Source organism: Providencia alcalifaciens, from assembly GCF_915403165.1.
Classification (GTDB): Bacteria; Pseudomonadota; Gammaproteobacteria; order Enterobacterales; family Enterobacteriaceae; genus Providencia; species Providencia alcalifaciens_C.
Window position 1 is genome coordinate 3,860,355 of record NZ_OU659204.1, and the last position, 57,671, is coordinate 3,918,025.

The 57,671-nt window shown below is 41.9% G+C and carries 55 protein-coding genes (2 of these 55 cut by a window edge); 26 read left to right on the plus strand and 29 right to left on the minus strand.

Features of this window, described 5'->3' with window-relative positions; all coding sequences use genetic code 11:
- The 13 genes from LDO73_RS17650 to trmL all read left to right on the plus strand — a co-directional run.
- On the plus strand, nucleotides 1–492 hold the final stretch of the coding sequence (locus LDO73_RS17650; protein WP_224059593.1) for a glycosyltransferase. It extends 552 nt beyond the left edge of the window; 492 of the gene's 1,044 nt are visible here — the last part of the coding sequence; its start codon lies beyond the left edge, outside the window; the stop codon is at nucleotides 490–492.
- 60 nt (nucleotides 493–552) lie between these two features.
- Nucleotides 553–1,659: a GDP-mannose 4,6-dehydratase gene (gene gmd, locus LDO73_RS17655; protein ID WP_224059594.1), complete on the plus strand. Its 1,107-nt coding sequence runs from the start codon at nucleotides 553–555 to the stop codon at nucleotides 1,657–1,659.
- 10 nt (nucleotides 1,660–1,669) lie between these two features.
- On the plus strand, nucleotides 1,670–2,632 hold the full coding sequence (fcl, locus tag LDO73_RS17660; protein ID WP_224059595.1) for a GDP-L-fucose synthase: 963 nt from the start codon (nucleotides 1,670–1,672) through the stop codon (nucleotides 2,630–2,632).
- Nucleotides 2,633–2,644: 12 nt separating this feature from the next.
- Nucleotides 2,645–3,121 carry a GDP-mannose mannosyl hydrolase gene (locus LDO73_RS17665; protein WP_224059596.1) on the plus strand — a complete coding sequence of 159 codons (477 nt, stop codon included), beginning with the start codon at nucleotides 2,645–2,647 and terminating at the stop codon, nucleotides 3,119–3,121.
- Nucleotides 3,122–3,127: 6 nt separating this feature from the next.
- A complete protein-coding gene (locus LDO73_RS17670) occupies nucleotides 3,128–4,534 on the plus strand; it encodes a mannose-1-phosphate guanylyltransferase/mannose-6-phosphate isomerase (RefSeq protein ID WP_224059597.1) in 1,407 nt (468 codons plus the stop codon).
- Nucleotides 4,535–4,559: 25 nt separating this feature from the next.
- Entirely contained in the window at nucleotides 4,560–5,993 is a 1,434-nt protein-coding gene (locus LDO73_RS17675) for a phosphomannomutase (RefSeq protein WP_224061220.1), read from the plus strand.
- A gap of 14 nt (nucleotides 5,994–6,007) precedes the next feature.
- The gene (locus LDO73_RS17680) at nucleotides 6,008–7,174 is read left to right on the plus strand and encodes a nucleotide sugar dehydrogenase (RefSeq protein WP_224059598.1); all 1,167 of its coding nucleotides are present in this window, start codon (nucleotides 6,008–6,010) and stop codon (nucleotides 7,172–7,174) included.
- A 1-nt stretch (nucleotide 7,175) separates the two neighbouring features.
- Nucleotides 7,176–7,922 carry a glycosyltransferase family 2 protein gene (locus tag LDO73_RS17685; RefSeq protein ID WP_224059599.1) on the plus strand — a complete coding sequence of 249 codons (747 nt, stop codon included), beginning with the start codon at nucleotides 7,176–7,178 and terminating at the stop codon, nucleotides 7,920–7,922.
- A gap of 25 nt (nucleotides 7,923–7,947) precedes the next feature.
- Nucleotides 7,948–8,973 carry a UDP-glucose 4-epimerase GalE gene (gene galE, locus LDO73_RS17690; RefSeq protein WP_224059600.1) on the plus strand — a complete coding sequence of 342 codons (1,026 nt, stop codon included), beginning with the start codon at nucleotides 7,948–7,950 and terminating at the stop codon, nucleotides 8,971–8,973.
- 322 nt (nucleotides 8,974–9,295) lie between these two features.
- Nucleotides 9,296–10,444 carry a polysaccharide export protein gene (locus LDO73_RS17695; protein WP_282560705.1) on the plus strand — a complete coding sequence of 383 codons (1,149 nt, stop codon included), beginning with the start codon at nucleotides 9,296–9,298 and terminating at the stop codon, nucleotides 10,442–10,444.
- Nucleotides 10,445–10,466: 22 nt separating this feature from the next.
- On the plus strand, nucleotides 10,467–10,895 hold the full coding sequence (locus tag LDO73_RS17700) for a protein tyrosine phosphatase (protein WP_224059601.1): 429 nt from the start codon (nucleotides 10,467–10,469) through the stop codon (nucleotides 10,893–10,895).
- Nucleotides 10,896–10,926: 31 nt separating this feature from the next.
- Nucleotides 10,927–13,008 carry a polysaccharide biosynthesis tyrosine autokinase gene (locus LDO73_RS17705; RefSeq protein ID WP_224059602.1) on the plus strand — a complete coding sequence of 694 codons (2,082 nt, stop codon included), beginning with the start codon at nucleotides 10,927–10,929 and terminating at the stop codon, nucleotides 13,006–13,008.
- A gap of 159 nt (nucleotides 13,009–13,167) precedes the next feature.
- Nucleotides 13,168–13,671 carry a tRNA (uridine(34)/cytosine(34)/5-carboxymethylaminomethyluridine(34)-2'-O)-methyltransferase TrmL gene (trmL, locus tag LDO73_RS17710; RefSeq protein WP_006660558.1) on the plus strand — a complete coding sequence of 168 codons (504 nt, stop codon included), beginning with the start codon at nucleotides 13,168–13,170 and terminating at the stop codon, nucleotides 13,669–13,671.
- A gap of 238 nt (nucleotides 13,672–13,909) precedes the next feature.
- On the opposite strand, the gene cysE is transcribed toward trmL, so the two are convergent.
- The 4 genes from cysE to LDO73_RS17730 all read right to left on the minus strand — a co-directional run bounded on the left by cysE (nucleotide 13,910) and on the right by LDO73_RS17730 (nucleotide 16,766).
- Nucleotides 13,910–14,731: a serine O-acetyltransferase gene (gene cysE / locus LDO73_RS17715; protein ID WP_036950776.1), complete on the minus strand. Its 822-nt coding sequence runs from the start codon at nucleotides 14,729–14,731 to the stop codon at nucleotides 13,910–13,912.
- A 17-nt stretch (nucleotides 14,732–14,748) separates the two neighbouring features.
- A complete protein-coding gene (gpsA, locus tag LDO73_RS17720; protein ID WP_224059603.1) occupies nucleotides 14,749–15,780 on the minus strand; it encodes an NAD(P)H-dependent glycerol-3-phosphate dehydrogenase in 1,032 nt (343 codons plus the stop codon).
- 9 nt (nucleotides 15,781–15,789) lie between these two features.
- Nucleotides 15,790–16,257, minus strand: a complete 468-nt coding sequence (gene secB / locus LDO73_RS17725; protein WP_154599576.1) for a protein-export chaperone SecB — start codon at nucleotides 16,255–16,257, stop codon at nucleotides 15,790–15,792.
- Between the two features lie 74 nt (nucleotides 16,258–16,331).
- Nucleotides 16,332–16,766, minus strand: a complete 435-nt coding sequence (locus LDO73_RS17730; protein ID WP_224061222.1) for a rhodanese-like domain-containing protein — start codon at nucleotides 16,764–16,766, stop codon at nucleotides 16,332–16,334.
- A gap of 418 nt (nucleotides 16,767–17,184) precedes the next feature.
- Between LDO73_RS17730 and envC the strand changes: the two genes are divergently transcribed.
- Together envC and LDO73_RS17740 are read left to right on the plus strand one after the other, a co-directional pair.
- Nucleotides 17,185–18,477, plus strand: a complete 1,293-nt coding sequence (gene envC / locus LDO73_RS17735) for a murein hydrolase activator EnvC (RefSeq protein ID WP_224059604.1) — start codon at nucleotides 17,185–17,187, stop codon at nucleotides 18,475–18,477.
- A 60-nt stretch (nucleotides 18,478–18,537) separates the two neighbouring features.
- Complete coding sequence (locus LDO73_RS17740) at nucleotides 18,538–19,620, plus strand: divergent polysaccharide deacetylase family protein (protein ID WP_224059605.1); 1,083 nt, start codon at nucleotides 18,538–18,540, stop codon at nucleotides 19,618–19,620.
- 77 nt (nucleotides 19,621–19,697) lie between these two features.
- On the opposite strand, the gene tdh is transcribed toward LDO73_RS17740, so the two are convergent.
- Entirely contained in the window at nucleotides 19,698–20,723 is a 1,026-nt protein-coding gene (gene tdh / locus LDO73_RS17745) for an L-threonine 3-dehydrogenase (protein WP_154638294.1), read from the minus strand.
- A 55-nt stretch (nucleotides 20,724–20,778) separates the two neighbouring features.
- A complete protein-coding gene (locus LDO73_RS17750) occupies nucleotides 20,779–21,972 on the minus strand; it encodes a glycine C-acetyltransferase (RefSeq protein WP_224059606.1) in 1,194 nt (397 codons plus the stop codon).
- A gap of 232 nt (nucleotides 21,973–22,204) precedes the next feature.
- Here LDO73_RS17750 and rfaD point away from each other — a divergent pair, with 232 nt between their 5' ends.
- From rfaD to yibB, 4 genes are read left to right on the plus strand one after another with little or no spacing between them, the layout of a single operon-like run.
- On the plus strand, nucleotides 22,205–23,143 hold the full coding sequence (gene rfaD, locus LDO73_RS17755; protein WP_036950761.1) for an ADP-glyceromanno-heptose 6-epimerase: 939 nt from the start codon (nucleotides 22,205–22,207) through the stop codon (nucleotides 23,141–23,143).
- A gap of 39 nt (nucleotides 23,144–23,182) precedes the next feature.
- Nucleotides 23,183–24,229, plus strand: a complete 1,047-nt coding sequence (rfaF, locus tag LDO73_RS17760; RefSeq protein ID WP_224061223.1) for an ADP-heptose--LPS heptosyltransferase RfaF — start codon at nucleotides 23,183–23,185, stop codon at nucleotides 24,227–24,229.
- Nucleotides 24,229–25,218: a lipopolysaccharide heptosyltransferase RfaC gene (gene rfaC / locus LDO73_RS17765; RefSeq protein ID WP_224059607.1), complete on the plus strand. Its 990-nt coding sequence runs from the start codon at nucleotides 24,229–24,231 to the stop codon at nucleotides 25,216–25,218. Before rfaF ends, rfaC begins: the two co-directional genes overlap by 1 nt.
- The gene (yibB, locus tag LDO73_RS17770; protein WP_224059608.1) at nucleotides 25,215–26,075 is read left to right on the plus strand and encodes a protein YibB; all 861 of its coding nucleotides are present in this window, start codon (nucleotides 25,215–25,217) and stop codon (nucleotides 26,073–26,075) included. Before rfaC ends, yibB begins: the two co-directional genes overlap by 4 nt.
- A gap of 50 nt (nucleotides 26,076–26,125) precedes the next feature.
- Here yibB and LDO73_RS17775 read toward each other — a convergent pair whose 3' ends face one another.
- Nucleotides 26,126–27,589, minus strand: coding sequence for an ArnT family glycosyltransferase (locus LDO73_RS17775; RefSeq protein WP_224059609.1), 1,464 nt, complete (start codon nucleotides 27,587–27,589; stop codon nucleotides 26,126–26,128).
- A gap of 207 nt (nucleotides 27,590–27,796) precedes the next feature.
- Complete coding sequence (gene waaA, locus LDO73_RS17780; RefSeq protein WP_224059610.1) at nucleotides 27,797–29,074, minus strand: lipid IV(A) 3-deoxy-D-manno-octulosonic acid transferase; 1,278 nt, start codon at nucleotides 29,072–29,074, stop codon at nucleotides 27,797–27,799.
- A gap of 214 nt (nucleotides 29,075–29,288) precedes the next feature.
- Between waaA and coaD the strand changes: the two genes are divergently transcribed.
- The gene (coaD, locus tag LDO73_RS17785) at nucleotides 29,289–29,774 is read left to right on the plus strand and encodes a pantetheine-phosphate adenylyltransferase (RefSeq protein WP_224059611.1); all 486 of its coding nucleotides are present in this window, start codon (nucleotides 29,289–29,291) and stop codon (nucleotides 29,772–29,774) included.
- 3 nt (nucleotides 29,775–29,777) lie between these two features.
- Here the strand turns inward: coaD and mutM are convergent, their stop codons facing one another.
- From mutM to radC, 11 genes are all read right to left on the minus strand, one after another.
- Complete coding sequence (gene mutM, locus LDO73_RS17790; protein WP_224059612.1) at nucleotides 29,778–30,587, minus strand: bifunctional DNA-formamidopyrimidine glycosylase/DNA-(apurinic or apyrimidinic site) lyase; 810 nt, start codon at nucleotides 30,585–30,587, stop codon at nucleotides 29,778–29,780.
- A gap of 18 nt (nucleotides 30,588–30,605) precedes the next feature.
- A complete protein-coding gene (locus tag LDO73_RS17795) occupies nucleotides 30,606–31,748 on the minus strand; it encodes a glycosyltransferase (RefSeq protein ID WP_224059613.1) in 1,143 nt (380 codons plus the stop codon).
- A gap of 3 nt (nucleotides 31,749–31,751) precedes the next feature.
- A complete protein-coding gene (locus tag LDO73_RS17800) occupies nucleotides 31,752–32,762 on the minus strand; it encodes a glycosyltransferase family 8 protein (RefSeq protein ID WP_224059614.1) in 1,011 nt (336 codons plus the stop codon).
- A complete protein-coding gene (rfaL, locus tag LDO73_RS17805) occupies nucleotides 32,755–33,993 on the minus strand; it encodes an O-antigen ligase RfaL (protein WP_224059615.1) in 1,239 nt (412 codons plus the stop codon). Before rfaL ends, LDO73_RS17800 begins: the two co-directional genes overlap by 8 nt.
- A gap of 19 nt (nucleotides 33,994–34,012) precedes the next feature.
- A complete protein-coding gene (waaO, locus tag LDO73_RS17810) occupies nucleotides 34,013–35,026 on the minus strand; it encodes a lipopolysaccharide 3-alpha-galactosyltransferase (RefSeq protein ID WP_423810896.1) in 1,014 nt (337 codons plus the stop codon).
- 19 nt (nucleotides 35,027–35,045) lie between these two features.
- Complete coding sequence (gene rfaP, locus LDO73_RS17815) at nucleotides 35,046–35,843, minus strand: lipopolysaccharide core heptose(I) kinase RfaP (RefSeq protein ID WP_224059617.1); 798 nt, start codon at nucleotides 35,841–35,843, stop codon at nucleotides 35,046–35,048.
- Nucleotides 35,836–36,960, minus strand: coding sequence for a glycosyltransferase family 4 protein (locus tag LDO73_RS17820; RefSeq protein WP_224059618.1), 1,125 nt, complete (start codon nucleotides 36,958–36,960; stop codon nucleotides 35,836–35,838). The genes rfaP and LDO73_RS17820 overlap by 8 nt, the downstream gene beginning before the upstream one ends.
- A 1-nt stretch (nucleotide 36,961) precedes the next feature.
- A complete protein-coding gene (gene rfaQ / locus LDO73_RS17825; protein WP_224059619.1) occupies nucleotides 36,962–38,026 on the minus strand; it encodes a lipopolysaccharide core heptosyltransferase RfaQ in 1,065 nt (354 codons plus the stop codon).
- A 211-nt stretch (nucleotides 38,027–38,237) separates the two neighbouring features.
- A complete protein-coding gene (gene rpmG / locus LDO73_RS17830; protein WP_004265124.1) occupies nucleotides 38,238–38,405 on the minus strand; it encodes a 50S ribosomal protein L33 in 168 nt (55 codons plus the stop codon).
- Between the two features lie 11 nt (nucleotides 38,406–38,416).
- The gene (gene rpmB, locus LDO73_RS17835) at nucleotides 38,417–38,653 is read right to left on the minus strand and encodes a 50S ribosomal protein L28 (protein ID WP_004265123.1); all 237 of its coding nucleotides are present in this window, start codon (nucleotides 38,651–38,653) and stop codon (nucleotides 38,417–38,419) included.
- Nucleotides 38,654–38,906: 253 nt separating this feature from the next.
- Nucleotides 38,907–39,572 (minus strand): RadC family protein, encoded by a 666-nt coding sequence (gene radC / locus LDO73_RS17840; RefSeq protein WP_224061224.1) that lies wholly within the window; start codon nucleotides 39,570–39,572, stop codon nucleotides 38,907–38,909.
- A gap of 182 nt (nucleotides 39,573–39,754) precedes the next feature.
- Here radC and coaBC point away from each other — a divergent pair, with 182 nt between their 5' ends.
- The 3 genes from coaBC (at nucleotide 39,755) to slmA (ending at nucleotide 42,254) form a co-directional block, all read left to right on the plus strand.
- Nucleotides 39,755–41,011: a bifunctional phosphopantothenoylcysteine decarboxylase/phosphopantothenate--cysteine ligase CoaBC gene (coaBC, locus tag LDO73_RS17845; RefSeq protein WP_224059620.1), complete on the plus strand. Its 1,257-nt coding sequence runs from the start codon at nucleotides 39,755–39,757 to the stop codon at nucleotides 41,009–41,011.
- Entirely contained in the window at nucleotides 40,983–41,438 is a 456-nt protein-coding gene (gene dut / locus LDO73_RS17850) for a dUTP diphosphatase (RefSeq protein ID WP_224059621.1), read from the plus strand. Before coaBC ends, dut begins: the two co-directional genes overlap by 29 nt.
- 219 nt (nucleotides 41,439–41,657) lie before the next feature.
- Entirely contained in the window at nucleotides 41,658–42,254 is a 597-nt protein-coding gene (gene slmA, locus LDO73_RS17855; protein ID WP_224059622.1) for a nucleoid occlusion factor SlmA, read from the plus strand.
- A 55-nt stretch (nucleotides 42,255–42,309) separates the two neighbouring features.
- Here slmA and pyrE read toward each other — a convergent pair whose 3' ends face one another.
- Entirely contained in the window at nucleotides 42,310–42,951 is a 642-nt protein-coding gene (pyrE, locus tag LDO73_RS17860; protein ID WP_224059623.1) for an orotate phosphoribosyltransferase, read from the minus strand.
- 137 nt (nucleotides 42,952–43,088) lie between these two features.
- Nucleotides 43,089–43,802, minus strand: a complete 714-nt coding sequence (gene rph, locus LDO73_RS17865) for a ribonuclease PH (protein ID WP_224059624.1) — start codon at nucleotides 43,800–43,802, stop codon at nucleotides 43,089–43,091.
- Nucleotides 43,803–43,925: 123 nt separating this feature from the next.
- Here rph and LDO73_RS17870 point away from each other — a divergent pair, with 123 nt between their 5' ends.
- On the plus strand, nucleotides 43,926–44,789 hold the full coding sequence (locus LDO73_RS17870) for a YicC/YloC family endoribonuclease (RefSeq protein WP_224059625.1): 864 nt from the start codon (nucleotides 43,926–43,928) through the stop codon (nucleotides 44,787–44,789).
- A gap of 556 nt (nucleotides 44,790–45,345) precedes the next feature.
- On the opposite strand, the gene LDO73_RS17875 is transcribed toward LDO73_RS17870, so the two are convergent.
- Nucleotides 45,346–46,602, minus strand: coding sequence for a nucleoside permease (locus tag LDO73_RS17875; protein WP_132497005.1), 1,257 nt, complete (start codon nucleotides 46,600–46,602; stop codon nucleotides 45,346–45,348).
- 123 nt (nucleotides 46,603–46,725) lie between these two features.
- Nucleotides 46,726–47,544, minus strand: coding sequence for a purine-nucleoside phosphorylase (locus LDO73_RS17880; RefSeq protein ID WP_036950708.1), 819 nt, complete (start codon nucleotides 47,542–47,544; stop codon nucleotides 46,726–46,728).
- A gap of 203 nt (nucleotides 47,545–47,747) precedes the next feature.
- Here LDO73_RS17880 and LDO73_RS17885 point away from each other — a divergent pair, with 203 nt between their 5' ends.
- Nucleotides 47,748–48,950, plus strand: a complete 1,203-nt coding sequence (locus tag LDO73_RS17885) for an ROK family protein (protein ID WP_224059626.1) — start codon at nucleotides 47,748–47,750, stop codon at nucleotides 48,948–48,950.
- A 90-nt stretch (nucleotides 48,951–49,040) separates the two neighbouring features.
- Here the strand turns inward: LDO73_RS17885 and LDO73_RS17890 are convergent, their stop codons facing one another.
- From LDO73_RS17890 to fdhE, 6 genes are all read right to left on the minus strand, one after another.
- Entirely contained in the window at nucleotides 49,041–50,207 is a 1,167-nt protein-coding gene (locus tag LDO73_RS17890; RefSeq protein WP_224059627.1) for a nucleotide sugar dehydrogenase, read from the minus strand.
- A gap of 76 nt (nucleotides 50,208–50,283) precedes the next feature.
- On the minus strand, nucleotides 50,284–51,285 hold the full coding sequence (locus LDO73_RS17895; protein ID WP_224059628.1) for an NAD-dependent epimerase: 1,002 nt from the start codon (nucleotides 51,283–51,285) through the stop codon (nucleotides 50,284–50,286).
- Between the two features lie 65 nt (nucleotides 51,286–51,350).
- Entirely contained in the window at nucleotides 51,351–53,009 is a 1,659-nt protein-coding gene (locus LDO73_RS17900; protein ID WP_224059629.1) for an LTA synthase family protein, read from the minus strand.
- 75 nt (nucleotides 53,010–53,084) lie between these two features.
- Nucleotides 53,085–54,953 carry a selenocysteine-specific translation elongation factor gene (selB, locus tag LDO73_RS17905; protein WP_224059630.1) on the minus strand — a complete coding sequence of 623 codons (1,869 nt, stop codon included), beginning with the start codon at nucleotides 54,951–54,953 and terminating at the stop codon, nucleotides 53,085–53,087.
- Nucleotides 54,950–56,341: an L-seryl-tRNA(Sec) selenium transferase gene (gene selA, locus LDO73_RS17910; protein WP_224059631.1), complete on the minus strand. Its 1,392-nt coding sequence runs from the start codon at nucleotides 56,339–56,341 to the stop codon at nucleotides 54,950–54,952. The genes selB and selA overlap by 4 nt, the downstream gene beginning before the upstream one ends.
- 36 nt (nucleotides 56,342–56,377) lie before the next feature.
- Nucleotides 56,378–57,313 (minus strand): formate dehydrogenase accessory protein FdhE, encoded by a 936-nt coding sequence (gene fdhE / locus LDO73_RS17915; RefSeq protein ID WP_154628043.1) that lies wholly within the window; start codon nucleotides 57,311–57,313, stop codon nucleotides 56,378–56,380.
- A gap of 316 nt (nucleotides 57,314–57,629) precedes the next feature.
- Between fdhE and LDO73_RS17920 the strand changes: the two genes are divergently transcribed.
- On the plus strand, nucleotides 57,630–57,671 hold the beginning of the coding sequence (locus LDO73_RS17920) for a YoaK family protein (protein WP_224059632.1). It continues 612 nt past the right edge of the window; the window shows 42 of its 654 coding nt (coding positions 1–42); its start codon is at nucleotides 57,630–57,632; its stop codon lies off the right edge, out of view.

The following is a 57,671-nucleotide window of genomic DNA, read 5'->3' on the forward strand; positions in this document are numbered from 1 at the left end:
AGTTTACTTGTATTTGGAGCAATTAGAGCAGATAAAGGCCTATATGAATTTATTGAGTCAATACAAAAAGCTAACTTAGATGAATCTATAGAGATTATCTTCGCAGGTAAGGTAATGGACAATAGATTTGACTCTTACATTCCCCCTAAGAATGTTAAAATAATTAATAAATTTTTGACTGAGCCTGAGTTACATAACCTAGTTCAAAACTGCCACTTTTTTCTTGTTCCATATGCGAAAAATTATACTGGTGGGGCTGGCCCGGCAAAAGATGCAACATCTTATGGGAAACCCATCATAACAAGTAACTTGGCAATTTTTAATGAGTTCTCAAAAAATAGTTTTGTTTACACGATAAATGATGCTAATGACTTAAATAATATAATGAATAACATTACAGATGCTGAATATGATGCATCCTGTGTTGCATCCTTAGAATATTCAAAGCTTAATAACTGGTCAACATTCAGGGATAAGTATATTTCCCTATAATTCACATAATACTTTACAAGTACAGTAGCCCCATCCATATAAACGATTTTGGTATAACATATGAAAAAAGCATTAATTACTGGTATTACTGGTCAAGATGGTTCTTATTTAGCTGAATTTCTTCTAGAGAAAGGCTATCAAGTTCATGGACTTATCCGTAGAACTTCCCTATTTAATACTGAACGTATTGACTCTGTTGTTAATAATAGCGACAGCATTAAATTGCACTATGGTGATTTGACTGACACTTCAAACTTAATTCGCCTAGTCAAAGAAATTGAACCAGATGAAATTTATAACCTAGGCGCTATGTCTCATGTTGCAGTCTCTTTCGAATCCCCTGAATATACGGCGGATGTAGATGCAATTGGCACATTACGTTTACTTGAAGCTATTCGTATAAATGGGTTAGAGAAAAAAACTCGTTTTTATCAGGCTTCAACTTCTGAGCTGTACGGTGAAGTGCAAGAAATTCCACAGCGTGAAACGACACCATTCCATCCTCGCTCCCCTTACGCCGTAGCAAAGATGTACGCTTACTGGATCACAGTGAACTACCGTGAGTCATATGGCATGTATGCATGTAATGGCACACTCTTTAACCATGAGTCACCACGCCGAGGTGAAACCTTTGTAACACGCAAAATTACCCGTACTATCGCGAATATTTCTCAAGGGTTAGAGTCATGCTTATATCTAGGTAATATGGATGCACTCCGTGATTGGGGTCATGCAAAAGATTACGTTCGTATGCAGTGGATGATGTTACAGCAAGAACAAGCAGATGATTTTGTTATCGCGACGGGTAAACAAATTTCTGTACGTGAATTTGTGAGAATGTCAGCAAAAGAAGCGGGTATTGAACTTTCATTCACAGGCGAAGGTATTAATGAAATAGCTACTGTGACTAATGTTGATAAGTCAATAGCTCCACATGTTAATGTCGGCGATATCATTGTTCGTGTTAGCCCCAAATTCTTTAGACCTGCCGAAGTTGAAACATTATTAGGCGATCCATCAAAAGCGAAAGAAAAACTGGGATGGGTACCAGAGATCACCGTTGAAGAAATGTGTGCTGAAATGGTTGCTTCAGATATACAGAAAGCAAAACAACATGCCTTATTGAAGGCAAATGGTTTTGATGTCTCTATTTCTTTAGAAAACTAAGGATTATTACGTGAAAAAAAGAGTTTTTGTTGCTGGTCATAATGGTATGGTTGGCTCAGCAATAGCTAGGCAGCTTGCTAATCGTAATGATATTGAATTAATTACTAAATCACGTAATGAATTAGATCTGACGAATCAAGCTGATGTTGATAATTTTTTTGCTCACAATAAAATTGATGAAGTTTATTTAGCTGCTGCAAAAGTAGGCGGTATCCACGCTAATAATACTTATCCCGCAGATTTTATTTATCAAAATCTCATTATGGAATGTAATATTATAAATGCTGCCCATAAAAATAATGTTCAACATCTATTATTTTTAGGTTCTTCATGTATTTATCCTAAGCTTGCATCTCAACCAATGTCAGAAAATGCTCTTCTAACTGGCATTTTAGAAGCGACTAACGAGCCTTATGCTATTGCAAAAATTGCCGGTATAAAACTATGTGAATCCTATAATCGCCAATACGGTCGTGATTATCGCAGTGTTATGCCAACAAATTTATACGGTGAAAATGATAATTTTCATCCAGAGAACTCTCACGTTATTCCAGCATTAATGCGTCGTTTCCACGAAGCAAAGCTCAATAATGATGAGCAAGTCATTGTTTGGGGGACTGGTACCCCAATGCGTGAATTCCTTCACGTTGATGATATGGCCGCAGCATCTGTCTATGTCATGGAGCTTGATAACAAGACTTATCAAGACAATACCCAGCCAATGCTTTCTCATATCAACGTAGGTACAGGCGTCGACTGTACTATTCGTGAAATGGCAGAAACTATGGCAAAAGTTGTTGGTTTTGCCGGAAAAGTAGTCTTTGATAGCAGCAAACCGGATGGAACTCCACGTAAACTCATGGATGTTTCACGCTTGAAGGATCTAGGCTGGAGCTACTCTATTGAGTTAGAAGATGGTCTTGATAAAACTTACCAATGGTTTTTGCAAAATCAAAATAACTTCCGTAAATAATAGGTTGTTAATATGACGCAACGATTAGAATTAAATACGTTTAAAACGGTCGTTGCATCTACGCCCCTCGTTTCCATTGACTTGATTGTTTGCAATTCAAACAACCAAGCATTACTAGGATTACGTAATAACCGCCCGGCTCAAGGTTATTGGTTTGTTCCTGGAGGACGTATTTGCAAAGATGAAACGTTTGATGATGCATTCTGTCGCCTGACGCATGCAGAACTTGGTTTTTCTTACGATATAAACGAATCTATCTTTATTGGGCATTATCAGCATTTATATGCTGATAATTTTTCTGAAGACAATTTTTCAACTCACTATGTCGTACTGGGTTATTTAATTAAACAAGATATTGACCTCAATACATTACCACTAGAACAACATAATAATTATAAGTGGTGGGATATCAATGAGCTGCTTGCTTCAAGTGAAGTTCATGATAATACAAAGGCTTACTTTCTTAGTCATCACTTCAATTCACGGTAAATTATAATGTTATTGCCTGTTATTATGGCCGGAGGCTCTGGTAGTCGTTTATGGCCTCTTTCTCGTAGCTTATATCCAAAACAATTTATTAGCCTCACGAGCAAAAAAACGATGCTACAAGAGACTATTGCTCGCCTAAAAAATATAGAGCATCAGCCTCCATTACTTATTTGTAATGAAGAGCACCGGTTTATTGTTGCAGAACAACTGAGACAAGAGAATTTTAAACACAGTGGTATTATTTTAGAGCCCGTTGGACGTAACACAGGGCCAGCGATTGCATTAGCGGCAATTAAATCCATGCAAAATGGTGATGATCCTCTACTGCTTGTTTTAGCCGCAGATCATGTTATTCAAGACCATGCATCCTTCACAAAGAGCATTGAAAAGGCAATCACCTCCGCAGAACAAGGCGCTTTAATTACCTTTGGAATTGTTCCGACTGCTCCAGAAACAGGTTATGGCTATATTAAAAAAGGTAATTTAGTCAATGAATCCGCTTTCCAAGTTGAACGTTTCGTTGAAAAGCCTGATTTAAATACTGCTGAACAATATATTGCTAGCAATGAGTATCTTTGGAATAGCGGAATGTTTTTATTTAAAGCATCTTGCTATGTTAACGAGTTAAAGAAACACGCCCCTGAAATTCTATCCAGCTGTGAACTAGCCCTTAAAAATTCGCTTAGTGATTTAGACTTTACACGTATCAATGCCGAAATTTTTGAAGCCTGTCCAGAAGACTCCATTGACTATGCCGTTATGGAAAAAGCAGACAATGTCTTAGTTGTTCCAATGGATGCAGGATGGAGTGATGTTGGTTCATTCAGTTCACTTTGGGAAGTCTCTCCTAAAGATCAGCAGTCTAACGTGATCATTGGTGACGTTCTTACAGAAAATACTAGAAATAGTTATGTTTATTCGCAAAGTAAACTCGTCTCTACTGTTGGTGTTGATAACTTGGTTATTATTGAAACTAAAGATGCGGTTCTTGTTGCGAACAAAGATAATGTCCAAGATGTCAAAAGTATCGTTAATCAACTGAAACAAGCAGGCCGTAGTGAATGTGAGCAACACCGTGAAGCATATCGCCCATGGGGAACTCATGACGAAATTGCACAGGGGGAACGCTTTCACGTTAAACATTTGAAAGTCAAACCCGGTGAAAAAACCGCACTACAAATGCATTATCACCGAGCTGAGCACTGGGTAGTTGTACAAGGCACAGCTAAGGTTACTAACGGTGATAAAAGCTATATTTTAAGTGAGAACGAATCAACCTATATCCCTATAGGTTCACCTCATCGAATAGAAAATCCTGGAAAAATTGACCTTCATTTAATTGAAGTTCGTTCTGGAAATTATCTCGAAGAAGATGACATTGTTCGCATTAAAGAATATGGGTTAGATGACTAACCACCTAGACATTCTTAACGATGATATGATTATGAATAGTTATGATGTAATAAAAAAATCAGGTATTCAGTTTGGTACCAGTGGTGCCCGTGGTTTAGTGACTCAGTTTACTCATGAAGCCTGTGCAGCTTTCACCCACGCATTCCTAGCAAGCATCAAAAGTAAATTTAATTTTCGTCAAGTCGCTATCGCGATAGATAACCGCCCGAGTAGTGAATTTATTGCAGCAGCTTGTATTGACGCTATCCAGAAACACGGCTTTGAGCCGCTTTTCTATGGCGTTATCCCTACCCCAGCCCTTGCTTATACTGCGATGCAAAGTAATATTCCTTGCATTATGGTAACGGGTAGCCACATTCCTTTTGATAGAAACGGTTTAAAGTTTTATCGACCTGATGGTGAAATAACAAAGGCTGATGAACTTGAAATTCTGAACAGTAATGTAGAATTTGAACTCTCTCCTATCTTAGCTCCGTTATTACCCGTAAACACTCTCGCAACAGAGCAATACATTCAACGATATTGCTCTATCTTTGATGAAAAACTATTAACAGGAAAACGTATTGGTATTTATGAGCACTCAAGTGCTGGTCGAGATATTTATCCGGTTCTATTTAAGAAGCTAGGCGCCGAAGTTATTTCTTTGGAAAGAAGTGACATATTTGTTCCGATTGATACTGAAGCTGTTTCTGAAGAAGACAAAATCAGAGCACAGAACTGGTCTAAATTACACGGCTTTGATGCAATATTCTCAACGGATGGAGATGGTGACCGACCTCTAGTGGCTGATGAAAATGGTGTATGGCTACGAGGTGATATACTAGGTTTACTATGTTCATTAGAAATGGGTATTGAAGCACTAGCGATTCCGGTAAGTTGCAATACAATTATCTCAAAAGCAGAGCAGTTTAAATGTGTAAAGCAAACAAAAATTGGCTCACCTTATGTCATTGAAGAATTTACTAATTTAGCTCAAGACCATTCCAAAATCGCAGGCTTTGAAGCCAATGGTGGCTTCCTGCTTGGGTCAGACGTCCTAGTTAATAATAAACCACTCGCAGCACTACCAACCCGCGATGCTGTCTTACCATTCCTAATGTTATTATCAGCAGCAAAGAAAGTAGGTATCGCCTCTTTGGTTAATTTATTACCACAGCGCATCACTTTTAGTGACCGTATACAAAACTTTGCAACAGAAAAAAGCAAAAGCATCATTGAAAAAGCCACAAGTAATCCTGATAAATTATTGAACGATTTAGGCTTTAGCGATGCACGTATACTAGAAATCAACACTATTGATGGCTTAAGGATGACATTATCCAACGGTAATATTATCCATCTAAGACCTTCAGGTAATGCACCAGAATTAAGATGCTATGCTGAAGCAAATAGCGCTGAAATAGCGCAATCTACCGTCATTCAAGCATTACGCCAAATTCAAACATTTTCTGACTTCTAAAAATTGGTTACCACATGAAAATAGCAATCGCAGGTACCGGCTACGTCGGTCTGTCTAACGCCATGTTACTGTCCCAAAACCACGAAGTGGTGGCGGTCGATATCATTCCTGAAAAAGTGGCGATGCTTAACAATAAGCAATCTCCGATTATCGATACTGAAATCGAACAGTTTCTAACGGAAAAACAACTCAATTTCCGTGCAACAGAAGATAAAGTCGAAGCCTATACTGGCGCACAATACGTGATTGTGGCGACCCCGACAGACTACGACCCAAAAACTAACTACTTCAACACCAATTCTGTGGAATCCGTCATTCATGATGTGAACAAACTGAACCCGGAAGCGACCATTATCGTTAAATCCACTATTCCTGTGGGCTTTACGGAGCGTCTGCGTGAAGAGTTTGGTTACACCAACGTGATTTTCTCCCCAGAATTCTTACGTGAAGGTCGCGCGCTGTGGGATAACCTGTATCCGTCCCGTATCGTGGTGGGTGAGCGCTCTGAACGCGCACAAATTTTCGCTGACTTGCTGTTAGAAGGCGCGATTAAGAAAGATGTGCCAGTGCTGTTCACTGACGGCACTGAAGCCGAAGCGGTTAAACTGTTCGCCAACACCTTCTTAGCGATGCGTGTGGCGTACTTCAACGAATTAGACACTTATGCAGAAAGCCGTGGCTTGAATGCGCGTCAAATCATTGAAGGCGTCTCTTTAGACCCGCGTATCGGCAGCCACTACAATAACCCATCATTCGGTTATGGCGGCTATTGCTTACCTAAAGATACCAAGCAGTTACTGGCGAACTACGACGATGTGCCAAATAACTTGATTAACGCGATTGTCGAATCTAACCGTACTCGTAAAGACTTTATCTCGGATGCGATTATCGCTAAAGCGCCACGTAAAGTCGGTGTATATCGCTTAGTGATGAAAGCAGGCTCCGATAACTTCCGTGCCTCTGCGGTGCAGGGTGTGATGAAGCGTATCAAAGCGAAAGGGATTGAAGTGGTAGTTTACGAGCCAGTACTGAAAGAAGATGAATTCTTCCGCTCGAAAGTTATCCGTGATTTAGAAACGTTCAAAGCAGAAAGCGACATTATTCTGGCAAACCGTATGGTACCTGAACTGGATGATGTGGCGGATAAAGTCTCTACCCGTGACCTGTTTGGTAATGATTGATATGGTAACTACAGAAAATAACAAATTGGTATCTATTATAATGCCATGTTATAACTCTGAGAGATTCATCGTTGAGTCGATTAATTCTGTATTAGATCAAAGTTATAAATTTTTTGAACTAATTATTGTAAATGATGCATCAACTGATAATTCTGTAAGTTTAATTTCTTCTTATAAAGACTCACGGATAGTATTAATAAATTTAGAAAAAAATGAAGGTGTCTCCTCAGCAAGAAATAAAGGTTTATCTATTGCAAAAGGTGATTACATTGCTTTTATTGATAGCGATGATATATGGATATCAAATAAACTAGAAAAGCAAATTGAATTATTAAATAAAGACTGGGATGTAATATGTTCAAATTATTCTACATTTAATTTAAATGGATTAGTTAACACTCGATATGCCCCAGAAATAATAACATATAAAGATATGCTGCGGTCTTGTTTTATTGGTAACTTAACTGGAATATATCATGCAAAAAAAATAGGGAAATTTTACCAAAAAAATGTAGGGTCAGAAGATTATTTAATGTGGTTATCTGTACTAAAAAAAGCCGAAAAAGCATACTGTATACAAGAACCTTTAGCTAAATATCGCATTCACGAAACATCCTTGTCTAGTAATAAGGTAAAATCAATTAATTGGCAATGGAATATATACAGAAAAGAGCTCAAGCTAAACTTTATACAAAGTTTCTATTATCTTTGTTGTTATATTTTTCACGCATTAAAAAAAAGAATTTAATATTAAGAAAAAATAAGGTGAAATAATGAACAACCCTAGCATTTTAGTCACCGGCGGTCTTGGCTATATCGGTAGCCATACCTGCGTGCAAATGATCCAACAAGGTATTCAACCGATTATTTTAGATAATCTTCATAATGCCAACCTTGAAGTGCTTAATCGCATTGAAACCATCACGGGAACTAAACCGACATTTTATCAAGGTGATGTTCGTGATAAAGCCATTTTGGACACCATTTTTGCTCAGCACTCAATTAGCTCAGTGATCCACTTTGCGGGTTTAAAAGCTGTAGGTGAATCTGTTGAAAAACCAATTGAATACTATGATGTTAACGTTAATGGCACCTTAGTTTTAGTACAAAGCATGCGTCAGGCGGGTGTTAAAAGCTTAATCTTTAGCTCCTCTGCGACTGTGTATGGTGAGCCTGAACATACCCCGTTAACTGAAGAATCCTCTGTCGGAAATACTAATAGCCCATATGGCACGAGCAAATATATGGTTGAGCGTATTTTAACTGACCTCAGTTTCTCAGATAACGAATGGTCCATTTCCTTACTGCGCTATTTCAACCCAGTTGGTGCACATAATTCCGGCTTGATGGGTGAAGACCCTAATGGGATCCCAAATAACCTGACCCCGTTTATTGCACAAGTGGCAGTTGGTCGTCGTAAAGAACTTGCTGTATTTGGCGGGGATTATGCCACCAAAGACGGCACTGGCGTCCGCGATTATATCCATGTGATGGATTTAGCTGATGGGCATATTGCTGCATTAAATCACATGAACAAAGACTCAGGGCTTTACATCTATAATCTGGGTACAGGTACAGGAACTAGCGTACTGGAAGTGATTGCTGCTTTTGAAAAAGCTGTCGGTAAACCAATCCCTTATAAAATTGCCGAACGTCGTGCAGGAGATATTGCTGAATATTGGTCAACACCAGCAAAAGCAGAACGCGAACTTGGCTGGAAGGCTAAATATACTATTCAGGATATGGCTAATGATGTATGGCGCTGGCAATCTATGAACCCTAACGGTTATCAAAGCTAAATCATTCTTGATATAGCATCAATTAGGCGAGCCTCTAGCTCGCCTTTTTATTTTTTATTTCCTCAAATTCTATTCTCACCACACTATTAACCCACTCACTCCCTAGTTCGCTTCCGGTTATCCCCCAATCCTCCCTTATTCACAAAACATTCCCCCCATCAATATCATTTTTTATTTTATTATATTTTTATATAACATCGATTTTTGGATGAATTGTTTGGTTTTTTATTTAAAACTGAATTATTATCCCGCGTGAAGTTTATATTGCGTAACTTCGATTGCTAAAAATTACCATTATCCATCCTGATTTAGGGCGATTATCATGTTCAGTAAATTTTTCATAACTATCACAATGAGCCTCCTAATTTCTGGATGTCATCTCGCCCCGGGAACCTATATTTCCACATCAGGAAAGAGAGTTATTGATACTGGTGAGCAAGATATTAGCCAGCTTGTAGATATTTACCCTATCTCTCCTAAGTTGCTAGGCGAAATGCAAGTTGCCCCGGTGATTGCCAAATCTAATCCGCAACTTGAAGAGCAGCTAGCCAGTTATGACTATCGTGTTGGCGTGGGTGATGTGCTGGCAATCACCGTATGGAATCACCCTGAACTCACTATCCCTGCGGGCTCCTATCGCAGCGCTGCAGATTCAGGAAACTGGGTTCACGCAGATGGCACCATTTATTATCCCTATATTGGAAAAGTCCCCGTTCTCGGTAAAACAATCAGTGAAATCAGGAGATTAGTCAGTACCCGACTGGCCGCCTACCTTGAAGCACCACAAATCGATGTTAGCATTGCTGCCTTTCGCTCACAAAAAATCTATGTGTCTGGCGAAATTGCCAAACCGGGTTCCTTGCCCATCACCAATGTCCCTCTCACTATTTTGGAAGCCTTTAATACCGCAGGCGGGTTAACCCAAAAGGCGGACTGGGATAATGTGATCCTCACCCGCGGAGGGAAAGAGATAAAAATCTCGCTGCAATCGTTAATCCAATACGGCGATTTAACCCAAAACTACTTAATGCTATCCGGCGATGTTCTCTATGTTCCCCGTAATGATGCGCAAAAGGTCTTTGTGATGGGAGAAGTGGGGAAACCGTCAACATTGACTATCGACCGTGCAGGAATGAGCATCACTGAAGCGCTAAGTAAAGCCAATGGACTCAGCCAAACTACCGCAAGTGCGACAGGGATTTTTGTCATTCGGTCAACGCATAAATCCGCACCAACAGCGGGTTCTGAAGACGAGCAATCCCTTCCCAAGATGGCAACTATTTATCAGCTTGACCTCTCCGATGCGACGTCACTCGTAATGGGAACGGAATTTAAATTACGACCTTATGACCTTGTTTATGTGACAGCAGCGCCTATTGTTCGGTGGAACCGTTTAATCACCCAATTACTGCCAACCATCGCCTCATACAATCAGCTTGCCGAAGGGACTAAGCGTATTTATGCATGGTAATTTTATTTTTAATCAAATACTTATGTTCAATAATATTCTTATCGTGTGCATGGGGAACCTCTGCCGGTCACCCACCGCAGAGCGTTTAATGCAGGGGCTTTTCCCCCAAAAAAGGATCCACTCTGCAGGCCTGATTGCACTGGAAAATCAACCTGTTGATGCTCAAGCTCGCCATATAGCAAAAAGCCATCGCCTCTCTTTAGAGGAAAACCGTTCTCGTCGTTTGACAGAGCATTTATGTCAGATGGCAGATTTGATCCTCGTGATGGAAAACTGCCATACCCAAAAACTTTATCGGCAGTTTCCGCAAACCCGAGGCAAAGTCATGCTATTTGGTGAATGGTTGAATAAAACCGAAATCCCTGACCCTTATAAACATAGCGAGGAAATGTTTGAGCATGTTTATCAGCTTATGGAAAAAGCGGCCGAGTCATGGCAAGGAAAGATTTAGCCTCTATTAAACTTATTTAAAAACTAACCCTATGAACAAGACAGAAAAAAAACATTCGCCGAACGCCGATGAAATCGACTTACTCGCTATATTAAAAACACTGAAATCGAACACGCTAACGATAGCGGCGTTTACTATTGTCGCCATTTTAAGTGCCGGAGTGTATTGCTGGTTCGCTTCTCCTATTTACCAAGCGAATGCTACATTGCAGTACGATAAGGTAAACCAAGCATCACTATTAGAAAAAATGAATGATGGAATGCTTTTTGGCGGCAATAACGGGCAAATCGATTCAGAAATTGAAGTGATTAAATCCAGAATGGTGTTAGGCAAAACCGTGTCAGATTTGAATTTAGATATTCAAATTTTGCCTTCAAAGATATTCTCCAGATTTCTAAGTAATGCGCCCGTTGTTCATATTACAGAGTACCACTTACCCCCTGATTTAATCGGCCAATCCGCCACCTTAACCTTTTTAGATGGTCGCCAATATACGTTGGCTCTTGCCGACCAAATTTATCATGGGCAAATTGGCACCACGTTAAAGCAAGGGGAAATTCACTTATTGATTGATTCATATATCGCTCAAGGAGGGGAAAAAATTACCTTAATAAAGAATGATCGTTATTCTGCTATCGAGAATTTGCGGCACCGTCTCAGTATGAATGAAGCCAGTAAAGGCTCTGGCATCATTAACCTAACAATTAAAGGAACAAATCAACGAGACAATATCGAGATTTTGGATAATGTCATTCAGAATTATATTAACCAGAATAGAGAACATAGAAAACGAGCTACAAACAACACGTTGATTTTTTTAGATAACTACATACCAAAAGTAAAAAATAAGCTCGACCATTATGAAAATCAGTTAAATACGTTTCGTAAACAAAATGAGTCTATTGACCTAACGTTAGAGGCTAAATCCGCGCTTGAGAGTGCATTGCATGTAGAAGAAAAACTAAATGAGCTTACTTTTAAAGAAGTGGAGCTTCAACAACGATATACCCGTAGCCACCCGGCTTATCAATCCTTACTCGATAAACGCCAAAAGTTGCTACTCGAGAAAGAAAAATCCAGCAAAAACATTCAACAACTGCCAAACACTCAGCAGCAAATTATTCGTTTAACTCGCGATGTTGAATCCGAGCAAGCTATTTATAATCAGTTGGTGGCCAAGCAGCGCGAACTCAGCGTATTAAATTCAGGGATCACTGCCGATGTGCGAATTATTGACTCTGCGGAATCTTACCCCGTGGCCATCGCTCCCAAGAAAAGCTTAATCATGGCGCTAGCCTCCTTATTGGGTCTCGTGATGGGCAGCGCCTTTGTGATCGGAAAAGAGCTTCTCAATAATAAAATTAAGAACACGGAAGATCTCGAAGCGCTAGGCCTCCGTGTTTATGCCACCATTCCATTCTCGTTGGATGAAAAAAAATCACGGTATCGCGAGAGCAAAAAGCCCCTCGCGATTGAAAATCCAGCGGATATGGCAATAGAATCCATTCGTTCATTAAGAACAAGTGTCTATTTCTCCGTTATGAATCAAGACAATAATATTGTGATGGTGACAAGCTCATCACCAAATGTAGGAAAAAGTTTTATTACTGCGAATATGGCTATCGCCCTCGCCAACGCGGGTAAAAAAATTCTGCTTATCGATACTGATTTACGCAAAGGGCATATCCATAAAACATTTGGGTTAGAAAATAAATCTGGGCTTTCAGAATTCTTATCTCAACACAGGGAAAACCCGGTATCAATACACCAACAAGTTATTGAGAATTTAGACATTATTAGCCGAGGGAAAAGCACTACCCACTCTTCAGAACTGCTTATGAGCGAGCAATTTAAGCATTTATTAGACTCTGTTAAACATCAATATGACATGGTCCTGCTTGATACTGCGCCCATTTTTGCGATTACCGATCCGGCTATCATCGGGAAATATGCCGGTACATCACTTTTAGTTGCCTATTATGGCGTGAATACCGTTAAAGAAATTGAGCGCGCACTTAAGCATTTCAAACAAAATAATATTGAAATTACTGGCTCCATTCTTAATGGCATTGATGAAAAGTCTGACGACTATAGCTATGTTTATCAGTACTAATTATCTCTATCAGTACTAGCTATGTCTGCCAATACTCATAAAATGGCGAGCCACCCGCTCGCCTTTCACTCCCATTTCTACACAACTAATGCATCTTTCTAAATTTGCGCGTAAACTCTGCATCATCTTTTTTCATCCCGACCAATAGCCGTTAACGTTATGCCACATATTGTTTTATTCGAACCTGAAATCCCACCAAATACTGGGAACATCATCCGCTTATGCGCTAATACTGGCTTTAGTCTGCACCTGATCCATCCTCTCGGTTTTACTTGGGATGACAAACGCTTACGTCGCGCAGGGCTAGATTACAGCGAGTTTGCGGATATCAAACATCATCATGACTATTACGCATTCTTAGAAAGTGAAGGGTTAAATCCTGATAATAATCAGTCGCCAACAGGTGCTCGTGTATTTGCGTTGACTACCAAAGGTAAACCGAGCCACAGTAATGTGAGTTATCGGGAAGATGATTATTTGATGTTTGGACCAGAAACCCGCGGCCTACCGCCGTATGTTCTCGACAATATGCCTATCGAGCAGAAAATTCGTATCCCGATGCTAGCGGAAAGCCGCAGTATGAATCTTTCTAACTCAGTTGCCGTTGTGGTATTCGAAACTTGGCGTCAGCTTGGATATCCGGGTGCGCTGCTGAAAGACTAAAACAACAAAGGAGCTGTTTAAGCTCCTTTAGTTTCGAATCTTAATATTAGGCCTAATTATCTATTTCAATATTACGGACATCAGTTAATCCGTCTGAATGGCTATTATACGGATCGAGATTTTTAAGCAAATCCGCCTCCAAAAGGACAGATAGCCGTTTCTTACTTAGCTGAGAATCGCAGCACTGAAGTGGCTCAACAAATCGATCTGAACTCAAATCCTGAACTTTTTTCAACAACTAAATCCCATCCCCGCCTTCAAAACCATCAACGTTACCATTAAAGTTTTGATCCATCTCCAACGATGGCTTATCGCTTGTTGGCTTACCGACAATACGTGCAGGAACTCCCGCCACTGTGGTGTGAGGAGGAACTGGGTGCAGCACTACAGAGCCAGCGCCAATTTTTGCGCCGCGACCAATTTCAATATTGCCTAGAATTTTAGCGCCAGCGCCAATCATCACCCCTTCACGCACTTTAGGATGACGGTCGCCACAGGTTTTACCGGTACCGCCTAGCGTAACAGACTGAAGAATAGACACATCATTTTCAACAATCGCCGTCTCACCAATCACGATCCCCGTCGCGTGGTCGAGCATGATCCCGCAGCCAATACGGGCAGCAGGATGGATATCGACCCCAAAAGAGACTGATATTTGGTTTTGCAGATAAACGGCCAATGCTTTACGCCCTTCACCCCATAACCAATGCCCAATGCGATAGGCTTGTAGGGCGTGAAAACCTTTTAAATACAGCAGTGGTGTGGAATATTTATCAACCGCAGGGTCACGTAAACGGACAGCAGAAAGATCCATCGCCGCAGAAAAAATCATCTGCTCGTCATTACGATATGCTTCTTCCACAATTTCACGGACTTCCATTGCGGGCATAATCGGTGAACTCAACTTATTCGCCAACATATAGCTAAGTGCACTACCGAGGTTGTCATGCTTCAGTAATGTCGCGTTAAAAAAACTGGCAAGTAAAGGCTCACAGTCAGCAAGCGCCTTGGCTTCTTCCTTAATGTAACCCCAAATTCTATCCAGTTCTTCACGCGACATAATGACTCTCTTCTATATTATTGGCTTGGCAACTTAGGCATATCTGCAATTTCATCTTTAGTAGCACGTCCGAGCAATGCTTGGGAGGCTTCTAACACATTCTTATTGCAGTAGAGAATTTGATAAATCTGTTCTGTGATTGGCATTTCAACACCGGCACGCTCCGCAAGGGCTTTCACCTCTTTGGTATTACGATAGCCTTCAACCACTTGCCCAATCTCTTTTTCCGCCTCTTCCACACTGACACCATTTCCCAGCATCATACCGAAACGGCGGTTACGGGATTGGTTGTCGGTGCAGGTTAACACTAGGTCACCAAGTCCTGCCATACCCATAAATGTGGATGGGTCAGCGCCCAGTGATACACCTAAGCGGCTCATTTCAGCTAAGCCTCGTGTGATCAATGCCGTACGTGCGTTTGCACCAAAACCCATACCATCGGAGATCCCAGCACCAATCGCAATGACGTTTTTCACTGCGCCACCGAGTTGCACACCAATCATGTCAGGGTTTTTATAGACACGGAAACTTTTGCCGCAATGGAATAATTTTTGTAAATCATCACCAAATTGGCTATCGGATGCCGCGACTGAAATAGCCGTAGGGAGACCAGCAGCAAGCTCTTTTGCGAAGGTAGGGCCAGAAAGCACCGCCAGAGGAATTTCGTTTCCTAATACCTCACGCGCTACATCTTGCAACAAACGTCCGGTATCTCTCTCTAACCCTTTGGTTGCCCAAATAATGCGGGAGCCCGCTTTTAGATACGGTTTGATTTGCTTGAGCACATCACCAAATACATGGCTAGGTACCACAATCAAGATGTTCAGGCTCGCTTCAACGGCATTTTTTAAGTCCGTTTCGAGAGATAAACTATCAGGGAAAGAAACACCAGGTAAAAATGCCTGATTTCTACGTTCTTGGTTTAATTTACGAATGTGTGCTGGGTCATGTCCCCACAGCACCACCTGATGGCCATTACGTGCAAGAGTAATGGCTAAAGCGGTGCCGTACGAGCCGGCACCGATCACTGTCATTGAAGCAGTATTCATTAAGCGACCTTATTGAACTTCAGGGGTCTGCGCTTGTTCGCCTTGTTGCTGTTCTAAATAGCTCATGAACAGTGCATCAAAGTTAACTGGCGCTAAGTTCAATTGTGGGAAAGTACCACGGCCTACCATGTTCGTGATAGTTTCACGCGCATATGGGAACAGGATATTCGGGCAGTATGCACCTAAGCAATGTGCCATTTGAGTGCCTTCGATGCCATCAATAGAGAACACACCCGCTTGTTGAACTTCACACAGAAATGCAGTTTCTTCACCCAGAGTTGCGGTAGTTGTCACACGCAGAACAACTTCATACACACCTTCAGCTAATTGAGTTGAAGAAGTATCTAAATCTAATTTGATCTCTGGCTGCCACTCTTTTTGAAAGATTTGAGGTGCATTAGGTGCTTCAAATGAAACGTCTTTTGCGTAGATACGTTGAATTTGAAATACCATTTCTGAGTTGTTTTGTTCTGACATAATAATTACCTTACTTCCATATTAGAGTTTCGAGATATATTCAGTTGCCGGCACATCTTTTCAGTGCCGGATAATTACTTCTTACCACGAGCCAGTGGTAGGTTTTCACCCGCCCAACCAGCGATCCCTTCTTTCAGGACAAAGACTTTTTCAAAGCCATGATGAGCAAGCTGTTCAGCAGGTTTAGTTGCTTCCATTCCACTTGCAGAAACTATGATGACAGATTTCTGTTTATGTTTTTCCAGCTCACCCAAATTATTATCTTTAATTTCAGATGGTGTTAAGTTAATAGAATCAATAATATGCCCTTTGCGGAACTCCTCGCGAGTACGTAAGTCCACAATAACTGCTTCTTCTTTATTGATCATTGTAATCGCTTGAGTGCGCGCAATGACTTTAGTTTTAGAGAATAGGCTTCTGAAGGTCATCACGACCACGGCAACAAATAACACTATCCAAGTCAGACTAACAAACGTGTTACGACTGACAAATTGCATGATTTCTTGGATCATGGGGGGCAATTACTCCCGTTAGTTAAAAACGAATATCAAAGGGTTCAGAGTATACCTTTGTGCTGAGCTAATTACAGCCAGTTAGCGCAAACTAGAATGTCTTTTTTGCGAAAACACTCGCAGAGTTAACACCTTTTTTCTGAAAAAAAGAATTTTTTCTCAAAGCTGTACGCAGACATTTTAACATAAACATGCTCAGACTCGACTTTGACGCTAAATTAATTCCCATCTAAATAGAGTATAAACAGTAAAATTCAGTGATAATACGCCTATAATTTGGCTTAGTATCAAATGGTATAATAGCAATATTCTTAATTTTTAAGCGTTTTTATGACTATTTTTAAGAGAACACTGGAAAGCACGACTTGCAGATGAAATAATCAGTTATTGCATTTAATTGAGGTGATCTATCACAATGGCCCATACATCCCATCGAATAAAGACATTTTTTGTTCGTCAGGCAATGATCCCTGCCCTGCTTGGTTTAGGGTTATTCACTTTGGAGCCTTCTCACGTCGCGCTCGCGAATCAGATCACCGAAAACAAAGGTCAATTAAATGACCTACTAAAAAGCATTGCTGAAAAAGAAAAAAGCGTTAAAGAACAGCAAACTAAAAAAAGTAATCTCCTTTTGCAACTCAAAGAGCAAGAACAAAGTATTTCTGCAGCAAGCCGTGATTTGCACCTAACACAAAACCAATTAAAACAACTAGATAAAGAAATATCCTCCTTATCCAGCAATATCAGTCGGCTGCAAAAGAAAAAAAATGAACAAGAAAAACTGCTTGCTGAGCAGTTAGATGCCGCATTCCGACTTGGTAAACACCAAGGTTTATCGCTACTCTTAAAGGGTGAAGAAGGCCAACGAGAAGAACGAATTCTTGCGTATTATGGCTACCTCAACCAAGCTCGTGAAAAAAACATTCTTGATCTAGAAGAAACTACCAAAGAGTTGCACGAACAAAAACAATTAGAGCAAAAAAAGCAAGCTGAGCAGAAAACAACGCTCACACGCCAGCAGCAAGAAAAACAAAAGCTCGATAATGCGCAAGCTTCACGGCAAAAAACCTTAACCGTATTAGAAAGCTCATTAAAAGAAGATCAAAAAAACCTCGCCGTCTTAAAGCAGAACGAAGCCAGGCTACGCGACAAGATTGCTAAAGCAGAACGTGAAGCTAAAGCACGCGCCGAACGTGAAGCTCGTGAAGCCGCGCGTATTCGTGCTCAAGTTGCTGAAAAAGAGCGAAAAGCCAAACAGAAAGGTGCCACGTATAAGCCATCTGAAAGTGAGCAATCACTTATGTCTCGAACGGGTGGTTTAGGTCGCCCTGCTGGTCAAGCTATCTGGCCGGTACGCGGTTCCACCTTACATAATTATGGGGATGTGATCTCCAGCGAATTACGTTGGAAAGGTATGGTGATCGCAGCAAATGAAGGCACCCAAGTTAAGGCTATTGCGGATGGTCGCGTATTACTCGCTGACTGGCTTCAAGGTTACGGTTTGGTTGTTGTCGTTGAGCATGGTAAAGGGGATATGAGCCTGTATGGCTATAACCAAAGTGCGCTGGTGAATGTGGGGCAAGAAGTCCGCGCAGGCCAGCCAATTGCTTTAGTGGGAAGTAGTGGTGGTCAAGAACGCCCTGCACTTTACTTTGAAATTCGCCGACAAGGTAAGACTGTTAACCCTCGCCCGTGGCTAGGCAAGTAGCACAATAATCTTTCGCACTGCCTATAAAATGCTAGGCTATAAAAAGTTAGGAAAATAATTATGTTAAGACACTCGCCAATGAAATTACTGATTAGCCTGCTCCTTATCATGGTCAGCTCTCAGGCGAGTGCCGCCAAACTCGCTATTGTCATTGATGATTTTGGTTACCGAGCCAAAGAAGATAATCAAATCCTAGCGTTACCGGCCGCCATCAGTATTGCTATTTTACCTAACTCACCTCATGGTGCTGAAGTCGCGGCAACCGCCTATCAGCAAGGGCGGGATATTTTAATCCATATGCCCATGAAGCCATTGAGTAAGCAACCTCTTGAAAAAGATACTTTGGCACCCTCAATGAGTGCTGAAGAAGTTGACCGCATCATTAAAAATGCCATTAGCCGAGTTCCTCACGCTAAAGGAATGAATAACCATATGGGCAGCGAGATGACCTCCAGCCTTTCTGGAATGCGCAATGTGATGCGCTCACTGTCGCAATCGAACCTCTTTTTCTTAGATAGCGTCACGATTGGCAATACACAGGCATTGAATGCAGCCAAAGAATTTGGCGTTCCCTCAACGAAGCGCAATATTTTTATTGATAATCACCAATCTGAAGAAGAAACCCGTACACAGCTGAATAAAGCCATTGCTTACGCGCGTAAACATGGCAGCGCGGTGGCTATTGGTCACCCACATCCATCAACCGTGCGCGCCTTACAAAAATTTATGCCATTGGTTCCCGCTGATATTGAGCTTGTACCTGTCAGTACACTGGTCGGCTATCACCCAGCAACTGGCGAACCACGCAAAACTCTCAGAATGCAGCCTGAAGGCGTTAATCCAACACTGCCAGTAACAAAGCCCGAAACCAAAATGCCAAGCAAATCAGAGGTAAAACCTCATGAAGCAGCTAAAACAACGGCAGATTCTGATGATGCTACGCCAACTCTTGCAGAACCAGAAATGACTAACGATGCTGCGGAGCAACCTGAGAAAGTAGTTAGTCCCGCAGAATTAGGTATATGCGATATCGAACTGCCATCAACCCGTCTGCAAGGCATTGAGCTACTCATGTTTGTGGTCGAGGCCATTTATCAAGATAAAACCCTGCAGCCCCTGATTGCAGAAAAGAAAATACCGTAACGGGTAAGGCTAAAAATAAAAAAGGGTTTAAAGGCATTCGCCAATAAACCCTTTAAAACTAATAAATTAATTCTGAATTAATCCCAGTTTAAAATCACTTTTCCTGACTGCCCTGAGCACATCACATCAAAGCCTTTTTGGAAATCATCAATAGAAAACTCATGAGTAATGATTGGTGATAAATCGAGACCTGATTGCACGAGTGTCGCCATCTTGTACCAAGTTTCAAACATTTCACGCCCATAAATCCCTTTGATAAACAGACCTTTAAATATAACTTGGCTCCAGTCTGTTGCCATCGATGATGGAGGAATACCTAATAGCGCAATTCTGCCACCATGATTCATGGTGTCTAACATGGTTTGGAAAGCGGCGGGGGCTCCTGAAACTTCCAGTGCCACATCAAAACCTTCTTTCATGCCCAGTTCATTCATCACGTCTTTAAGATTTTCACGGCTCACATTCACCGCGCGGGTTACGCCCATTTTTTTCGCTAATTCAAGGCGATAATCATTCACATCCGTGATCACTACATGGCGAGCACCGACATGTCGGCAAACTGCTGCCGCCATAATACCGATAGGGCCTGCGCCAGAAACCAGTACATCTTCACCGACTAAATCAAATGATAATGCTGTATGCACCGCATTACCAAATGGGTCGAAAATTGCCGCAATTTCATCAGGAATATTGTCTGGAATTTTAAAGGCGTTAAACGCTGGGATCACCAAATACTCAGCAAAACATCCTGGGCGATTTACGCCGACACCAATGGTATTACGGCATAAGTGGGTACGCCCACCTCGGCAATTACGGCAATGACCGCAGGTAATATGCCCTTCGCCAGAAACACGGTCACCAATTTTAAACCCTTTAACTTCCTGCCCAATCTCAACAATTTCCCCTATATATTCATGACCCACCACCATCGGAACGGGAATGGTTTTTTGCGACCATTCATCCCAGTTGTAGATATGAACATCCGTTCCGCAAATGGCGGTTTTACGGATTTTAATCATCACATCATTGTGTCCCAGTTCCGGTTTCGGAACGTCTGTCATCCATATACCTGGTTCTGCTTTTAATTTGGACAGTGCTTTCATAGGCGACCTTTTATTTATGGCTACATTTAATTTTATGGCTAAATTAATTTCGTAACTAAATTAATTGAAGCTTTTTGCCAATACGGGTGAATGCATCAACAGCGTGTAAAATATCCTCCTCACTGTGCGCAGCGGACATTTGCGTGCGAATTCGCGCTTGTCCTTGAGGAACCACTGGATAGAAAAATCCAGTGACATAAATGCCTTCTTTTAATAACTCTGAAGCAAATTGCTGAGCAATCTTGGCATCCCCTAACATCACAGGAATGATGGCGTGATCAGCGCCTGCTAATGTAAACCCTGCATCAGTCATTTTTTCTCTAAATAACACCGCATTACGCCACAATTTCTCACGGCGTTCTTGCCCTTCGGTCATCATATCGATCACCTTAATGGACGCAGCTACAATGGCGGGTGCCAAAGAGTTAGAGAATAAATATGGGCGAGAGCGTTGACGTAACCACTCGACAACCTCTTTTTTGGCGGCAGTATAACCACCCGATGCACCGCCCAGAGCTTTTCCTAATGTGCCAGTAATAATGTCTACTCGCCCCATCACTTTACAATACTCATGGCTACCACGACCGTTTTCACCAACAAAACCAACAGCATGGGAGTCATCTACCATGACCAATGCGTTATATTCATCAGCAAGGTCACAGACAGTTTTCAGATCAGCAATCACGCCATCCATCGAGAAAACACCGTCAGTCGCAATCAGAATATGGCGCATACCCGCCGCTTTGGCTTCTTCAAGGCGCTGTTTTAATTCCGTCATATTGTTATTGCTGTAGCGATAGCGCTGGGCTTTACACAGGCGAACACCGTCAATGATGGATGCATGGTTTAATGCATCAGAAATAACAGCGTCTTCTGGCCCTAGTAGCGTCTCAAAAAGCCCGCCATTGGCATCAAAACAAGAGGAATAGAGGATCGAATCTTCCATTCCGAGGAAATCCGCGATTTTCTTTTCAAGAACTTTATGGCTGTCTTGGGTGCCGCAAATAAAACGAACCGATGCCATACCAAAGCCATGGCTATCCATACCCTGTTTTGCCGCTTCAATCAGCGCGGGATGATTGGCTAAGCCTAAATAGTTATTTGCACAGAAGTTAATAACGCGCTGCCCACCCTGGATTTCAATATCCGCGTCTTGAGAGGTCGTAATAATGCGTTCATGTTTAAACAAGCCTTCAGCTTCTATTTGCACCAATTGTTGTTTAATCTGCTGGTAAAATTGTTCTGACATGATTTGTTCCTGTAAAGAAGTTGTTTACAGAGTTTAATAATAGTCACTGGAACTAGCGATATCTGCGGAGCAAATAAGTTAAGTTTGTAGGCAAGATCACGATAATGCCCTTTGAAGAGGTATGACAACTAGGACAATTATCTGGTCGATATACTGTTGTCTGTACAAAGAGGTGTTATTATAGACCCCAATTTTGTATCTATTTATTCTTAACCCACTTGAGGTATTCACGATGATCGTAGTCACTGGCGGAGCTGGTTTTATTGGCAGCAATATTATTAAAGCCCTGAACGAAATGGGTCGCACCGATATTCTGGTGGTGGATAACCTGAAAGATGGTACTAAATTTGCCAACCTTGTTGACCTCGATATCGCCGATTACATGGATAAAGAAGACTTTATCGTGAGTGTTATTGCCGGTGATGATTTTGGTGATATTGACGCTGTTTTCCATGAAGGTGCTTGCTCATCCACAACTGAGTGGGATGGTAAGTACATGATGGATAATAACTATCAGTTTTCTAAAGAGCTGCTACATTACTGTTTGGAACGTGAAATTCCCTTCCTGTATGCCTCTTCCGCAGCAACTTACGGTGGACGTAGCGATAATTTCATCGAAGAACGTGAATTTGAAAAACCACTAAACGTATACGGCTACTCTAAATTCCAATTCGACCAATATGTCCGCAGCATCATGCCTGAAGCTCAGTCTCAAGTGTGTGGCTTCCGCTATTTCAACGTTTATGGACCAAATGAAAACCATAAAGGCAGCATGGCGAGCGTGGCTTACCACTTAAACAAACAGATTAATGAAGGGCAAACCCCGAAATTGTTTGAAGGAAGCGACACTTTCCGTCGTGACTTCATCTACGTTGGCGATGTGGCTGCGGTGAATTTATGGTTCTGGGAAAATAACGTTTCTGGTATTTTCAACTGTGGTACAGGTCGCGCGGAATCATTCCAAGCGGTTGCCGATGCCGTCACTGAATTCCATAAAGATAAAAATGTATCTATCGAATATATTGAATTCCCTGAGAAATTAAAAGGTCGCTACCAGAGCTTCACCCAGGCGGATCTGACTAAATTACGTGCCGCAGGTTACACTGCACCGTTTAAAACCGTTGCTGAAGGCGTGACCGAATATATGCAATGGCTGAATAAAGACGCGTAATCGCCTTTTATGAAAACAGTACCTATGAAAACCACGCCTATGAAAATATTAGTGATTGGCCCCTCATGGGTAGGGGATATGATGATGTCTCAGAGCCTTTATCGCACGATAAAGGCACTCCATCCTCATGCTCAGATTGATGTGATGGCACCCGATTGGTGCCGTCCGTTATTGGCAAAAATGCCCGAAGTATCTGAAGCGATCTCCATGCCATTAGGACATGGAAAGCTAGAAATTGGCGAACGCCGTCAATTAGGCATTAATTTGCGGAAAAATGGGTACGATCAAGCGATTGTGTTACCTAATTCATTGAAATCTGCTCTGGTGCCGTTCTTTGCTAAAATTACCAAAAGAACGGGATGGCGCGGTGAAATGCGTTATGGGCTGCTCAATGATTTACGCCCATTGGATAAACAAGCATTTCCGCTGATGGTGCAACGCTACGTCGCATTGGCGTATGACAAACAGCGCATCAAATCTGCCGATGATATTCCCGCCCCGATTTTATGGCCTAAATTAGTCACTGATAAACAGCAAGTTAGCGATACTGTTAGTCAATTTAATCTTGATTTTTCTCGCCCAATTATTGGTTTCTGCCCCGGTGCTGAATTTGGTCCTGCAAAACGTTGGCCACACTATCACTATGCGGCTATCGCTCAAAAATTAATCAGCGATCAAGGCTACCAAGTTCTGTTATTTGGTTCTCAAAAAGACCATGAAGCAGGTGAAGAAATCCGTCAAAGTTTGACTGACGATGCTCGCAGTTACTGCCTCAATTTCGCAGGAAAAACCTCGTTAGAACAAGCCGTTAATCTTATTGATGCTTGCCAAGCCGTTGTGAGTAATGATTCTGGCTTAATGCATGTGGCTGCGGCTCTCGATAAACCGTTAGTCGCACTATATGGCCCAAGTAGCCCGGACTTTACACCACCACTGTCCGATAAAGCAGAAGTGATCCGGCTGATAACGGGTTATCACAAAGTGCGTAAAGGTGACGGCGAAAGTGGCTATCACCAAAGTCTGATTGATATTCAACCGCAGATGGTGCTGGATGCCCTCACGCGTTTAAATATAGGTATTAAATAATGCGCGTGTTATTAGTAAAAACATCATCTATGGGAGATGTTTTGCACTCTCTACCTGCATTAACTGATGCACAGGCAGCAATACCGAATATTCAATTTGATTGGGTGGTCGAAGAGGGGTTTGCTCAAATCCCCACTTGGCACAATGCGGTGAATAAAGTGATCCCTGTGGCAATCCGTCGCTGGCGAAAAAATTGGTTTTCTGCGCCAATTCGTGCCGAACGTGCAGCATTTCGTCGCCAATTGCAGGCAACCCACTACGATGCAATTATCGATGCACAAGGGTTACTCAAGAGTGCGTTGCTAGTCACTCGCCTCGCTCACGGTTCTAAACATGGTTATGACCGCCATAGTATCCGCGAGCCGATTGCTAGCTTCTTCTACGATCATCGTTATTCCATTAGTAAACAGCAACATGCGGTAGAGCGTATTCGCCAATTATTTGCTAAAAGCCTCGGGTATACTTGCCCTAGGACCCAAGGAGATTACGCGATAGCTCGCCATTTCTTGCAATCAACCGATGAAACCGAAGCCCCCTATGTGCTGTTTTTGCACTCCACAACCCGCGACGATAAGCATTGGCCTGAGTCTCATTGGCGTGAGCTGATTCAATTAATGAAGGAAACTGGGCTGAGAGTGAAACTCCCTTGGGGTGCAGAGCATGAGTATCAGCGAGCAATAAGACTAGCAGAGGGTTTTGATTTTGTTGAAGTCTTACCAAAATTAACGCTGGCACAAGTCGCGCAACAAATTGCGGATGCAAAGGCGGTGATTTCTGTTGATACAGGTTTGAGTCATTTAACGGCTGCGCTAGATAAGCCGAATTTCACGCTGTTTGGCCCAACAAATCCCGGTTTAATTGGTGGTTATGGAAAAGGCCAAAATGAGATAAAATCCACAAATAATATGATGGGGCAAATTAGTGCTTCTGACGTTTATAAGCGATTAAGCTCTATTTTTCCCAACTTAGGTGGTAACCATAAACAATGAATCAATCCACAACAATAGTAACTGCTTTTTTTGATATAGGAAGAGGAGATTGGAATAGTTCTCACGGGCACTTAGATCATTTAGAAAGAAAAACTGACACTTACTTCAATTATTTTAGTCAGTTAGCAAAGTTCGATAATAATATGGTCGTGTTTACTTCTGCTAATTTCAAAGAAAGAATATTGAAAATTAGGGCGGGGAAACCAACTCACGTCATTGTGCTGGATATCAATAAAAAGTTTAAACACATCATAAAGAAAATTTCAGCTATACAACTCAGTCGCTCATTTAAAGAACGTATAAAACCAAAACAACTCGAAAACCCAGAATATTGGTCTCCAGAATATGTTTTATTAACGAATCTTAAAACCTATTTTGTGAATAAGGCGGGTCAACTTGGACTTGCTAACAATGAACTTATTGCATGGATAGATTTCGGATATATTCGTAATAATAAAACTCGGTATGGCATAACAGAATGGAACCACTCCTTTGATAGAGAAAAAATGCATTTTTTCTCTATACGAGATGGTTTAGATTTGACAAACCATGAATTGGTCATGAAGTATGTAATTGAAAATCATACTTATATCATTGGAGGTGTTATAGTTGGCACAAAAGAGCAATGGGCGCATTTATATCAGTTAACACTTAATGTACAACATGACTTATTATCATCCGGCATCATTGACGATGACCAAGGTATTTTTTTAGTTTGTGCAAGTAAAAAACCTGACTTAGTAAAAATACACTTTTTAGGTTATATGAAATGGTTCAGTATATTTAGGTTGTTCAATAAAAATTCTAAAATAAATTATTTTGAGCGTTTAGCCATTCAATTAAGATTAATTAAATAAATGCCCAGATAATCAATGGGCATCCATAGTTATTTCAATTTAAACCACTCTTATTTCTTCTCTGGGGCAATAAACCCAAAACACATGGTTTTCGGCTTAGCATCCGGCTCAGAGCGATAAATTACATCTTCTTTTTCAATCGTAAATTGTGGCCAGAATTTACGCACTTTAGCGAAATCTTCGTGGGCACAATCGTCATATTTGCGCCCTAATAAAATAGCACCATGCTCACGAATTTCTGCTTCGGTAATCTCACGGTTATACACATTCGGTGGCATATGGTTTTCTAGCGTCCAAGGCTGAATAACATGCGGCCTATCTTGAGCGTAGATAATAAACCATTGATGTAAGTTATCTTCACCGCCAACGTATTTAACTGGTGTTCCGTAACGTTGATACCAGCGCTGTTCACCTTCAGCAATTAAGGTTTTGACACCAATAAACTTTTGACCCGCTCCACGAATATTCCCTGCTTGAACAGCTAGATAGCCAGATACCATTAAAACACCAACCACCGCTAAACCAATCAACGGTTTTTTCAGTGATTTTTTCGGCATCACAATGATTGAGCCAACAAATAAAGGCGCACAGACCATCATAAATGGCTGCAACCACTCAGTAATTCGCCCACCATCATGAAACGAGAACCAACCGTAAATCACTGCTAATGGGAATAGGATGATGAAGTTTGCCATGCGGTTTGATAAGGCTTTCGGCCAACCGATTTTCCCGCCACAGCAATATAAGATAATCGCTGCAATAATCAGCGGGTAAAACACACTTAGCGCAGCTTCCGTGGTATGTAAGTTAAAACCGGGATCAATTTGCGAATCTACCCATTTAAAGGCAGAAAAATCACTCGCCATCAGCCAGAAGAAGTTTGGCAAAATCATCGAAAACCACAGTGCTATCGCTAGATAAAACACCGGGTAGCGATAGCTTTGGCGCGCTTGTTTCACAAAAAGGGTGAGTAAGAAAACAGAGCCGACTAAGGCAAGTGTGGAATATTTCCCCATTGTTGCAAGACCGGCAACTAAAGCAAAAGGTAGCCACCACAGAGGGTTATCTTCGACCGCACGCAGGAAGAAGTAAATCAACCAAGGCCAGAAAGTCACTAAGATATAGTTATCATTATAAGGAATAATATCGAAATTAATGACGCCAGATAAATTCATCATCAGCATCGCAAACCAAGCAAGGTCACGGCGTCCGGTTAATCGATAAGCTAATTTCCATACCCCAAGTAGCCCAAATCCAATACCGATAAAATGGCTCAGATACCAATAGAAACTATAAGAAATGCCTAAATGGATTGCAGGCCACATCATAGTACCAACAAACCATGGATTTTTTGGCGATCCCCATTCCCCATTCATCCCCCAGTTAACGGCTTCGACCGTATCGTAAGGAACAGTTGGGTCAAAAAAGAAGCTCGCAAGGATCCAAGTAATGGCATAGCCAATGATCCAAAGATACAAATACTTATTTGAAATTGGTTGATTGATTGTCGGCATTCTTTTTTCAGCGAAATTTATCAATAAAGTTAAAGGGAAATACGCATTATTTTACGTCGAGCTTATAGAGGATTACCTCTCGCTCGGCTGAGTATGCAAAAACGTGACTGGGTAGTTTACTATAGTTTAAACAAAATAATCAGAAATGAGAGAAATTGTCATTACTCATTGTAGTAATATTCAAGTTATCAATACTTTTGCTGAATATTACTGTTCTCTTGGAGGTAAATAAGGCTGTAACAATTTAAGTAAACGCTGTAATGCACCTTGGTTTTCATGCAAGACTTCAGCAGCATGGCGACCATAATATAGTCGATAATCTTCATCAGACAGCAAGCTTGTAACGGCTTGAGCCAGTGAGTCGCTATCCGTCACAGTGATCAACCCATCTGCTTGGGTTAATTTCGCGCAAATATCTTTAAAATTAAAGGTATGCGGTCCCATCAAAACAGGCAATGCGTGTGCAGCAGCTTCAAGTGGATTATGGCCACCCGTTTCAACTAAGCTTCCACCAACGAAAGCAATATCTGCAATTCCGTACAGCAACATCAATTCACCCATCGTATCGCCAATAACCACTTGAGTATCTAGAGATGGGATAACGCCACTGCTACGACGAATGAAGCTCAGCCCTGCTTTTTGCGTCAGTTCTTCCGCTTTTGCGAAACGTTCTGGATGCCTTGGAACTAAAATGAGTAATAAATTAGGAAATTTTTTTAGCAATTGTTGGTGAGTTTGCAAAATAATCGCTTCTTCACCTTCATGGGTACTTGTTGCAATCCATACTGGGCGATGTGCAGCCCACTGTCTGCGTAACGTAATGGCTTTAACCGCTAGTTCAGGGGTAACGGAAATATCAAATTTCAAGCTCCCCGTCACTTCTAACTGCTTACGCCTTAACCCTAATTGAATAAAACGTTCACCATCTTCTTGATGCTGAGCTGCCACCATCGTGACATTTTGCAGCATACGTTTCACAAAGCTACCGAGTTTTTGATAACCCGCAGCAGAGCGCTCAGATAACCGAGCATTAGCGATAACTAATGGAATATTACGCTTATGCAGTTGGTTGATCATATTTGGCCAGAGTTCCGTTTCCATAATAATCACCAATTTAGGATCAACTTGATTAAGGAAACGGCTCATGGAGCCTGGTAAATCATAAGGGAGATAGACGTGACTAATATCGTCACCAAATGCCGACTGAACACGCTCTGACCCGGTTGGCGTCATTGTGGTCACGGTAATAGGGAGTGATGGGTAGTGATGGCGCAGTGCACGTACTAACGGTACTGCCGCAAGGGTTTCGCCCACAGAAACTGAGTGTAATAAAATGCCTTTAGGAACAACTTTACCACCACAAAAACCATAGCGTTCCCCCCAGCGTTTGCGATACGCAGGGGCTTTACGGCTACGCAATAATAAGCGTATCCAAATTAATGGCTGGATGAGATAAAGAAGTACCTGATATACACGCAATAACATTCGATCTGATTCACTTACCAAAATTGGCGGTATCTTACCATAAACCATTACTGAAAGTGTGTAGAATCTGTGCCTAAAATGAGACTTAAAATAAATACATACCTATCAGTGATTGTTGCAAGAGAACGCAATTGCCGTTAATGTGGATTTCACCGTCACTTATTCCTATCGATATATTAGGATAAGCAATAATAAACAAAGAGATAGCAATATCATGACCCATAAAGCTATTTATCCGGGAACCTTTGACCCGATTACCTCTGGACACGTCGATATCGTCACCCGTGCCGCAGCGATGTTTGACCATGTCTTACTCGCTATCGCAAATAGTCAACGCAAAAGCCCTATGTTTAATCTGGAAGAGCGTGTTGAGTTAGCGAAGAAAGTTACAGCACACTTAGGGAATGTCGAAGTGGTTGGCTTTTCTGAGTTAATGGCGAGTTTTGCACAGAAAAATAATGCGAATATTTTAATTCGTGGCGTACGTTCAGTGGCGGATTTTGAATATGAATGGCAGCTGGCTAATATGAACCGCCATTTTGTTCCCGAGCTAGAAACGGTATTTTTACTTCCATCACAAAGCTTATCTTTCGTTTCATCCTCATTAATTAAGGATGTCGCGCTTCATGATGGAGATATTTCTTCGTTTTTACCGCCTGTTGTTGCTGACGCTATGTTGAAAAAACTCAACAAAATCTAGCAATTACTTCTGACATTGAGGGCAATAAAAGGTTGTCCTCTGTCCTTGTTTGATGCTTTCAATCGGGGTTCCGCACAAAGAACACGGCTCGCCTTTTTTTCCATACACAAACAACTCTTGGGCAAAGTAACCCGGTTTTCCGTCTGACTGTAAAAAGTCTTTGAGAGTCGTCCCACCTTGTTCTATTGAGCGTTGAAGCACTTTTTTAATCTGCGTAACAAGTTCGGTAATCTCATTGAGCGTCAGCGTGTTAGTCAGCTTTTCTGGGGAGATCCTTGATGCAAAAAGCGCTTCATTAGCGTAGATATTCCCTACCCCAACAACGATTTTGTTGTCCATCAACCATGGTTTGACCGCAACCTTACGTTTAGCCGCTAAATCAAAGAGATATTTAGGATTGAATTCATCGGAAAGAGGTTCTGGTCCTAAATGAGCAAGAACGGAGCTGGACGCTAAATCATCGCACCAAAGCCATGCACCAAAACGTCGAGGGTCGGTGTAGCGTAGTACTTTACCGTCACGCAAGATAAGGTCTACATGGTCATGTTTCCCTTCTGGTAACTCTTCCGTCAAAATTCGCACGCTGCCAGACATTCCCAAATGGACAATAATCCATCCTTTGTTCAGTTCAATAAGCAGATATTTTGCCCGCCGTTGAACACTTATCACGGTTTCATCAGATAAACGCATGATTTGTTCACTTACTGGCCAACGTAACCGCTCATTACGCACAACTGCATAACTGATTGTATTGCCGACTAAATGCGGTTCAATACCACGGCGACTGGTTTCAACTTCAGGAAGTTCTGGCATTACAACTCTCTTTAAAAATTATGGGAACCATTTACGAATAACATTTTGGAGCTCTTCAGTAACTATTTCCCATGTAAAATTCTCATAGGCATGAGTTTTGGCATTATTCGCAATTTTCACTGCATCAGGATGGTTTAATGCATACTGTATATCTTCTGCCATATTTTCGGGGGAAAGTGGTTCTTTGAAAATAAAACCTGTTTCATTGTGCGTAACAAATTCAACCATAGCCCCGCGCTGGCTAGCAATGACAGGACGACCTGATGCCATAGCCTCAAGAGCAACCATACAAAATGGCTCACTGGTGATCGAAGGCACAGCGATAACATCCGCCAATGAGTAGTAATGCCTAATTTTATCTGGATGCACGCCCCCCAAGAAAATACATTGCTTATCTAAATGCTTAGCAAAATCTTTTACTTCATTTTGATAGTCAGCAAGTTCGCCTTTTTTAGCAGCATTAGGATCGCCGACAATGACTAATTTATAACGATCATCACCACTAAAAAACGTGCTACATGCTTGCATTAATTCAAGTAAGCCTTTATCTCTAGCAATCCTTCCAGCGAATAGGATAATTTTATCTGATTTATCCAGACCAAAGTCTTCACGCTTTACTTCAGCCGGTTGATTATAAATATCGCCATCAAACCCATTTCTAACAACTTCAATCTGAGCTTTTGGTAAACGTTCTCTGAACCAGCGTTCCATGAAACGGCTCGGAACAATCAATTTTATATCTTCTGGAATATCCTTAGGTTCAAAACAATTATGCATATGAAGTACAACGTTATTGTGCCCTTCCTTTTTAATAATTTTTTTAAATAATTTTATGTTGTTATGCACAAATGTGATGCTTTCTTCGGAATTTTTTGCAAAATTCCGTTTCAATTTAACGATCCTATCCGCATAAGAATATGGGTCTATTCTTGTCCATTTTTTAAATAGTCTCGTATAAATTCTTCCAAACTTTATGCGGTCAATAGCACAATTTTTGTTAACGACTGAATGAGCTGAATATCCTTCATTCTGAATGCAGATAATACGGCTTTCTATATCTAATCTCTTTGCAACGTTATACATCCACGACTCTACTGCTGCTGCACTTCTTGGCGGTATAGAATAGATAGGTGTCACAGTAAAAATGGCTTTTTTGATCATAGATTATCTTTTTTTACCTCTAACCTTCTGAAATAAGTATTTAATGCCTGAAATACACCCTGCAAAAAATGCACCTTGTTTTAAAAGATGCTTATATTCTTTCTTTTTCTCTGCAAATTTAATTGCTGGCTTTAAATCATTTTCAGTCCACGGCGAAGAGGCTAAAGCATCATAAAATGGTTTTGCAGAAGGATATTTCGCCCATGTATGCCATGGTTTTGTTACCCCGGTATAATGGATTAAAGCTGTATCTGACGTAATAACACACTTATATTTTTGATGAGTTGAATCACTAAGCTCATTTTTGAGGGTATAAATAGTATTAAAACGTTGAGCTAACAAAACGAGCTGCTCTCTTAAAATTAAATTCAGTACATCTTGGTCTGGATATTTGTACAAATCTTTAGCGTTCGGCAACGATAGAAATTCAAAGCATTTTTTTGTCACTTGGTGACTATGCCATTCCTTGAGATTGACAAACATCACACCTGAATTGAAGTAGGTTTCACTAAGCTCTGCTACATTCAATCTTGTGCCACTTTTTTTACGAACACCAATTTCGTCTGCTACTACGCCCGCTACCACATCCTTGATAATATCAGTAGATAAATTTAAGACATTCTGACAAACAACATCAGCATCTAAGTAAAGTGCATAATCATAATCACTTGATAGATATTCAAATGCAATCAAGCGAAAATACATTGCAGATGACCAAACCTCTGACGCCGGTAAAGTTTTAAGCAATGTATTATCAAGCTGATAAACATTAAATTCAGCAGAAAATTGCTCAGCAATCGTGCTCAATTTATCTAGAAAACCTGGCTTAACCACATCTAGGAATAGATGGAATCTAAAAAAATTGGAAGGGTTATTCACCAGTAATGAAACTGCAGATACTCCTACACCAAATTGGTAGTTTTCGTCGGAGCCATAAATGATGTCAAAACCTTCAGATAACGGATCAACTTTACTACCTATTAATTGATACTTATTAATAATTAAATTATCCATTATTTTCACTTATACACTTCGTAGGAACCGCGTTGAGCATCGCAATCAAAAGCCCAAGGATAAGCCCTAGAGGTTTTAAATCCACTTGTTCAAACATACCTCGAACTACATAGAAACTAATCAAACTGATAAACAAAGCCAAAAATGAAAAGTAAACTAATGGATTTTCTATACTACGGCGAATTCCTTGATAAGAAGTGTACCCCATAGACAGAGTCAGAAGTGTAAAAGAAGCTAATCCAAATATACCCGCACCAAACCATACTAATAACCATATGTTATGAGGACCAATTGACGTTCTGAATGTCCAGTCCGGATGTTGGGCGACTACACTATTGTATTTTTCATGGAAAATTTTATCGCCAATTCCATACCCTACTAATGGCTTCTCCATAATTAACTCAAAAGCCGTACCCTGAGTTCCATTTGTATACCGATAAGAACTGTCTGTCTGCTCTAATTTAAAAAAGAGCTTATTCGTCATCTCTGGATATATTGTTTTCAACGAAATCAATCCAATAAGAGCAATTCCTATAACTGATGCAATTAATTTCCAAGGACGTTTAAAGCACAAGAAAATCCCGCCAGATGCAGCAATCGCTAACCAAGCCCCTCTAGATAGAGTTCCAAGTAATATAAATAAAAACACAATACAAAGAATATAAAAGTAAATTAACTTATTTTTAGGCAGTATGTACCAAAGAATCGGTAAAATTGGAAAGAAGAATGTTAGCGAATCAGATATATTTCTGAAATTATATGTTGTAAATGGAAGAATTCCATTCTGATACGCGATGATATAGCGCGCTAACTCAATTAACAACAATAGAACTAACGCAGCTAAATAACCAACTATGACTAATTTCGATATATCTGTTAGTTTTTCTCTATAAAGGATGATAGGAAAAAGTAAACCTAAGGATAAAACTCCATAATTCAATAAATTATTATTGATAAATTTTAGCGTTGCCTTTGTATCCAAAGAGTAAGAAACAGACACATACAAAGCGATAGAGAATAATAGCGTAAAATAAATTTCTTTATGCTTTAGCTTTTCAATAACTTTTTTTGAATCTAAGCATAAATAACATAGCGCCGTAGCAATCATTAGATAAAATAGAATATGTTTATATCGGGTTACATCTTCAACAAAAAAAAGTATAAAAAATAGAAAAATCAATACGCTATTATATTTAGATAGTAGGTTTTGATGTTTATCTAAAAAGGACATATTTTTCTCAACCGTAAAATTATTTGGTAATTTTTGCTAAAAAATACTGAGCCTGTGACTTAATGCCAAGCCAATATAGTTTTTGTTTAAATGAATGTTTTGCACTATATCTCAAATGGTTGCTACTTTTAGCTTTCAATAAAGGAATATCTTTCCACGGAGAAGCATTTTTAGCGTCTAAAAATGGCTTTGCAGTTGGATAATTAGCCCACTCATGCCATGGTTTCGTTGGGCCTATATAATGAATCAAAATTGTACTGGATGTTATTGGATTTTCTTTTCGACCATCTTGCAGTTCATAATTAATACTATATTGTGTGTTATATTTTTGGTCTAAGTAGACAATTTTACCAGTTAACAACATGTTCAATATATCTTGGTCAAGATAGGAAATTTTAGCTTTAACTTCATCTTGAGATAACAGATTCATCGCCTTTAGTGATATATCATTTTCCTTCCAACTCACTAAATTTAAAACTAAGAAGCCAGCATTAAAATATCCATTAGCAATACTCGGGATCCCCAATGCATCAGCTCTTTTTTTCCACCAATCCGAATCTCTTTCAGGAACAGCAGCAACCACTTGATTTTCTGTAAATTCAAGCTCTAATAATTCACTTAATGAGCCTTGGCACATAATATCCGCATCCATATAAATGATGCGCTCTAGTTGCTCAGAAAAGTAGTCTGCAATGATAAATCTAAAATACGTTGCGTAAGACCAATTTTTGGTGCTTGGTAACGACTTTAGTTGCTCACAATCGACTAAATATATCTTTATGCTTGTTTTATATTGCTCAGCTAACTCACGAAAAAGAGCCTCTTGCTCCGAATCAAAATAATCGGTAAAAACATGAAAACAAAATGATATTTCCACGTTATTCTTTAAGAGAGAGGCAATAGAAATTCCACAACCATATAAAAAATTACGGTCAATACCGTAAGAAATATTTAAACAATTATCTTTAGCAACCACATTTTTGGCTGTAAGATCAATTTGCTTTGTGATTGCACTTTCCTTATTAAAAAACATGTTTAGTCTCTCTTTTTCTTTATAGCGACTTTCTGATCGTACGCGTTTTAATTTTGTCAGCTTTGCTTTTCGCATCTGCCATCAAACTAGACTCTTGGCTTAGTATTTCTTTTAACGGCATTTCAAAATAAACCTTCATAAACCGGAAAATATCTCGCTGAGTTAAACCAATGTCTAATGAAGAAAAGTATAAACCAATTAAATCCTTATTTCGCCAGCGGGTAGGAACTGACGACCTTAACTGTGCGCGATGCAAATCGATGACTGAAATTTTTAAATCTTGCAGATTTTCCGTGAACGGTAGATGCAGTAAGAAATGGCAAATATAACAATCGCGATGGTTAATACCGATACGATGCATCTTACGTACCATCTCGGCAACTCGCTGGATCAACATTTGCTTAGTTTTGAATTTAGGCGGCTGGGTGGCCCAATTAGCGCAGTAATCTTCTAAACTCACTGTTGGAGTGAGGTCTTCAGTAATAATAAATGAATGACGTCGAAGTGGGTTCCACCCTTTTTGCCCAAAAGCGCGTCCATTCATGGTATCAACACCCGCTTCGGTCAATCGATGAATTGCATTCCATTCCCTGTCTGCACCTAAAACAGGTAAACGGAATGAAAAGAAATTCTTCAAAACCTCTTTTAGCGTCGTGCCATAGTGAATCTTAATAAAATAGCTTTTATCATCAAGCTGAAAACGCAATGTTCTACGCGTTTCCAATGCACGAAAGACTTCACCATCCAGTTTATCTGTTTCAACAAATGGGTCTTTATCTTTCCATAATTCGGTAAAAGGTGGTTTTAACTCAACCATTAGAGCATCCTAAAATAATATCGGCCGCTTTTTCCGGTAAACTATACAGATCTTCTGTATCCGCATAGTATTTAGCATTGTTTACCCACTGAGCTCGTTTTTGTGTATCTTGCAAGCTATCGCATAGAGCCTGATTTAAAACCGTCTGTTCAAACGGCTCATTAACCACCACGCCACATTGGGCTTTGTCAATAAACGAGGCATAACCACACACTTCAGTGACTATAATTGGTAATCCAGCAACAATCGCTTCAAGCAGGACAATCCCAGCCGCTTCTTGGTAAGCCGGATGCATCAAAATATCCGCAGCGGCCATTAGCTCCGCAATATCATTGCGTCCGCTAAAAAATGAAACTTGTTTAGCAATCCCTAATGTTTCCGCGAGTCGTTGATATTTAGCGGGTTTATCTTGCCCTACCACCATCAATAATGTGTTACTTCTGATGCTTTCAGGCAGTGCAGCCATCGCCTTGAGAGTTCTATCAACTCCCTTGCGTTTAAAATCAGACCCAACTTGAAGCAGTAAAAATACAGACTCAGGAATTTGATTCTTTTCTCGATAAATACGCTTAGCATCCGCAATCTGTTGGTCATATTTTCGGTCAACGGCTATACCCGGAGTCAGCATGTGAAAGCGCTCATTTTCAGTTCCATAATGCTTTTCAAAATGGGCAATTTGATGGGGAGTGAGCATCATTAGCTGCGTTGCCTTTCCTTTCTGGAAGACGGCTTTTTCAAAAGCGGCATAATGTTTATAGCGCGGAGTCAACTTATAGAAAAAACCTTTTTCTTCAGCCACTTTTTGCGCATAGCAAACATCCGCAGCAAAATAAACATCCAGCTCAGGCATTTTATTAAAGCCAACAATTCTTTCTGCAGGATGTTGCTTCAGATGTGCCATTACCCATTCACAATATTGGGCATTTCGTCCATGGTTAGTGCCTGAACTGGTAGGAACAATAATAATTTCAAATTGTTCTGGACGTTCACCTTCCCATGATTGGGTATAAACACGAATCTGGTGTCCACGAGCTTGGCAAGCCATCGCAATACGTAAAAAGTCGCGTTGTAGCCCACCAAATGGAAAATATTTATACAGACAAAATGCCAATACCATCTTAGTACCTTCCCATCATTGAGCGCATATTCATCGGCAGCATTTGCTCCGTTGCTTCAATCACATCACTCGCAGGGATCACGGAGAGATATTTTTTATTGCGGTCGAGTTCATCTCTAGGTGGCATATTTTCATAATCCCCCGCCCAGAATTTCACTACATTATCGCTCCATGGACGCCAGAAAATATGGTTTGTGGCACCAAATAAGCAAACGATGGGAGTTTTAACCGCGGCAGCGATATGCATCGGTGCAGAATCGACACCAATAAAAAGGGCAGCATGCGCAATTAATGCGCCTAATTCAGGGAAGGATGTTTTTCCTGCAAGCTCAGTCGTTGGCCTAGTTTGGCAATTCTCTGCAATTTCATTCACACACGCTAAGTCTTCTTTGCTTGGGCCTGATGTTAATACCACTTGATAGCCACGAGACTGTAATGCATCAATGACAGCTGAGAATTTTTCATTATCCCAACATTTAAAAATTTGCCGAGCTGTTGGTTGGATCACGACATAGCTGCTGTGAACGCCAAGGTCTAACAGTCTTTGATCAATTTTTTTCCAATCATCTTGTGCATAAGACATGGTTAGGTCTGTTTTAAATTCTTGGATCCCTAACGGTTTTAATACAGAAAGATTATTTAAAACAACATGCTCCCCTTCAGGGGGGGTAAGATGCGTAAAGCTATTTCGCCAAAATTTCGAATCTCGATGACCGAAATCGTGCGAAATCTTAGTTTCAGCGGGAATGGCGCGAACGAGCAACGAAACCATCCATTGGTCGGCAAGGTTAACTACCAAATCATACTGATTACGGCGTAATTTAAACAGCAGGCTTAAAAAGTTGCAGGCTTTGCTGATACCCCCACTTTTCTTACCTTTCATACCATATAGCGTATGGATCTCTTGGTTTTCCGACAAAATGGGAATGGTGTCCTGATAAAGCAAAACATCAATCTGGGCATCAGGATAATTTTGCTTTAATGAGCTGATAACAGGCGTTGTCAGTAGCATGTCACCATGAAACCGCATCTTGATTACAAGAATTTTTTTATACTGTTTTTTCACCAGGAGCTCTTAATCAGGTCTAGTAGATAAATTGATATGGATATTTGACAATAAAATGCGTTATTAATTCCATGAATACTGAATATGTTACTACGTTCAGATTAATGGTTATAGTTTTTAATCAATATCCCAATGGATAGCCACTTTATAGCTAATTTTTGACATAAAAAAACCCAGCCTAAGCTGGGTTCTTCGTACGCAGAAAGCAAAATTATTTGATTTTTGCTTCTTTGTAGATCACATGCTTACGAACAACTGGATCGAATTTTTTCAGTTCCAGTTTTTCTGGCATTGTGCGCTTGTTCTTCGTAGTGGTATAGAAGTGACCTGTACCTTCAGAAGAAACCAGCTTGATTTTCTCGCGAATACCTTTAGCCATTTTTTAGCTCCTTAGTACTTCTCACCGCGGGTACGCAGTTCAGCAAGAACAGCATCAATACCCTTTTTATCGATAACACGCATACCTTTAGCAGATACACGCAGTGTTACGAAACGTTTCTCAGACTCAACCCAGAAACGGTGAGAGTGCAGGTTTGGCAAAAAACGACGTTTGGTCGCGTTTAATGCGTGTGAACGGTTGTTACCGCTCATTGGACGCTTGCCGGTAACTTGGCAGACTCGTGACATGTCTATTCTCCAAAAATCTAATCAGCTCGAGCTTTTTTGTTCTGGGCTTGACTGCCTCGTCAGGCTTAGGAGCCCATCTCAGCAAACTTTTAAGTGATCAACAAAATATATTTATCTTAGCAAAAAAATTTACTGAGATAGGCTCTTCTCGTCAAACCCGAGATCCTTAAAGGTGGCGTAGTATACGCTTTCAATCGTTTTCACTCAAGCCCAACACAGCAAAAGTTGTCATTTTTTAGTCAAAAAAATGATTTTACAGCCATCCACGCTCAGCAAATGAGGTACAAGATTTGTGTCCAACCACAAAATGATCAAGTAATTTAATCCCCATAATGTCACAAGCACTCTGAATTCGCTCAGTAACGTACTTGTCTGCCATGCTTGGTTCAGGGTTTCCTGATGGATGATTATGAGCAAGTACTATCGCTCTGGCATTCATTTTCATGGCAAACCGGATAATTTCTCTTGGGTGTACTTCAACACGATTGATTGTGCCTTTAAACATCTCTTCATGGCAAATCACCTGATGCTGGTTATTCAAAAATAATACCATGAAAACTTCTCGCTCCTGCCCTGAAAACAATTCAAGTAACCTCGATTTCAATGTATTAGGGTTATCCATAACATCATAACAAAGCACTTGTGCAGAAAAACAACGCCTTGCGAGTTCACTTGCTGCCTGCAACTGCGTTAACTTGCAGGTTCCCATACCTTTACATTCAATCAATTTGTCATAGTCAGCTTGCACTAATAAATAGAGTGAACCAAACTCATGAAGTAAACGCTGAGCAAGTTGTAAAACGGGTTCACCCCGTGTTCCTGTACGTAAAAAAATGGCTAATAACTCTGCATCTGATAATGATGCCGCTCCATACGCCAACATTTTTTCTCGTGGTAAAAGCTCCGTGTATTCATGCATCGACTCATCCCCTTTTGTGCCGTTGCCTTCTTTGTAGCCAACCAACATATACAGAGCAATCATCTAAACTAGCCTTTGCGTAGCGCTTCGCAAAAATAGCATTGGGATACAAAATCGGCTCTCTCACCAAGCTCATTGATATGGTAAGATGCCCCCCATGTTGACCAAATCGGACAGAGACCATGACTCAACAAACTTCAGTTAACTCATTATTAGGTAAGCGAATTGTTCTTGGTATCAGTGGTGGAATAGCCGCTTATAAAATTCCTGAGCTCACTCGCCGACTGCGTGATGAAGGGGCATCTGTACGTGTTGTCATGACACCTGCGGCAAAAGCGTTCATTACACCTCTCACGTTGCAAGCCGTTTCCGGTTATCCGGTCGCTGATGATTTGCTAGACCCTGCAGCTGAAGCCGCCATGGGTCACATTGAATTGGCAAAATGGGCTGATATAATTATTTTAGCGCCAGCAACTGCCGATTTAATCGCACGATTAACCACTGGCATGGCGAATGATTTACTCACGACAGTTTGCCTTGCATCTGCGGCACCTATTGCCGTCGTGCCTGCGATGAATCAACAAATGTATCGCGCTGCGGCAACACAGGATAATTTAATCAGACTGCAACAACGCCAGTGTATGATTTGGGGCCCTGATGAAGGCAGCCAAGCATGTGGTGATGTCGGTCCCGGGCGCATGATTGACCCATTAGCGATTGTGAAATTGGCAAGCCAGCATTTTCAATCATATTTAGGTCAGCAATCACGTTCAGATCTAGATGGAATTTCAATCATGGTCACGGCAGGTCCAACCCGTGAAGATTTAGATCCTGTACGCTTTATCAGTAATCATAGTTCTGGGAAAATGGGTTTTGCCATCGCGCAAGCCGCCAGTGAACGCGGAGCGAACGTCACTCTCGTAGCAGGCCCTGTTAATTTGGCAACACCAAATGGTGTAAACCGCATTAACGTGACGAGTGCCCTTGAGATGTATGAGCAAGTACACCAGTCTATTACCGAGCAAGATATTTTTATCGGCTGTGCTGCGGTGGCAGATTACCGTGCCAAAACCGTCGCTGAAAATAAAATTAAGAAACAAGGGGATGAAGTTTCCATTACCCTTGTGCAGAATCCTGACATTGTGGCAAGTGTAGGAAAACTGCCGCAAAATCGTCCATATGTAGTCGGTTTTGCGGCAGAAACCCAAAATGTCGAAGAATACGCACGACAAAAGCGCCAACAAAAGCAACTTGATTTAATTTGTGCGAATGACGTTTCCTTAGCGGATAATGGTTTTAATAGTGATAACAATGCACTACATCTATTTGATGCCTATGGTGATGTTCGATTACCACACAGTAGTAAAATTGAATTAAGCCACCATTTACTTGACGAGATACTCCAACGTTATGAAAAAAATCGATCTGAAAATTCTTGATGCCCGTATTGGGAACGAGTTTCCACTGCCAACTTACGCAACCACTGGCTCTGCGGGTTTAGATTTACGTGCATGTCTTGATGCACCTATCGATTTAGCACCGGGTCAGACTGAATTGATCCCAACGGGTCTAGCTATCCATATTGCAGACGAGCAACTTGCGGCAGTGATTCTGCCACGTTCAGGTTTAGGCCATAAGCATGGTGTTGTTCTGGGTAACTTAGTCGGTTTAATCGATTCCGACTACCAAGGCCAACTGATGGTGTCTGTATGGAACCGTAGCGACAAAGCATTCACTGTTGAACCGGGTGAACGTATGGCACAAATGGTCTTTGTTCCTGTTGTTCAAGCGCAATTCAATATTGTAGATGACTTTGACGCGACTGAACGCGGTGAAGGTGGTTTCGGTCATTCTGGTCGCCAATAAGTCGAACCTATTCACGTTGAAATACCGAATATAGGCGTCCTACAAGCGCCTATATTTATGAACAAAAACAATCAGTGCGGTATTTTTTCACCTCGTGAATGTCTTAGATTTGGTTATAATCTCTACATATTTTAAATCTGTTTTATTCTGAGTGTCACTTTACTCAGAGCGAAATTTTGGATAGTTTGTCTTGCTGTTTTAGCAGGGGTCTTATCAGACATGGCAGAGAATACAATACAAAAACGTAACAGACGTGATGAGATTTTACAGGCTCTTGCGTTAATGTTAGAAAGTAGCGATGGTAGCCAGCGTATTACAACGGCAAAACTCGCTGCAACAGTGGGTGTCTCAGAAGCTGCGCTATATCGTCATTTTCCAAGCAAAATGAAGATGTTCGACAGCTTAATTGAATTTATTGAAGATTCACTTGTTTCCCGCATCAACCTGATTTTAGCGGACGAAAAAGATACACTTGTCCGAATTAAACTGGTTTTAGCGCTAATTTTAGGTTTCTCTGAGAAAAACCCAGGATTAACGCGTATAATGACGGGTCATGCGCTAATGTTCGAGCAAGATAGGCTGCAAGGGCGCATTAACCAATTATTCGAACGTATCGAATCACAGCTGCGACAAGTATTAAAAGAGAAAAAAATCCGTGATGGGCAAGGTTTTCTCCATGACGAATCACTATTAGCTTCTCAACTATTAGCCTTCTGTGAAGGTATGCTGTCCCGCTTCGTACGTTCTGAGTTTCGTTACCGTCCAACGGTAGAGTTCGAAGCTCGCTGGCCTTTAATTTTGGCTCAGTTACAATAACCGCTTATTTATACTACTCACCCCGCCCATTATTGGGCGAGGGCTTTTTTTTCAATTAAATCCCGTACTGCTCACGATACGCTTTCATCGCAGCCAGATGAGGCTGCATATCGTCTTTTTCCGCTAAATACGTAATTAAATCGCTCATTGTGATGATCGAATACACTTTGCATCCGTAGTCACGTTCCACTTCCTGCACCGCAGAAATTTCACCCTTCCCTTTTTCTTGGCGATCTAAACACAGCAACACACCACTCAACGTTGCTTCTTGCTGTTTGATGATTTCCATCGACTCACGAATTGCCGTACCTGCCGTAATCACATCATCGACAACCACAACACGTCCTTGCAGTGGGCTACCCACTAATGTGCCGCCTTCCCCGTGGTCTTTCGCTTCTTTACGATTAAAACAATATGGCATATCGATATCGTGATGTTCTGCTAACGCCACGGCGGTTGTGGTCGCAATCGGAATACCTTTATAGGCTGGACCAAAAATCACATCACACTCAATTGCACTTTCTTTTAATGCTTGTGCATAAAAACGACCGACAAGAGCCAAGTCACGCCCTGTATTAAACAGCCCCGCATTAAAGAAATAGGGACTCTTACGACCTGATTTCAGCGTAAACTCACCAAATTTTAGTACCTGTTTTTTCATGGCAAGTTCAATAAAATCGCGCTGATAGGCTTTCATTGGTCATTCTCCTCATTAATTAGTATTGGTCTTTTTTTGAAACGACTTTCGCGGTTTATCTTCATCAGTAAACAACTTCATCAATAAACTGCGGACATAAAAAAGGCGACTTTTCAGCCGCCTATTTAATCATAAATTTATTTCAGCGCTTCTCGCTGAGCTTCGAAAATGGTGTCTAGCCCCGTTTTCGCTAATGCTAAAAGAGCTAAAAGCTCTTCATGGCTGAACGGTTCGCCTTCTGCGGTACCTTGTACCTCAATCATTCGACCATCATCCATCATCACGACGTTCATATCCGTTTCTGCAGCAGAATCTTCAACATACTCAAGGTCACACAGCGCTTCTTGGTTAACGATACCCACAGACACCGCTGCAACCATAGATTTCAGAGGGCTTTTTGCTAATTTACCTTGAGCAACCATGTTGTTCAGTGCATCAACCAATGCAACACACGCGCCTGAGATAGCCGCAGTACGCGTACCGCCATCCGCTTGGATAACATCGCAATCCAATGTAATGGTGTGTTCGCCAAGTTTTTTCAGGTCAACCGCCGCACGTAATGAACGCGCGATCAGTCGTTGAATTTCCATCGTACGACCAGTTTGTTTCCCTTTCGCAGCTTCACGCTGATTACGAGAATTTGTCGCACGAGGTAACATGCCGTATTCCGCCGTTACCCAACCTTGACCTTGTCCTTTGAGAAAACGAGGAACACCGTCCTCAACGGTCGCGGTGCATAACACTTTAGTGTCGCCAAACTCAATAAGAACAGAGCCTTCCGCATGCTTTGTATAATTACGCGTAATTTTTATTGGACGCATCTGGTCTGCTAATCTACCTGCTGGGCGCATGGTGTTATCTCCGTTATCAACTCAAATTGGCACGTATTATACGTTGTTAATCGGATAATGCCTATCCTGTCATCCGTCATAGCGCTATAATCCTGTTATCTTAATGAATGATAGGAACGAATTATGATCCGTAGTATGACTGCTTTTGCCCGCCGTGATATCAAGGGTGAATGGGGGAATGCGGCTTGGGAGCTGCGTTCCGTAAACCAGCGTTATTTAGAAACCTATATCCGTTTACCCGAGCAATTTCGCAGCTTAGAGCCAGTTATCCGTGAACGCCTTCGTTCCCGTCTAACCCGTGGTAAAGTCGAATGTAACCTACGTTTTGATTTAGATGGTGCTCACCGTGGTGCATTACTGCTCAATGAAGATTTAGCTCGCCAGCTGATTAGCGCTGCGAACTGGGTAAAAAATTACAGCCATGAAGGCGAGATTAATCCGTTAGAAATTTTACGCTGGCCGGGTGTGATGTCCGCTGGTGAACAAGATTTAGACGCGATTAGTGAACAGTTAATGGCTGGCTTAGATGAAACCATCGATGCCTTTATCCAAAGCCGTGAAGCTGAAGGGGCAGCGCTACATAGCCTTATCGAGCAACGTCTGGATGGTGTTTTGGTTGAAGTTGCCAAAGTTCGCCAACATATGCCTGAAATCCTGCAATGGCAGCGTGACCGCCTGCAAAGCAAATTAGACGATGCGCAAATCCAATTGGATAACAACCGCTTAGAGCAAGAACTAATTTTATTGGCACAACGTGTTGATGTAGCAGAAGAGTTAGACCGACTGGAAGCTCACGTCAAAGAGACTCGCAATATTCTGAAGAAAAAAGAAGCCAGCGGTCGCCGCCTCGATTTCATGATGCAAGAATTTAACCGTGAATCAAACACCCTTGCCTCTAAGTCTATTAATAGTGAAGTGACTAACTCTGCTGTTGAGCTCAAAGTATTAATCGAGCAAATGCGCGAACAGATTCAAAACATCGAATAAAATTCACTTTTCAGAGTAACTTCAAGCCAGCTTATTCACTGAATTTGCTGGTTTTTTATTATAAAAGAATAAAAAAACCCGTTCTTACAATTTGGTGTAATAGTAACCAAATTTACTTGCCGATAGAGTATTTCCCTCAATATCAAACCACAATGGGAAATGCGATATGAATCACCATGACCATTTCGAGGATGTCCTCGATATGGTTAATATTGGCTCAGGAGCTCAACGATAATCATACTGCCACGCTATACTTGCTACCACTATATAGCTTCTGACCATTTTGTTGAGACTAACAAAGTGGGTCAAAAAATTGTTAATTTCAGCATGGCTTATAAATCCAAATTTTCACGGCAATGATTGACGTGAAATTAGGTATTAGCAAACTCAAAGTTACCCGCTGTTCGTTGGAAACTGCAAAACTTAGCCAAAATGAATCAAGACAAACATGCTGAGGCTTACCATCAACTTCAAAAGATATTGTCCATGTAAAAACATAAAAGCCCCGACACAAGACGGGGCATTCACAATATTCAAAAGACCTTTCTTTAAACCATCAACCCACTTTTGCCATTTCCAACGGTTTCTCACGCTGGTGCTTATAATGGAAAGAGAAGTAGAAAATCACGGCCAAGATTACGGTATAGGACGAGAATACCAGCCAAATTGACTGCCAATCCTTCACGCCATCCACACTAAAGTAATCAACGACCAATCCACTCAATATCGCCCCAAAATAGGCACCCACACCATTCACCATGGTCATAAATAACCCTTGGGCACTGGCACGCATACGGTGATCCACTTCCTGCTCAATAAAAATAGAACCAGAAATATTAAAGAAATCAAACGCACAGCCATACACAATCATCGACATAATTAAGAACATCAAGCCGATAGTCGATGGGTCACCGAAGGCAAAGAAGCCAAATCTCAGTGTCCATGCCAACATACTGAGCAGCATCACGGTTTTAATACCATAACGCTTTAAAAAGAATGGGATAGCAAGAATAAATGCCACTTCAGCCATTTGGGAAACTGACAGCAAAATCGATGGATACTGAACAATCAAACTGTCTTGATACAGCGGGTTACGCGCAAAATCATGCAAGAACGGGCTACCAAACGTATTGGTAATTTGCAGAACCGCACCCAGTAGCATCGCAAACAGGAAAAATACCGCCATAATCGGCTTTTTGAACAACACTAATGCATCTAATCCAAGCTTACTCATCCAACTGGTGGTGATAGCCTGCTTATTCACCGCCATTTTTGGTAATGTCAGGGAATACATCGCGAGCAGCAACGAGCAACTTCCCGCCACATACAGTTGCATACTGCTCAATTCAAATTTCAGTAAACTAATACTCCACATCGCCGCAATAAACCCGACAGTACCAAAGACACGAATTGGTGGAAAATTGGCAACAGAGTCTAGCTGATACTGACTTAGCGATGAGTAACTAATGGTGTTCGACAGAGCGATAGTCGGCATAAATGCCATCGCATTAATTAACATTGCCCAGAACATCACTGATGGATCCGCCACCGTCGCAGCGTAAAACAGCGAACCGGCACAAATAATATGGCAAAGCATATACAGGCGGTTTGCAGGAATATATTTATCCGCAATGATGCCGATTAACCCGGGCATCAAAATAGCGGCAATCCCTTTCGAGCTGTACACCATACCGACTTCAGCCCCTGAAAAATCCAAGGTTTTCATCATGTAGGCACCCAATGTCACCAGCCAACTTCCCCAAACAAAATATTGCAGAAAAAGCATGACCTTTAAACGAGACTTAATATTCATACTAGACTCCGTTTGGAGTGAATTTGGCGGGTAACATTCTCAGCTCGGCGATAACGCCCCAAAGGAAAACCGCTCCCGCACTGTCTTTCTATTAATTTGATAAAATCTTAATTTGATAAAAAGTTAGAAACGCTCAATCACGCCTGTCACTAATTTTAAGAAGGTTGCTTTCACTTTTTCTGCCGTTTCAATCACTTCATCATGGCTCAAAGGCTGCTCTAAAATGCCGCACGCCATGTTGGTTAGGCAGGAAATACCCACGGTTTTAATCTGAGAATGATGAGCCACTAGCGCTTCAGGTACTGTCGACATCCCCACCGCATCGGCTCCGAGAGTTCGGATCATGCGAATTTCAGCTGGCGTTTCATAGGTTGGGCCTGTCCACCATGCATACACGCCTTGGCGCAGAGACACACCTTGCTCCTTCGCGACATCCAAAATCGTTTGGCGCAGCTCTTTGTTGTACACTTCGCTGACATCAAGGAAACGGACACCCAGCTCTGGATTATTTGGTCCCATTAGTGGGTTATTCGCTGTCAGGTTAATATGGTCAGTGATGACCATCAGGTCGCCCGGGTTAAAGTCAGTATTCACTGCCCCACAAGCGTTGGTAATGATCAGTTTTTCCACACCCAGCGCTTTCATTAAACGCACAGGGAACGTCACTTGATCCAGAGAAAAACCTTCGTAATAGTGGAAACGGCCTTTCATCGCCACCACTGTTTTGCCGGCAATCGTCCCGATCACTAACTCGTTCGCGTGACCTACCGCTTCAGACTTCGCAAAATGGGGTACTTCACTATAAGGAATATGCACTGCATTTTCTAACGTATCGGCAAATGGGCCTAATCCAGACCCTAAAATGATCCCAACAGTGGGTTTCATATCCGTACGAGATTGGATAAAACTCAGGCTTTCTAAGATATCTTTGGTGTTGTGCATAATGCGCTCCGCAATCAAATCAAATAAAGAAGATGATTGGGATAATAACGTAATTAGAAAATCTAACAGCGATCTTAATCTCATTTTGAGAAAATGTTGATAAACATGATATCTGTTAAAGTACTCGTCATGTGAATCTGTTAATCTTGAACTATTAGCTGCATGGCTGGATCTATCACGAACAAAAACAGGAGGGGGAGCCATTGTTACACCGTTTATTGAACGAATTTCGTACATCCAAAAATTCCAAAACTCAAAAACTCAAAACGCTGTATCGACTGATCCTCAACCACGGGCCAATCAGAGCGGAAGCGCTAACCTCCCTCGCGAACATGAAACCCGCGACCTGTGCCAGGCTCCTCGATGAACTGAGTAAATGCCAGTTACTCTCCACTTCGGAACTTGGGGAATCAACAGGTGGACGCAAACCCATTTTGTACAGCGTCAATCCAGCTGATGGCTATTTAATTGGCATTGAGATGAGTGATATCTACTCTACGATTGTTCTGCAAAATTTGAAGTTAGATATTCTTGGCAAAGTCAAAATCAAATATGAGCACCTCGAAACCGCCGAAAATATGCTCGACCATCTATTAGATAACGTGGATGACCTACTTGCTGAGCATCAGCTAGATACTCAAAAAATACTGGGGATCGGCATTGCCATCGACCATATTTTAGAACGCGATAAAGTGCCTTACTCTGACTACAGCGCACGAATTCAAGCGCTATATCAATACATTACCCAGCGCGTTCCCTGCTTTGTTCTGTTAGGAAGTGGCATCAGCTTCGCGGCCTTTGCAGAGTACCGTTTACGCTACGCCTCGGATAGCCAACGGTTCTTACTCACCACTTGTGACACCGACGTTCGCAGCTCGACCATTATCAACAATCAATATGCCCCAACGCCAATTAGCACCGCACAAGCGTTCGGCCATACCACTATCGACATCAACGGTCAGCGTTGTGAATGCGGTTCATTTGGTTGTTTAAAACAGTACAGTTCATTACACGCCATTAAATCTCGCGTGATTCAGCATTTAAGACTTGGCAAACCCTCGGTCATTAACCAACTCGTCAAATCTGAAGATGAAATTAACTACCACACTATTTTTCAGGCGCTTGCCCAGAATGATGAGGTATGTCTTAAAGCCTTAGAAGAAGCCGCTTATTACTACGGCATCGCGATTGCCAACGCGGTATTGATTACCCAAGCCGATGTGGTGGTCTGTGGTGGAACCCTCACCCCAAAAAACCATTTCTTTGAGATGACCAAAAAATCCATTGAGCAAAAACTCTCGATTTTCCCGCATATCAAACCGCGCATTTACCCAGCTAATGATTCTTATGAAATCGTCGCTCAAGGTGCGGGTGGAATGGTGATGGAAAGTTATCTATCTGAATGACGATGGGTACAAATAAAAAATGCCCCAACATGTGGGGCACTTTCATTATAAATCACCGCTGACTATTTTAATCTTAGTCATTACCAAGCTTTAGTCATTACCAAACAGGTCACGGGTATAGACTTTGTCTGCCACATCATCCAGTTCAGGCACCATACGGTTTGCCAGGATAATGTCACATTCAGCTTTGAAGGCATCTAAATCACGGATAACTTTCGAGCGGAAGAATTCATCTTCTTTCAGTACTGGCTCGTAAACCACCACTTCAATCCCTTTCGCTTTGATACGCTTCATCACACCCTGCACCGCAGAGGCACGGAAGTTATCGGAGCCTGCTTTCATCACTAAGCGATATACACCGACTTTACGTGGCGCTTTAGCGATAATTGCATCCGAGATAAAGTCTTTACGAGTACGGTTAGATTCGACAATCGCGTTAATCAGGTTATTTGGCACATCGTCGTAGTTCGCCAGTAACTGCTTGGTATCTTTCGGTAAGCAGTAGCCGCCATAACCGAATGATGGGTTATTGTAGTGGCTGCCGATACGCGGGTCTAAAGAAACCCCTTCAATGATTTGACGCGCATTCAAGCCACGGCTTTCTGCGTAAGTGTCTAATTCATTGAAGTACGCCACACGCATGGCTAAGAAGGTGTTCGCGAATAATTTAACCGCTTCGGCTTCAGTGCCGTCAGTAAACAGCACTGGCACATCTTTCTTAATTGCGCCTTCTAACAGCAAGTCAGCGAAAATTTGTGCGCGTTCAGAGCGCTCACCCACCACGATACGGGATGGGTACAGGTTATCCCACAGCGCGCGACCTTCACGTAAGAATTCTGGGGAGAAAATCACGTTGGTGTAACCAAACTCTTCACGCAGACGCTCCGTAAAGCCCACAGGAATGGTGGATTTGACGATAATGGTCGCTTCCGGGTTCAGTTTGTTCACATCATGAATGACGGATTCCACAGAATTGGTGTTGAAGTAGTTAGTTTTTGGGTCGTAGTCTGTCGGGGTCGCCACAATCACGTATTGTGCGCCAGTATAGGCTTCGACTTTATCTTCTGTTGCACGGAAATTGAGTTGTTTTTCCGTTAGAAACTGTTCGATTTCAGTATCGATAATCGGAGATTGCTTATTGTTAAGCATCGCCACTTTTTCAGGAATGATATCGACCGCCACCACTTCGTGGTTTTGGGACAGTAACATGGCGTTAGACAGACCGACGTAACCGGTACCTGCGATTGCTATTTTCAAACTTGCCTCTCAAATCCTTCTGCGGATATTTCAGGTGGTAAACTATATTGATAGTAAATAGTATTGATGACCGATATTAATGGTGATAATACGACTTGTACCAATCAACAAACGCCTGAACACCCTGTTCAATAGAAACTTGTGGGCGATAGCCGGTAACCTTAAATAGGTCTTCGGTGTCAGCCCATGTCGTGTAAACATCTCCCGCTTGCATCGGTAAGAAGTTCTTAATGGCTTCTTTTCCTAACGCATTTTCCAATGCAGAAATAAAATCGATCAGCTTCACTGGCTGCCCATTACCAATATTATAAATACGGTAAGGTGCGCTGCTTTGTGCTGGTGAATCTGAACGATTTTGCAGGTCTGCTTGCGGGATTATATCTGAAACACGGATAACACCTTCGACAATATCATCAATGAAAGTGAAATCACGGCTCAGATCGCCGTTATTATAAACATCGATAGGTTCGCCCGCTAAGATAGCTTTGGTGAATTTAAACAGCGCCATATCAGGACGTCCCCACGGGCCATACACAGTGAAAAAGCGTAAGCCCGTTGTTGGCAGCTGATAAAGATGCGAATAAGAGTGCGCCATTAACTCATTGGCTTTTTTGGTCGCAGCGTACAATGATATAGGGTGATCGGTAGACATGTCAGTGGTGAATGGCATTTTATCGGTCACGCCATACACCGAACTCGAAGAGGCATACACCAAATGTTTTACTTTTGCTTGGCGGCAGCCTTCTAAAATCGCCAAATGCCCATTCAAGTTACTGTCAGCATACGCAAATGGGTTTTGTAATGAGTAACGCACCCCTGCCTGTGCAGCAAGGTGGATAACGCGGTCGAAATCCTGTTGAGTACACAGCTCCAGTACTTTTTCGCGGTCTGTGATATCAATAGGATCAAAATGAAAGTGCTTATATTGTTTAAGAATATTCAATCGAGACTGTTTCAATCCCTGATCATAATAGGTATTCATATTATCGATACCGATAACTTCATGCCCACTTTCTAACAGTCTTTGACACAATCTAAAACCAATAAACCCAGCACTTCCCGTGACCAAATATTTCATATTCGTTATCTTCTTACGTTATTAAATGATGGTTTATCAACATTCTAGCATTAATTAGAGATAAACTACTTGGTCTCATCTTTATTGGCGACACCGAGTACATGATAAACATAGTGGCGATAACCATCGAGTAACTGCTTATCTTCACAGTCATTCAGTTTACCGTCGCATAAATGGCGCATCTTAATGTTTGCTTCATAGAATGGCGATACTTTTAAGTTCGCGCGTTCCAATAACATTCCACCAAGGAATGAAATATCCGTTAACTCACCCGCCTTAATGGCAGTACCCGCTTTGAGATTATCTCTTAGAGTAAACTGTGTCGCATAAGCAGGAGACGATAATGTGGACTTATATTTGTCCAAACTGATCCCCGGTTGATGGTCACCAAAATAGAGGAACATCAGTGGGCGCTGGCGCTTTTCCATAAACGAAACGAAATCACGAATGGCCGCATCAGAATGGACGATCTTTTCCATATAATGGCTAAATTCGCCCGCAGAATCTTTATTATCTAGCTTATCTTTAATCCCATAGTCATCAGTGTGACCTTCTTTATAAGGCCCGTGTTCATACATAGTTAATGCAAAAATAAAGACGGGCTTGTCTGTTTCTGTTGCCAAAATTTCTTTCACGTACTTCAGCATATCTTCCGTGCTGATCGTCCATAAATTATCTTGTAACTTACCGGGATAGCCTAACTCTTGAGGCTGAATGATACGGTCAACGCCCAACGTTTCATAAGCATGACCTGAATGATAAGCCCCTTTATTAAACGGCGTCAGGACGACCGTGTAATAACCGTTAGCTTTCATCTCGTTAAATAAACTGTTATTTAAATGATCGACCACAAAATAGAACACACCACTTTTTTGTGCCCCGAAATCATCGCTATTTAATCCCGTTAATGCGGAAAACTCAGATAACCATGTTCCGCCACCAAAGGTTTGTACGCGCATCGGACTATGTGCAGTCAAATCGGCATCTTGCTGGAACATAAATAACTCTGGCAGTTTCGTTCCCGCAGGTAAATCATAAACTTTTGGATCAACCGTAGATTCTTGTAATAACAGCAGAATGTCAGGTTTTTCGGTTTGTTCATTCTTCACCAGAGAAACATTCGCGGCTTTTTGCTCAAAATAGCTCGCATCACCGACAAAATGCGGTGATTTGTATTTCGCGTTCTGTGCAGACATCACTAAGTTAGTCACGGTACCGCGACCTTTCGGCAAGGTTTGTGACCATTTATCAAAGTAATGCGCACTTGCCCAATCCGCGCCTAAGTAACCCACGATGACCATGAGCACGCTAACCACGCGTGATACCTTGCGTTTACATGGTGTAGATAAACGCCAACTGATCACACCGTTGATGATAAGCAGAATAAATAACGCAAGTACCGCCACGCCCGCCAACCAATAGTGGCCTAAGGTGCCTAAGTTGGAGGTATCCGTCATCAAATTAATATCAGTGAAGAAAAGTTGCTCTTTATAATAGTGAACTTTCAACTGGTTAAAAATTTTGATGATAATAAACAGGGTACTCGTAATAATTGCAGAGAAAACCCAACGAGCAGTGGCTGTAAATAAAACGCCAAATATGACAGCGTAAACACAAATGGAAATCAGACCAGGATAGATAACGCCACTTTTTTCAAAGACTAAAAATAGCGAGCCAATAAAAATCAGCGCCAGATAAATACTCGCAATTAGTTTTTTATTCATTTGACTTCCACAATTCACAAAAAGGTATCAAGGTTAATAAAACTGCCAGCATTATAATGGCGGAAACCCTACAATTTATTCAACAAAAATGCCTTTGTCTCGTAAATAATGCCCATCTTCTTTACGACGAGTAAAGCCACTTTTATCAAAGAACTCGAGAATTTGAATCGCAAGTTTGCGACCAATACCCAACTCATTACGAAAATCAGCGGCAAAAATCACCTCGTGCTCCGCACAATGACACGAAATAATTTGGGCAAATTGACGGATCTGTTCGCTGCTATAATACCTATCGCGCACAATCGCCACGATCAGCCCCATTTGTGCGGCTTTTTTCAGTATACGGCGAATAGTATCTTCATCGTGACCTGTTTCTACGGCAATATCGCGTACCCAGCGAGCTTCCGAATGCGTGAACAGCCCTTCCACTTGTTGCCAAATACCTTGCTGCTTAGCATCAAACACTAACCCATGCTGCGGCATATGCAACCAGCCACGGGTCTGCTTAACCGCTCCCTCGGCAATCAAATCATTAATCAATTTGAATACCAAGGTTTCATCCATCGTTGGTAGCGCCATTCGTTTCAATCGCGCTTTACCCACACCGATCTGGTCGCTATGAACTTCATTGAAGTTTTCGAGGGATTGAATCAGTCTATCCTTGGCTACCTGCGCTTTAAACGCCGAAAGCACCACATCGCCGACACAGACAATATCAACTTGTGCCAGCAGGGTATCTAATGCCGATTGGGTTAACTGACGCGACCAACCGTAACTGTTTAAGTCTAGCTCGCCACTGGGTAACTGTAAGTTAAGCTGAGCCAGCTCATCATCCGTTGCACATAAACGGGATAACCAATCGAGAAACTCAGGCTGTCTCTTACCACGACGCGGAGACACTAAACGGATCACTCGCGCACCAGCAAGGGTTTGCCGCGCACTAATATCGCGAATAATTAATCGGTCATTATCCACCAGCCACAGTGGCGTATCTAAAATCAGCTCTGCCAACATCGGCGTTTCGCCTGATTCCGTCAGCAAAGAGACCCGCCCTGTAATGTGACTTGCACCATGGTAAAGATGCACGGGTTGCCAATGTTTGAGTGGCGCATCGCAGGTCAGCTCCACAATCACCCGAGAAGCCATAAAAGCAGGTTGCTCTGCCAGCAGCCAATCACCGCGGGTTATCGATTCTTTATCGATGTTCCCCGTTAAATTAAGCGCGACGCGATCCCCTGCTTGAGCAAACTCAGCGACTTGGTTTTGGCGATGAATACCACGAATGCGAACCGGAGTATCAGCTCCCGTCACCCATAAGGACTCACCCACATTCACTTTACCCGCAAGCGCCGTTCCTGTGACCACAATCCCCGCCCCTTTCACATGGAAAATACGGTCGATGGCTAAACGGAAACGCTGTTGCAGGTCAGTAGAAGAATTTTGTTGTTGGTGCAGTTGCTGCAAGTATTGGCGCAGTGCATCAATACCCAGCCCTGTACTTGCTGAAGTGATAAATAGTGGCGCATTCACCCAGCCTTGGCGATGTAATTCAGCGTGAACCTGCTGAGTGACGTCTGCCACTCTCTGCTCATCAACACGGTCGGCTTTGGTTAAAATCACCGAGACATCTTGGCAACCTGCGAGTCGTAGAATCGACAAATGCTCAAGGGTCTGCGCCATGATTCCATCGTCGCATGCCACCACCAGTAGAGCATGATTAACCCCACCGATCCCCGCCAACATATTTGCGAGGAATTTTTCATGCCCAGGAACATCAATAAAACCAATTGAGCTACCATCAGATTGCGGCCAATACGCATAGCCAAGGTCGATGGTCATTCCGCGTTTCTTCTCTTCTGGAAGATGCGCGGTGTTCACGCCTGTCAGCGCTTGAATTAACGATGTTTTACCATGGTCAACATGACCGGCTGTCGCAAAAATCATGACAATAACGCCTGCACTAACTCATGTTCATTCTCAAGGCAACGTAGGTCTAGCCACAACTTGCCCTCTTTTAAGCGCCCGATCACTGGCTGAGGTAATTGACGCCAGCGGCTGGCAAGACGCTCTAAATTACCACCTTTTCCATCAAGAGGCGCGAATGTAATCGCATAGCTGGGTAATCGGTCAACAGGAAGAGAGCCGCTACCAATTTGTGATAAGCAAGGCTCAGCTTCGACAAAGAAACGATCCCCATAATAAGCTTGCAACTTCACGAGGATATTTTCGGCACTCTGCCTAATTTCTTCTTGGGAGCGTGTTAGCCAGCGTAATGTTGGCAGTTCCGTGGTGAGTTTTTCTGGGGTTAAATAGAGTTTTAGCGTTGCTTCTAACGCAGCAAGCACCATTTTATCCACACGAAGGGCGCGTTTTAAGGGGTGTTTTTGAATAGCATCAATCCATTTTTTCTTACCGAGAATGATCCCTGCTTGAGGCCCTCCCAGTAATTTGTCTCCTGAAATCGAGACTAAATCAATGCCTTGAGATAAATACGTGTGTGGCATCGGCTCCGCAGGTAATCCATACGCGGTCATATCAATCATCGACCCACTGCCTAAATCAATCGCCGTTGGTAATTGGTATTTTTGCCCTAAAACGGCTAGCTCTTCCCCTTCAACTTCCGCGGTAAAGCCTTCAATGCTGTAGTTACTGGTATGCACCTTCATTAACAACCCAGTTTGGTCATTAATGGCATTTTCATAATCCCGTAAATGGGTTCGGTTCGTGGTACCCACTTCAACTAATTTACAGCCTGCCTGAGCCATCACATCGGGAACGCGGAATGCGCCCCCAATTTCCACCAGCTCACCGCGAGAGACAATCACCTCACGCTGCGGGGCAACGGTAGCTAATAACAGTAAAACCGCCGCCGCATTGTTATTCACAATACAGGCATCTTCTGCCCCTGTTAGTTGGCACAGTAAATCAGCAATGGCGCGATCACGATGCCCTCGCGTTGCGCCATCAAGAGAATATTCTAAAGTAACTGGTGAGCTCATCACTTGCGAGACTGCATGGATGGCGGTGCTGGACATCACCGCACGTCCTAGATTGGTGTGCAACACCGTCCCCGTCAAATTGAAGACGTTTTTTAATGCACTGTGTTGCAACTCATCATGGCGAACAGAAAGTTCTGCTAACCAATCACCGTGCCAATCCGGTAAGCATCCATCTTGTGCAATAGACGCTCGCGCTTGTTCCTGCATTTCACGCAGACATTCCGTAACCCAATGCAGACCCGATTTTTCTACCAATACCTGCGCTTCATCGAATTGCAAAAGCTTATCGATGGCAGGTAGCTGGCGGTATAGCGCGACATTTGATTCATCCATAGTCACTCTTCTCTTTCTTACTGTGCAGCTAACAGATTATTTTTCGCCCGGGAATAAGAATGGGTTAATGCTGCTACGAGCAAAACCTTCTTCTTCCATACGTGCATCTAAAATGATCGAAGCTAAATCATCCGCTACCGCTTCTACTTTGGCTTCTTTCTCTTGGTATAACACTTTCAGATAGCTACCGCAGTCACCACAGCTTTCCGCTTTCACTGCCGCATTTTCATCATCCAGTGACCAGTAATTCAGGTCGCGAGTTTGTTCGCAGTTACTGCATTTCACACGAACCATGTGCCACTCTGTTTCGCACAGCGTGCAGTGCAAATAGCGTAAACCTTGGCTAGTCCCAATTTGTACAATACTGGAAACTGGCATGCTGTTGCACACTGGGCAGTAATGGCGGTGATCACCGTGTTCTGCACGCGCTTTACCCGGAATATTGGCAGCCATTTGAGCCCAATAGACAGACAATGCCGCCCAAATGAACATAGATTTATCCGCAGGGACTTTTTCAAACTGTTCGTTTAACAGCGCAGTTGCCATCTCTTCGAGTTCAGCTTCTGATGCTTTTTCTAAGTTTTCGAGGGCAGTATGAACAGAATCTGGCACGATTGGCATCAATTCAGCGATGATTGAACGTAATAATTTGTGCCAGTGATCTGTGCGTGGGAATGTTTTTGCATCTAATGGTGCGGTATTCGTGGCCATTGAGCGCGCTAAAACCGCCTCCATATCCATCTCTAATGGATTGTCATGCTGCGCATTATTTTGCGCCGTAGCCACTTCTGCAGCGAAGTTCAGATAATCTGCAAAAGGATGTTCACCAACGCCTAACTCTTTTAATCTTTCTGCTCGTCGTTGATAAAGGCTTTTTAAATTCGGGAATAAAACAGGCGGAATAAAGCCGATGCCTTTCTCTTTTAATCTCTCTTGACCTAATTCTTCTTTCGGGACGATACGAATACCCATTGCTCTCTCTCTTTTATATTTTTTATAACAACTTACTCCGAGAAATTGCCTATTCGCATTTCCCCGCAAGCCTCTAAGAAAATATTCGATTAACCAGCAAGTCTTGCCGTTGTACCCGTCAGGATAAAACAAAAGTCACTGATAGGCTACTCTAGCCCTCCGAATATTCACCGTTGTTAACCCTTGTTTGTATGTGGAAATAACAAATTGGTATTAGGGCGTTTTTATTTGATATAACTACGGTTATTTCCATGATGTTAATCCAATTGGCACATATAATGATGTGCTCTCTATCCGCATCATAAAGGGCAACAATATGACGTCATTATTCCACTTCGAAGCGAAGTCTCACACACCC

Bases quoted from the DNA above. Each gene is read 5' to 3' on its own strand.
- LDO73_RS17800 (WP_224059614.1), bottom strand. From the start codon at position 32,762: ATGGATAATTTAATTATTAATAAGTATCAATTAATAGGTAGTAAAGTT.
- envC (WP_224059604.1), top strand. From the start codon at position 17,185: ATGGCCCATACATCCCATCGAATAAAGACATTTTTTGTTCGTCAGGCA.
- LDO73_RS17795 (WP_224059613.1), bottom strand. From the start codon at position 31,748: ATGATCAAAAAAGCCATTTTTACTGTGACACCTATCTATTCTATACCG.
- rfaL (WP_224059615.1), bottom strand. From the start codon at position 33,993: ATGTCCTTTTTAGATAAACATCAAAACCTACTATCTAAATATAATAGC.
- dut (WP_224059621.1), top strand. From the start codon at position 40,983: ATGAAAAAAATCGATCTGAAAATTCTTGATGCCCGTATTGGGAACGAG.
- LDO73_RS17820 (WP_224059618.1), bottom strand. From the start codon at position 36,960: ATGGTATTGGCATTTTGTCTGTATAAATATTTTCCATTTGGTGGGCTA.
- rph (WP_224059624.1), bottom strand. From the start codon at position 43,802: ATGCGCCCAGCAGGTAGATTAGCAGACCAGATGCGTCCAATAAAAATT.
- rpmB (WP_004265123.1), bottom strand. From the start codon at position 38,653: ATGTCACGAGTCTGCCAAGTTACCGGCAAGCGTCCAATGAGCGGTAAC.
- mutM (WP_224059612.1), bottom strand. From the start codon at position 30,587: ATGCCAGAACTTCCTGAAGTTGAAACCAGTCGCCGTGGTATTGAACCG.
- cysE (WP_036950776.1), bottom strand. From the start codon at position 14,731: ATGTCGCGTGAAGAACTGGATAGAATTTGGGGTTACATTAAGGAAGAA.
- galE (WP_224059600.1), top strand. From the start codon at position 7,948: ATGAACAACCCTAGCATTTTAGTCACCGGCGGTCTTGGCTATATCGGT.
- rpmG (WP_004265124.1), bottom strand. From the start codon at position 38,405: ATGGCTAAAGGTATTCGCGAGAAAATCAAGCTGGTTTCTTCTGAAGGT.
- rfaP (WP_224059617.1), bottom strand. From the start codon at position 35,843: ATGGTTGAGTTAAAACCACCTTTTACCGAATTATGGAAAGATAAAGAC.
- coaBC (WP_224059620.1), top strand. From the start codon at position 39,755: ATGACTCAACAAACTTCAGTTAACTCATTATTAGGTAAGCGAATTGTT.
- LDO73_RS17750 (WP_224059606.1), bottom strand. From the start codon at position 21,972: ATGTCAGAACAATTTTACCAGCAGATTAAACAACAATTGGTGCAAATA.
- selB (WP_224059630.1), bottom strand. From the start codon at position 54,953: ATGATTTTTGCGACAGCCGGTCATGTTGACCATGGTAAAACATCGTTA.
- LDO73_RS17705 (WP_224059602.1), top strand. From the start codon at position 10,927: ATGAACAAGACAGAAAAAAAACATTCGCCGAACGCCGATGAAATCGAC.
- LDO73_RS17870 (WP_224059625.1), top strand. From the start codon at position 43,926: ATGATCCGTAGTATGACTGCTTTTGCCCGCCGTGATATCAAGGGTGAA.
- rfaC (WP_224059607.1), top strand. From the start codon at position 24,229: ATGCGCGTGTTATTAGTAAAAACATCATCTATGGGAGATGTTTTGCAC.
- LDO73_RS17665 (WP_224059596.1), top strand. From the start codon at position 2,645: ATGACGCAACGATTAGAATTAAATACGTTTAAAACGGTCGTTGCATCT.
- LDO73_RS17685 (WP_224059599.1), top strand. From the start codon at position 7,176: ATGGTAACTACAGAAAATAACAAATTGGTATCTATTATAATGCCATGT.
- LDO73_RS17740 (WP_224059605.1), top strand. From the start codon at position 18,538: ATGTTAAGACACTCGCCAATGAAATTACTGATTAGCCTGCTCCTTATC.
- secB (WP_154599576.1), bottom strand. From the start codon at position 16,257: ATGTCAGAACAAAACAACTCAGAAATGGTATTTCAAATTCAACGTATC.
- tdh (WP_154638294.1), bottom strand. From the start codon at position 20,723: ATGAAAGCACTGTCCAAATTAAAAGCAGAACCAGGTATATGGATGACA.
- yibB (WP_224059608.1), top strand. From the start codon at position 25,215: ATGAATCAATCCACAACAATAGTAACTGCTTTTTTTGATATAGGAAGA.
- LDO73_RS17900 (WP_224059629.1), bottom strand. From the start codon at position 53,009: ATGAATAAAAAACTAATTGCGAGTATTTATCTGGCGCTGATTTTTATT.
- selA (WP_224059631.1), bottom strand. From the start codon at position 56,341: ATGGATGAATCAAATGTCGCGCTATACCGCCAGCTACCTGCCATCGAT.
- LDO73_RS17875 (WP_132497005.1), bottom strand. From the start codon at position 46,602: ATGAATATTAAGTCTCGTTTAAAGGTCATGCTTTTTCTGCAATATTTT.
- LDO73_RS17680 (WP_224059598.1), top strand. From the start codon at position 6,008: ATGAAAATAGCAATCGCAGGTACCGGCTACGTCGGTCTGTCTAACGCC.
- LDO73_RS17670 (WP_224059597.1), top strand. From the start codon at position 3,128: ATGTTATTGCCTGTTATTATGGCCGGAGGCTCTGGTAGTCGTTTATGG.
- LDO73_RS17775 (WP_224059609.1), bottom strand. From the start codon at position 27,589: ATGCCGACAATCAATCAACCAATTTCAAATAAGTATTTGTATCTTTGG.
- rfaF (WP_224061223.1), top strand. From the start codon at position 23,183: ATGAAAATATTAGTGATTGGCCCCTCATGGGTAGGGGATATGATGATG.
- gpsA (WP_224059603.1), bottom strand. From the start codon at position 15,780: ATGAATACTGCTTCAATGACAGTGATCGGTGCCGGCTCGTACGGCACC.
- LDO73_RS17675 (WP_224061220.1), top strand. From the start codon at position 4,560: ATGATTATGAATAGTTATGATGTAATAAAAAAATCAGGTATTCAGTTT.
- slmA (WP_224059622.1), top strand. From the start codon at position 41,658: ATGGCAGAGAATACAATACAAAAACGTAACAGACGTGATGAGATTTTA.
- trmL (WP_006660558.1), top strand. From the start codon at position 13,168: ATGCCACATATTGTTTTATTCGAACCTGAAATCCCACCAAATACTGGG.
- coaD (WP_224059611.1), top strand. From the start codon at position 29,289: ATGACCCATAAAGCTATTTATCCGGGAACCTTTGACCCGATTACCTCT.
- LDO73_RS17880 (WP_036950708.1), bottom strand. From the start codon at position 47,544: ATGCACAACACCAAAGATATCTTAGAAAGCCTGAGTTTTATCCAATCT.
- pyrE (WP_224059623.1), bottom strand. From the start codon at position 42,951: ATGAAAGCCTATCAGCGCGATTTTATTGAACTTGCCATGAAAAAACAG.
- waaO (WP_423810896.1), bottom strand. From the start codon at position 35,026: ATGTTTTTTAATAAGGAAAGTGCAATCACAAAGCAAATTGATCTTACA.
- LDO73_RS17700 (WP_224059601.1), top strand. From the start codon at position 10,467: ATGTTCAATAATATTCTTATCGTGTGCATGGGGAACCTCTGCCGGTCA.
- LDO73_RS17895 (WP_224059628.1), bottom strand. From the start codon at position 51,285: ATGAAATATTTGGTCACGGGAAGTGCTGGGTTTATTGGTTTTAGATTG.
- LDO73_RS17695 (WP_282560705.1), top strand. From the start codon at position 9,296: ATGTTCAGTAAATTTTTCATAACTATCACAATGAGCCTCCTAATTTCT.
- gmd (WP_224059594.1), top strand. From the start codon at position 553: ATGAAAAAAGCATTAATTACTGGTATTACTGGTCAAGATGGTTCTTAT.
- rfaD (WP_036950761.1), top strand. From the start codon at position 22,205: ATGATCGTAGTCACTGGCGGAGCTGGTTTTATTGGCAGCAATATTATT.
- radC (WP_224061224.1), bottom strand. From the start codon at position 39,572: ATGCATGAATACACGGAGCTTTTACCACGAGAAAAAATGTTGGCGTAT.
- waaA (WP_224059610.1), bottom strand. From the start codon at position 29,074: ATGTTATTGCGTGTATATCAGGTACTTCTTTATCTCATCCAGCCATTA.
- fdhE (WP_154628043.1), bottom strand. From the start codon at position 57,313: ATGGGTATTCGTATCGTCCCGAAAGAAGAATTAGGTCAAGAGAGATTA.